The organism is Poseidonibacter parvus, from assembly GCF_001956695.1.
Taxonomy (GTDB): Bacteria; Campylobacterota; Campylobacteria; order Campylobacterales; family Arcobacteraceae; genus Poseidonibacter; species Poseidonibacter parvus.
Window position 1 is genome coordinate 1 of the sequence record NZ_CP019070.1, and the last position, 57671, is coordinate 57671.

Below are 57671 nucleotides of genomic sequence, written 5' to 3' on the forward strand. Positions count from 1 at the left end.
ATGACAAACAAAGAGTTTTTATCAATTATTCAAAAAGAAGCTACTACTGTTGATTTCGACAGATATTTAAAACAGCTTGTATATAAAAAAATATCATCTGACGATAATATTGCTATTTTTGAAGTTTCAAATAAATATATTGCATCATGGATTAAAAGTAAATACACTGATGTGATACAAAATTGTTTTACAATATTTGATGGAACTAAACCTACAATTGAAATAAAAATTGCAGGTGAAAAAAAATCTAAAAAAGAAATTATAAAAGAACAAATAGAAAATAAAACTGCCGAAAGTACAATACTAAACCCATCATATACATTTGATTCATTTATTGTTGGACCTTCAAATCAAATGGCTTATAACGCCTCTTTAGCAGTTTCAAATAAACCTGGAGTTCAATATAATCCACTATTTATTTACGGTGGAACTGGTTTAGGTAAAACTCACCTTTTACAAGCAGTTGGAAACTCTGCTATTGAAAATGGTAAGACAGTAATTTATGTAACGATTGAACAGTTTATGAATGATTTTACATTCTCAATTAAAAATAAAAACATGGAACATTTTAGGTCTAAGTACCGTAAATGTGATGTTTTATTAATTGATGATATTCAATTTTTATCTGGAAAAGAACAAACTCAAGAAGAGTTTTTTCACACCTTTAATGAATTACATAATGCAAAAAAACAAATAGTAATGACATCAGATAGACTACCTTCACAAATAGCAGGATTAGTTGATAGATTAAAATCTAGATTTGAATGGGGCTTAACAGCTGATATTCAAATACCAGGATTAGAAACTAAAATTGCAATTATTGAAAAAAAATCTGATTTAAATGGAATTGAATTAAGTAGAGAAATTATTAATTTTATTGCAACAAATTTAGATAATTCAATTAGAGAAATAGAAGGTGTATTAATTAGAATTAATGCATCTGCATCTTTATTAAACCAAGATATTACCCTAGAAATGGTACAAGGTTTACTAAAAGATCAAATAAAAGAAACAAAAGAAAATATTAAACTTCCAGATGTAATTAATATAGTTGCATCAGAACTTAATATAAAACCAAGTGATATTAAATCTAAAAAACGAACAGCAACAGTTGCAAATGCAAGACGTGTTGTTATATATCTTGCACGTGAGCTTACACATAACTCAATGCCAGATATTGCAAAGTTTGTTGGAATGAAAGATCACTCTTCAATTTCTCATAATATTAAAAAAGCAAATGAGTTAATTGAAAAAGACGAGAACTTTAAATTAATTATAGAAAATTTAAAGAATAAAATCATAAATAAGGAGTGGTAAAAGTACTAAACTTGAAAAAGTTTTAAGAGTTTGTGTGAAAAGGTGTGAATATTTCATTTCGTTTAATCACATGAAAGAGTTTCGATACAGACAACTCTAAAGATGTATTTTCATCTTTTCACATGCTCTACTACTGCCACTAATAAAATAAAAAGAAATAGGAGATAAAATGAGGTTTGTAATTACAAAAAATATCATTGAAAATGTAATATCATCAATGCAACCTTTTTTAGAAAAAAAAGATGCTAGTTCAATAACATCACATATATATCTAGAAACTAATAATGGAAATTTAATTTTAAAAGCAACTGATTATGAAATCGGTTTAGAATCACATATAGATAATATAAGTGATAGTGTAGATGGAAAAGCTACAACTAATGGTTCTAATTTATTAGGTATTATTAAAAGATTAAAAAATGAAGATATTATATTTGAAGTAGTAAGCAACAATATAATTATCAAACAAAATAAATCTACATTTAAATTACCAATGTATGATGCTAATGAATATCCATCATTAACAAAATCACAAAATCTTAAAAATTTAGATATTTCAACATTAAATTTTATTAATTCTGTAAGAAAAATTACTCCAGCAATTGATAACAATAATCCTAAATTTGAATTAAATGGTGCATTAATAGATATTAAAAGTTCTAAGATTAATTTTGTATCAACTGATACTAGAAGATTAGCAATATCACATTTACAAAATATTAACAATGAAGAATCACAATTTATCATTCCTAAAAAAGCAATTATAGAAATACAAAAACTATTTTTAGACGAAGCAACAATTACTTATGATGAAACTAATTTAGTAGTATCAAATGATAAAATGACTTTCTTTACAAAATTAATTAATGGAAAATATCCAGATTATGAAAGAATTATTCCACAAAATTTAAAATACAATTTAAAACTACCAAAAAATGTTTTAGTTGAATCTATTAAATTAGTTACATCTTTATTTTCAAATATTAAAGTTACATTTAACAAAGATGGAATTATATTTGAATCATTAGATGAAGATACAGAATCAAAAACACAAATTGATTTACCATTAAATATTGATAATGAATTTTATTTAGCTGTAAATGCTAAATACTTATTAGATTTTTTATCTATGACAAATAATGAAAATATAGCTGTTGGATTTAATGAATCAAATTTACCATTTTATTTAGAAGATGATAAGTTTTATACAATTGTAATGCCAATTGTTTTAGAAAAATAGAAATAACAAGGAATACATAAATGAGCAACGAATATAGCGCTGGTAATATTAAAGTTTTAAAAGGTCTTGAAGCAGTTAGAAAAAGACCAGGTATGTATATTGGTGATACAAATACAAATGGTCTACATCACTGTGTTTATGAAGTTGTAGATAACTCTATTGATGAAGCAATGGCAGGTTTTTGTGACACTATTAAAGTAACTTTAACAAAAAGTGGTTCTTGTATTATTTCTGATAATGCTAGAGGTATTCCAACAGGAATGCACCCTACTGAAAAAAAATCAGCTGCTACTATTGCTTTAACAGTACTTCATGCTGGTGGAAAATTTGATAAAGATACTTATAAAGTTTCTGGTGGACTTCATGGGGTTGGTGTTTCTGTTGTAAATGCCTTATCTTCTGATTTAAAAATGACAATTTATCAAAATAATGAGGTTCATTTTCAAGAGTTTAAAACAGGTATTCCAGTAGAAGATTTAAAAGTAATTGATACTTGTAGAAAAACTGGAACAACAATTGAATTTTGGCCAGATGCTACTATTTTTGAAGTAGTTGATTTTCAATTTGATGTTTTATCAAAGAGATTTAAAGAGATTGCATATTTAAATCCAAGTATTACAATTGAGTTAAAAGATGAAAGAGTAAATAAAAAAGAAGTTTACCATTTTGAAGGTGGACTTGCACAATTTGCTAATGATATAAATAAAGATACAGCAGTAACTGAAGCAGTTTCATTTAATGTAAGTGAAGATGATATTGAAGCAGATTTCGCTGTTTTATATAACACAACATATACAGAAAAAACACTTTCTTTTGTAAATAATATTAGAACAATTGATGGTGGTACACATGAAGCAGGTTTTAAAGCAGGTCTAACTCGTGCAATTGTTAAGTATGTAAATGAAAATGCATCAGCAAGAGACAAAGACGCAAAAATTACAGGTGATGATGTAAGAGAAGGTCTAATTGCTATTATTTCTGTAAAAGTTCCAGAACCACAATTTGAGGGACAAACTAAAGGTAAATTAGGATCTTCTTATGTAAAACCTATTTGTCAAAAAGTTACTTTTGAATCATTAGTTAAGCATTTTGAAGAGAATCCAAATCAAGCCAAAGCTATTATGGAAAAAGCTTTAATGGCAGCACGTGGTAGAGAAGCTGCTAAAAAAGCAAGAGATTTAACTAGAAAAAAAGATGCTATGACAGTTGGAACTCTTCCTGGTAAATTAGCAGAATGTCAATCAAAAGATCCAGCTGTAAGAGAATTATACCTAGTAGAAGGGGATTCAGCAGGTGGTTCAGCTAAACAAGGTAGAGATAGAGTTTATCAAGCAATTTTACCACTAAAAGGTAAGATTTTAAATGTTGAAAAATCAAGACTTGATAAAATTTTAAAATCTGACGAAATTAGAAATATGATTACTGCAATTGGTTGTGGTATTGGTGAAGATTTCAATGAAGAAAAAGTAAGATATCATAAAATCATTATTATGACGGATGCCGATGTTGATGGATCTCACATTCAAACATTACTTTTAACATTTTTCTTTAGATTCTTACGACCAATTGTTGATAGTGGATACCTTTATATTGCACAGCCACCTTTATATAGATATAAAAAAGGTAAAAATGAAACTTATTTAAAAGATGATACTGCATTATCAAACTTCTTAATCGAAAATGGTTTAGAATCATTCTCTTTTGAAGGTTTAGGTTACAACGATTTAGTTGATTTATTTAAAACAGTTTCTAGATATAGAGGAATGTTAGGTCAATTAGAAAAAAGATACTCTTTATCTGAAGTATTAAAGCATTTAATTGAAAATTCTGATTTAGTTAATTTAGAATTCTCTAAATTATATGATGAAGTAAAATCATTCTTAGATGAAAAAGGTTACAACGTTTTATCTAAAAGTATTACTGAAGATAAAATTCAATTGTTTGTGCAAACAAATGAAGGTCTAGAAGAGCTTATCATTGATGATGAGTTATTTGCTTCACCTTATTTCTCTGAAGCTACATATATCTATAATAAGCTTGTAGAGCGAGATATTTCTATGTTTGATGGAAGAGACTTAATTGAAATTCTTGATGAAATTGAAGGATTAGCTAAAAAAGGTGCTTATATTCAAAGATATAAAGGTTTAGGTGAGATGAATCCTGAGCAATTATGGGAAACTACAATGACTCCAGAAGCTAGAAGACTTCTTAGAGTTACAGTTGAAGATGCTGAAGTTGCATCTGATACGTTTACTCTATTTATGGGTGATGAAGTAGAACCAAGAAGAAATTATATAGAAGAACATGCAAAAGACGTTGAACATCTTGATGTTTAATTTCTTTTTATAATAAATGAAAAGGGGTAAATTAATGTTTTTTAAAATTTTAATATTATTAATTTTACCTCTTTTTTTATTCTCACAAGAAGAAAAACTTGAAAAAATACTAGCTTTTAATACAAATCTTGGAAAAATGATGAAATATCAAAATTCAGGAAGTGCGCTAAAAACTTGGATTAAAAAAGTAACTTCTAATAATAACACATATATAAATTTAAAAATTTATGACAATAATGAAAATATGCTTAATGATTATTTTAATAAAAAAATTGATATTTTAGTTTTTACTCCTTACGATTATGTTAAAAATATAGAAAAATTTAAAAGTATTACAGATGAATACTGGTTTATGAAAAAAGATATGAAGTATGATTTTCATAAAAAATATTTAATTGTTAATAATAATATAAATAGTCTTTTTGATTTAAAAGATAAAAAAATAGCAATAAATAGTGCAAATAAAATATCTAAATTCTTTCTAGAAAAAAAATATATAGAAAAAACTAAAAAAAGTGCAAAAAAGATTCTTGATAATATTGACTTTTTAGCCAATAGTTCTATTTTATTAAAAACATATTTTGGGTCTTATGATGCTTCTGTTGTAGATTCTTATGAGTATGAAACAATGCTTGAACTTAACCCTAGTATAACAAAAAAGATTAAAATTTTGGAAGAAAGCCCAAGAATATTTAATAATATGATTATAGCCTTTGGAAATAATAGTAATATGGAAAATAATAAATTAATTTTAAAAGATTTTCTTCTTAGTAAAGATAAAATTGAAGTATTTAATTTATTAAAAATTAAAACTATAGTGCCAGATGGAAAGAATATGAATAAGTTAGATGAGTTTTATTTTGATTATGTAAGATTAAAAAAAACCATAGATTAAAATCTATGGTTTAATTATCTTCAATAGAGGCTACTATTTCTGTATGTGAAAATATTTGACCTCTTTTTCTAATTATATTATTTACAATATGGTAACCGTGATTTAAAGCAATTGCAATTGAACCACCAGATTTCATAGCTATATCTCCTGCAACATAAACACATTTTGCTGTTGTTTCATGATGTTTATCAAAAATAGGTTTATCACTTTCATCTACATCCACTCCACATGCTTTTAAGAAGTCAACAGGTGTAGTTCCTCCAATTGCATAGATAACTCTATCGTATAATACGCTAAAACCATCATTAAAATTAACTTTTACTTTTCCTGCTTCATTTTCTAATGATTCAATATCAGTGTTCATTCTAAGTCTTAATTTTTCTTGACCATCATATTTTGTTAATATTTCTTCATTTGTTTCATTTAGTCTCGAAAAAGTCTCTTTTCTATAAACCATAGTAACATTGTTATTTTGATCAGCTAAATCATAAGCATATTCAGCAGCAGAATTTCCACCACCAACTACTAATACTTTTTCATTTGAAGAACATTTATCTAAGTTAAAATTAACTTGAGATCTTATTGATGGTGGAATTTTATAAGAGGGTTTATTTGGTTTACCCATTTTTCCAATAGTAATAGCTGCGTTTCGTGTTTTAATAATTCCATTTGAAGTATGAACTTCTAAAAAATCACCAACTCTTATCATTTTTTCAACTTCAGTATTAAATAATGAATCTATTTTATCACTATCTAATAAATTATCGAAGTAATCAAGTGTAGTTTCTTTAGTTCCATCAAAAAAATCAACATTTCCTTGTAAAACAGAAACTTGACCTTTATAATCTTTGTCAACTCTTTTATTATCTTTATAAAATTTTCTAATAGTATTTGAGTGATTATCAGTCTTTTCAATTAACAAAATTTCACCTAGTTTATGTGAAGATGCTTCAATTGCACAGCCTATTCCACCAGGTCCTCCACCAATAATTACAATGTCATATATTTTATCTGTCATAATACTCTCTTATTTTTATATTTATTAAATTTATCGGATTATACTAAAATTTTTGTTTTTTTTTACTTAGTAATAATTGTAAGTAACATTTAGATAAAATTGCATAAATAATATTAGTAAAGGTTATATACAAATGGAAATGAAATATGGTGAAAAAGAAATAAGAGAATTTGATATTAATAATGCAGAAAATTTTTGGCCAAATAAAAATAAAAAGAATTATATTATAGATATTGAATTACCTGAATTTATGGCAAAATGTCCAAGAAGTGGATATCCTGATTTTGCAGAAATTAAAATTCAATATACTCCTGATGAAAAAGTAATTGAGTTAAAAGCTTTAAAAATTTATATTAATACTTTTATGTTTAGAGAAGTATCACATGAAAACTCAGCAAATGAAATTTTTGATACATTGTATGAAAATTTAAATCCAAAATGGTTAAAAGTTATTGCAGACTTCAAGCCAAGAGGTAATGTTCATACTGTAATTGAAATTGACTCTGCGAAGATGTAGGTTAAAGCCTTGGAAAGATTAGTTACTACAAGTCAAGCAGCAGAAATACTTGGGCTTTCTTTACAAGGTATACATTATAGAATAAAAAAGAATCGATTAAAATCTATTAAAGAAGGTGGACGACTTTTCGTTTATATAACTTCAGATATGGAAAAAATATCAAAAGCTAAATCAAAAAATGAAACAAATGATGTTATCGAAGAAATTACTCCTATCCCAAAAAATACTACTTCTAATAATAATGATGTTTCATCAATTATTGATGTAAAAAATGAACAAATCACTTTATTAAAAAAATCTATGAAATGGATGAAAAGACAGTATATTTCAGAGATTAAAAGATTAGAAAAAAATCAAGAAAATATGATGAAGGTTTTAAACTCAGAAATTAAACTTCTTCAAAGTGCTTTTAATGAAATGCGTTCTATTTATAAACCTGAAATAGAAGAACTTAAAAAAACAAATACTACTAGTGAAACTGAATTTATTTCTTTAAAAGACTTCTCTATATTGTTAAAAAGAAACAACAAATCACAAAATGATATAAAACTAATTATTTTAACAGCTATAAAAAATAATGATAGAAGATTTATTTATAATAAATTAGAGAAAAAACTATTGATTTTAAATTCAGATTTTAAAGATTTAATATAAGTTAAGATTGTTTTACTAAAAAAAGTGCAAAAAAAAAGAGTACTTAAAAAGTACTCTTCTCCAGATACCCAAACACACCAATAAGAAAGGTGCCTTGCTATGTTCCCATCCTGGGGCGTTGTCTTTAATAATGATTGTAAGGGTCTAAAGAAGAGCACTCAAAATATTTAAAATATTCTCAGTGTTCGTCTTTGGATTGGAATTATATCTAAAAAATCTTAAACTTTTTATAAATTAATAAAATAAATAAAAATTTGATGTACAATACGGAATTATTTGAAAGTTGAGAACCTTTATGAAAAAAGATTTTAGTGTTGTAGGAATATTTGCATTAGTATTTGCCATGTTTATTTGGGCAAGTTCATTTATTGCTTTAAAAACTGCAATAAATGATTTAGAACCTTATACTGTAATATTTTTACGTATGTTTACAGCATCGTTATGCTTTTTGTATTTTATAAAAGGGTTTATGAAATACTCTTTTTCTAAAAATGATATTAAATATATAATTCTTCTAGCATTTTTTGAGCCTTGTTTATATTTTATCTTTGAAGCAAAAGCTATTGCACTTACAACAGCTTCACAAGTTGGAATGATTACTTCTTTAATGCCTGTAATTACTGCAATGGCCGCTGGGTATTTTTTAAAAGAAATTATTTCAAAACAACTAATTATTGGTTCATTAATAGCACTTTGTGGAGCTGTTTGGTTGAGTCTTCAAGCAGTTTCGAGTGTAAATGCTCCAAATCCAATGTTGGGAAATTTTTATGAATTACTTGCAATGGTTTGTGGCGCAGGTTATACAATAGTTGCTAGATATTTATCTGATAAATATTCAGCTTTATTTATAACTGCAATTCAAGTTTTTATTGGTGCTATATTTTTCTTTCCTTTTTTTATATATGAATATAATACAAGTGATTTAAATTTTACTACAAATGCGATTTTGTGTGTTCTTTACTTAGGAGTTGTAGTTACACTTGGAGGATATGGTTTATATAATTATGCATTAACTAAAATCGAAGCTTCAAAAGCAGCTGTTTTTATATATTTAATTCCTGTATTTACTCTGATTTTGGCATATCTAATTCTAAATGAAAAATTAACTCTAGTAGAACTTATTGCCTCTTTTACTATTTTATTTGGTGTATTTATTTCTGAAGCACCTTTAAAAAAGATATATAAATATATTTTAAAAAAATAAAAGATATAAATTGGTTTATTTTATTCTTTTTTTATCAGCTTTTGTTTCTGCTACATTAATTCCTTTTGGAAGTGAAGCTTTATTAATTTATGATATCAAAGAGGGTTATAATATTTATTATCTTCTATTTTTTGCAACATTAGGAAACTTTTTAGGTTCTCTTTTTAACTATTTCTTAGGATTAAAAGGGGAAGAATTTTTAATAAAAAAGAATTTAGTTAAAGAAAAGAGTATTTTAAAAACAAAAAACTATTTTGATAAATATGGAAGTATTTGTATTTTATTTTCGTGGTTACCTCTTATTGGCGATCCAATAACATTTATTGCAGGAGTTTTAAAATATAATTTAAAACTATTTATTTTATTAGTTGTTATAGCAAAATTTTTAAGATACCTCTTTTTGGCACTTCTTATTTTGTAAAAAACTTATAAATATCATCATTTTTAGATTTTATTTTATAAGTAATATCTTTAAATGTAAATTCTAAATAGTTTGCATGTAACCATAATCTATGGCTTCCTGTTGCTTCTTCTCTTTTGTTTTTTTCTAATTCTTTATTTAAATATGCTTCAGCAATATTATCATCTATTCCATAAATTGGATCACCTACGATTCTATGACCAATTGAGTATAAATGAACTCTAATTTGATGTTGTCTTCCTGTTAAGGGAAGTGCTTCAATTAATGTAATGTCTTTTTCTGGATTATATTTAATAGGTTTAATAATAGTACAAGATTCTTTTCCACTTTGCCCTGCTTTCATTCTAACACCAATATTTAAACCTTCTTTTTCAAGTTTAGAATCAATTGTAATTTCTTCTTTTATTTCTCCATCAACTAGGGCTAAATATGACTTATGATATTTCTTTTCTTCAAACATATCTTTTAAAGTTTTTTCACTTTTTTTGTTTTTTCCTACTATTACAAGTCCTGAAGTTTCAGCATCAATTCTGTGAATTAAGTTGGCATTTTCTCCAAAATGAAAGCGTATTTCATCTAAAAGTGAGTATGGAGTACTCTTAGAAATGGGGTGAACCATTAGGTGCGTTGGTTTGTCGAATATCGCAAATTCTTCAAACTCAATTAAAGGCTTAAGTCCTCTAGAAATACCCTCAAATACAGCCATGTTTATATATTCAGTAGGGATTTTATCACTTGGTTTTAATGTGTTTAGATTTTCATCAAAAATTCTACCTCTAGACGCGTATCTTTGGGCATTACGATGATTTACTTTTAAATCTTGAAGTAAAAAAAGGCTTAATTTTTTATCTTTTATAGCTTTAATTTTTTTTAAAATGAAGGGCAATATTAAATCCTGAAATAATTTTTGAAATAGGTAAAAATTTATCTTGTTTTTTATATGTTTTTTTAACTTATTTAGATAGTATATCATACTAAAATAAATACTAATTTTTTATAAAATACTAAAACAATGATTACAAGGGACATAAAACATGGTTGAAAGATACGCAAGAGAAGAAATGAGTTCAAAGTGGACACAGCAAGCAAGATATGCAGCATGGTTAGAAGTAGAAAAAGCAGCTGTTAAAGCTTGGAATAAAATTGGATTAATTCCTGATGAAGATGCTAAAAAAATTGTAAAAAATGCAACATTTTCAGTTGAGCGAATAGAAGAAATCGAAGCTGTTACAAAACATGACTTAATTGCTTTTAACACATCTGTTTCTGAATCACTTGGCGAAGAGTCTAGATGGTTCCATTATGGTATGACTTCATCAGATGCAGTTGACACAGGTGTTGCACTTCAAATGAGAGATTCTTTAAAATTAATCATCAAAGATGTAAAAATGCTTATGAAATCTATTAAAAAAAGAGCAAAAGAGCATAAATATACTCTAATGGTAGGAAGATCTCATGGTATTCATGGTGAACCTATTACTTTTGGTCTTACACTTGCAGTATGGTATGACGAAATGAAAAGACACTTAGATAACTTAAAGCAAACTCTAAAAGTTATCTCTGTTGGTCAAATTTCTGGTGCAATGGGTAACTTTGCTCATGCTCCCTTAGAATTAGAAGAATATGCAATGAAAGAATTAGGTTTAAAACCAGAACCTTGTTCAAATCAAGTTGTACATAGAGATAGATATGCAAGATTAGCAACGGCACTAGCTTCTATGGCTTCAACTATTGAAAAATTTGCTGTTCAAGTAAGACACTTACAAAGAACAGAAGTTTACGAATGTGAAGAGTTTTTTGCAAAAGGTCAAAAAGGTTCTTCTGCGATGCCTCATAAAAGAAATCCAATTTTAACTGAAAACATTACAGGACTTGCAAGATCAATTAGAGCACATGCAGTTCCCGCTATGGAAAATGTTGCTTTATGGCATGAAAGAGATATCTCTCACTCTTCAAGTGAAAGATTCTGGTTACCAGATGCATTTATTACATCTGATTTTATGCTTCACAGAATGAATAATGTAATTGCTAACTTAACAGTTATGCCTGAAAATATGATGAAAAACTTAAACTTAACTGGTGGATTAGTGTTCTCTCAAAGAGTATTATTAGAACTACCACTTCAAGGTGTAAGTAGAGAAGATGCTTATAGAATTGTTCAAAGAAATGCTATGAAAGTTTGGCAAGAAATTCAACAAGGAAAAGCTACAACAAATAAAAAAGGTGAGTCTTTATACTTACAATATCTATTAGGTGATGAAGAATTAAGAAATTCATTATCAGAAAAACAAATTAGAGAATGTTTCAACTTTGAATATTACACAAAAAATGTTAGTGCAATTTTCAAAAGAGTATTCAAATAAAAGGTAATTAAATATGGCAATTATGATTCAAAAAAGAAATGGTCGTAAAGAAGTTTTAGATATTACTAAAATTCAAAAGATGACTATAGAAGCAACTGAAGGCTTAGATGGTGTATCTCAGAGTGAATTAGAACTTGATGCGCAAATCAAATTTATTGATGGAATGGGAAGTTCTGATATTCAAGATGCACTTATTAAAACTGCTGTTGAAAAAATTGATATTGATGTTCCAAACTGGACATTTACAGCTGCTAGATTATTTATATTTGATTTATACCATAGAGTTGGAAAAGCAACACATGGTATAAAAGGTGAGCCATACTGCCACTTTAGAGAATATTTACAATATGGAAAAGATGCGGGAAGAATTCTTCCTAACTTAGGTGAAGGTTTTGATTTAGATGATTTAAATGATTATATTAAGCCTGAACGAGATTATTTATTTAATTATCTTGGAATTAAAACTTTATACGATAGATATTTAATTAAAAATAATAAAGGTAATCCTATTGAATTACCACAGCAAATGTTTATGGCAATTGCTATTTTTCTTGCACAAGATGAAGAAAACAAACAACAAAGAGCAAAAGAGTTCTATGATGTAGTTTCTAAATTTGAAGTAATGCTTGCAACTCCAACATTGTCAAATGCAAGAACAAATAGACATCAATTATCTTCTTGTTATATTGGTTCAACACCTGATAATATTGAAGGTATTTTTGACTCTTACCATGAAATGGCATTATTGTCTAAATATGGTGGAGGAATTGGTTGGGATTGGAATCAAGTTAGAGCTTTAGGTGGTGTGATTGATGACCATAAAAGTGCTGCAGGAGGTACAGTTCCATTTCTTAAAATAGCAAATGATGTTGCATTAGCAGTTGACCAGTTAGGTACAAGAAAAGGTGCAATTGCAGTTTATATTGAGCCTTGGCATATGGATATTGTTGACTTTATTGATTTAAAGAAAAACTCAGGTGAAGAGCGTAGACGTGCGCATGACTTATTCCCTTCTTTATGGATTACTGACCTTTTTATGGAAAGAGTTATTGCTGATTCTTACTGGACTTTATTTGATCCTTATGAAGTAAAAGACTTATCTGAACTTCATGGTGATGCATTTAAAGCAAGATATGAAGCTTATGAAAATGATGAGAATATTACAAAAGATAGAATGAAAGCAAAAGATTTATGGAAAAAGATTTTAACATCTTATTTTGAATCTGGTTCACCATTCCTTTGTTTTAAAGATAATGCAAATAGAGCAAATCCAAATAGTCATGTTGGACATATTAGAAGCTCAAACCTTTGTACTGAGATTTTTCAAAATACAAACCCTAACCACTATAAAATCAAGTTAGAGTTTAATGATGGTTCAATTTCTACTTACGAAGAAGAAGATTTAGTAATAGTTGATGGTGGAATTGAAAAGAAAGCAAATAAAGTTACTGCACTTGATAGTATTAATGGTAAAAAAGTATTTATTGTTGAGAAACAAAAAATTGATGGAGATACAGCTGTATGTAACTTGGCATCTGTAAACCTTTCTAGAATTAATACTAAAGAAGATATTGAAAGAGTAGTTCCAATTGCTGTTAGAATGCTTGATAATGTTATTGATTTAAACTTTTATCCATTAAGAAAAGTAAAAGCAACTAACTTAAAATCTAGATCAATTGGTTTAGGTGTTATGGGTGAAGCTGAAATGTTAGCTGAACATAAGTTAGCATGGGGATCACAAGAGCATTTTAAAAAGATTGATTCTATTATGGAAGCAATTTCTTATAATGCTATTTCTTCATCATCTAAACTAGGTGTTGAAAAAGGTGTTTACCCAACATTTGAAGGTTCAAAATGGTCTGCTGGAATTATGCCTCATGATCATGCTCCACAAGCTGTAAATGCATTAGTTGATAAAGATTTATTTGATGCAGCTTATGATTGGGATGTATTAAGAGAAGAAGTAAAAGCAAACGGTATGAGAAATGGTTACCTAATGGCAGTGGCACCTACATCTTCAATTTCAATTCTTGTAGGAACTACTCAAGCTATTGAACCTGTATATAAAAGAAAATGGTTTGAAGAGAACTTATCAGGATTAATTCCTGTTGTTGTTCCAAAATTAAGTCCTGAAACATGGTCTTATTATACACCTGCTTTTGAAATTGACCAATTACAAGTAATTAAAGCAGCTGCAATTAGACAAAAATGGATAGATCAAGGTCAAAGTACAAATATTTTTATGAGCTTAGATAGAGCAAGTGGAAAGTACTTACATGAAATTTATACATTAGCTTGGAAACTTGGATTAAAATCAACTTATTATCTAAGAAGCCAGTCTCCTGAAGCTAATAATGATGTAGAAGATAGAAGTATGGAATGTTCTGGTTGTCAATAAGATAACTCCCATGAAAATAAATTAAATAAAATTGAATAAAATATAAGAGAGAAACACATGGACAGAAAAGTAATATATAACCCAGACTCAAAAGAGAGTTTAAACGATAGAAGAATTTTTGGTGGTAATAGTGATGGTATGATTAACTTCACTAAAATGAAATACCAATGGGCACTTAACCTTTGGGATACTATGGAAGGTAATACTTGGTTTCCTAAAGAAGTACAAATGACAGGAGATGCTAAAGATTATAAGTATCTTACAGCTCCTGAAAAAAGAATGTATGATTTAGTATTATCACAGTTAATCTTTATGGATTCATTACAAACAAATAACTTAATGGACAATATTAATCCATATATTACTGCTCCTGAAGTAAATGCATGTCTATCAAGACAATCATACGAAGAAGCTAATCATTCAAAGTCATATGCTGTTATGGTTGAATCTATATCTGATAATACAGACGAGATTTATGATATGTGGAAAAATGATGCGCAATTAAGAGAGAAAAACAATTATATTGCAGATGTTTATAAAAACCTTGCCGGTGAAATTACAGATGAAAAAATTGTTCTTGCACTTTTTGCAAATCAAATCTTAGAAGGTTTATATTTCTATGCTGGATTTGCAGCTATGTATGCGCTTGGAAAATCAGGTAAAATGCTAGGTTCTTCACAAATGATTAGATTTATTCAAAGAGATGAAGTAACACACTTACTTTTATTTCAAAACATGATTAACTCTGTTAGAAAAGAAAGACCAGAATTATTTACAGCAGAACTTGAAGAAAAAGTAAGAGCTATGTTTAGAAAAGCAGTTGAGCTTGAAGCTTCATGGGGTTCATATATCACTCAAGGTCAAATCCTAGGATTTACAGATGCAATTATTAAACAATATATTCAATACCTAGCAGATAAAAGACTTGACGCAGTTGGATATAAACCAGAATATAATGTAAAACACCCTATTCCATGGGTTGATGGTTATGCAAGTTTTAATGATCAAAGAACAAACTTCTTTGAAGGGAATGTTGTTAATTATTCAAAAGGGTCAATTGATTTTGATGACTTTTAGAAAGTATAGGAGTTTCCTATGGGTTCTAAAAATAGAATATTTCTGGGTTTAATTAGTAATCATATTTTACATAAAATTAGAAATACTTTTAAAAAAAGAGTTTGTATGACAGATTCTACGGTAAAGAAAATAGAGGAAAAACATCCTCCTTTAGATAAAGAGTTTATACATAGTAACAATTTTCAAATAGTAATTGATAATACATTAATGATTTATTATGATGATAAAGATAGAATATATAATTGTTTATCAAAAGTCGATAATAAACTTCTTGTTTATGGTTTGGTTTCTAAAAATAAAAGAACTGAAGTTTCAACTTTATTTCAAACAAATCCAAGTCAAGTTAAGAAAAATTTTAAAGAAAATAAAAATATAATAGTACTTAAAGAAGAATTTACTACAAATTAAGAGGCGGGAGAGAACCTCCCCGCATCTTTCCTGAACTAGTTACGCCCTGCTATTAATAGCTAAAAGTTCAAGGCACATGGAATCCCTAATTTCCACCTCTCTTAATTTATTACTGATATTATGACATAATTATAATAAAAATATTCTATTTAAACTCATAAACTAAATAATGATTTTAACAATGTCTTTACCTAATTAAAGTATAAACAAGTAGGATTAACAATAAAAAGCCTACTAAAATTCCTTTTTTTATTAGTTCTTCTCTAATCTAAAATCCTTTTTAATTTTTTATTTAAACTCGTAAACAAAAACATCATCAGAATATCCATGAACTAAATCATGACCTTTTACAATCACTTTATTTAAGCCTTTAGGTATTATAACCCCAGATAAACTTCTTGTAAAAGGTTGTTCATTTACATGTGGATGATATAAAGTCCTAGAAGCAAGTAGTTTTCCTTTAGGAGTGTATATCTCCCATTTATTTGCATAATGCTTCCAACCTGTGTCTTCATGCTCTAACGTTACGTTAAATGTACATACTTTGTTGGCATTACAGTTTGCTTTTACATCTACTACTTTTACTTCATTTGCAAATAAACTTCCACTAATAGCTAATAAGCTTGTTAATAATATTTTTTTCATGTAGTTTAGAACTCATCTTTTTCATAATATTCATTTATTCCATTCCAGCCTTCTAAAAAGTATAAGAAAAATGTAACATCTTCCATTTCTTCTTCTGTTACTTGTCCTTTCATTGAAGGCATAGTATCAAAGTGTTTTACAACACCTTCTAAACATACTGTCTTAGCTTTATCTGGATTGATTAGATAATCTTTAACAAAATCAGTTACTTCATCTATTTGGAACTCTATATCATCTTTACTACCTATTTGGCTTTTTAATCTAAATGATATTTCATTTCCTGTTGGTGCTAAAAGATTTAAAACCTTATTATCATGTTCTATAAAATTACTCATTAGAACTTGTATATCCATTGATTTTACATGACATGAGGAACATTTATTATCAAAAACCTTTTCTCCTATTAAATATTTTTCTTTATCAAACTCTTCTGGTGGTGAAGCGAAAACAAAAGACATCAAAACACATGCAGCAATAATAAGTTTCATAATTTTTCCTTTTATTAAATTCTATCTAAAAAAAATCTATATTAAAAGAGTCAGTTTTAATTTAATATAATACAAATATAGTACAATATTGTCCAATTTGAAGGATAAGCTTATGATAAAAGAAAAAATAGAAGAGTTTATAAAAATACAATTTGAAGAATTAGATGAATTTAAATATACATTTGATGTTGAAGATAGTTTTGCATACTTAGAGTTTACTGAGATTTTTTCTAAAGCTTGTCAAAAAGAGATGACCTTTAGAATGATTGATAATAAACTGCAATATCATTCTTTAGAGTATGGATGGAAAGTTCTTGATAGAGGTTCAAATATTAAATACTTTTGGATTGATTTACTAAACGATTAAATTCTTAACATCATTATCTTGTTTTATCCACCTAAAAAAGCTAAAATACGCTCTTACATCACATAATTTAATCAATAATTATTTAGAGATAAGATATAATCTTAAAAATTATAAAACCATAGGAATAATAATGTCAGTAGGAAAAAAAGTTTTCTTTTTATTAATAGCGTTAGTTATTTTAATAACTTACACAGTATCAACATTTAATTACAAAACAATACTAAATGATGGACAAACACAAAATACTAGTTTTAGTAGTGAAGATTCAATGTTTGGTGAATATGCAGATTCATTTGTTGCAAAAATAAATGAGTTAAAAAGCGGCATACTAGAAACACTTGGTTTGGAATCGAATGATACAATAAAAGAAAATAAAAAGCCTGTTAGATTAGAACTACAAAAAGAAAATGGAATAGTTCTAATGAATGGTACTTTTAAAGATGAAGAACAAGCTAAAAGCATTGTTGACTTATTAAATATTAATAGAAATGGTGAATATAAATTTGAAGAAAATAGAGTAAAAGATGTTGTTTTATTAAATAAGTTATCTATGATTATGGATTCTTTTAAAGAGTTCTTCTTGGATGGCTCAAAGTTATTACTAGAAGATGGAGAGGTTTTATTAAATGGTGAATTAAAGGATTCAAACTTTAAACCATTATTAGATTCAATTATTGCAAAAAGTAATCTTAATATAAAAACTAATATAAAAGAACCTAGTAAGTCTAAAACAGAAGAGATTATCGATGGTATTAAAACGGTTGGTACAAAATCAATTAAAACTGTTGCTAAAATTGAGTTAAGTAGTGAATCAGAAGATAAATTAAATGATTTAGAAAATACAGTAACTAAAGCTGTTGAAGTTAAATCTAGTTTAGTTCAAGAAGCACAAAGAGATATAAATAATTTAACTTCTAATAAAAAAATAACTTTTAAAAGAAGAAGTACAAATATTACAGAAGAATCAAAAGAAACAGTAAAAGATATTGCAAGTATTTTGTTAGAAAATAGTAAACTAACTGTAGAAATTGCAGGTCATACTGATTCAAGAGGTAGTGCCTCTTTAAATAAAAGAATCTCTCAAGATAGAGCAAATAGTGTTAAAGCAGCATTAGTTAACTTAGGAGTTGATTCTAAGAATATTAAAGCAATAGGTTATGGGGAAGATTTTCCAATTGCCAAAGATGATGAACAAGGTTTATCTGAGATTAATAGAAGAGTAGAGTTTATAGTAGGAGAAATAAAATGATTGAAACGGCATCATTAATAGTTGTAAATTTATTAATTGCAGCTATTATTGGAATGGTTATTGGATATTTAATTGGAAAGAATTCAGGAAATACTTTTAAGCCTTCTAATAATGAAAAGCATGATAATAAAAATGATACTATGGATGTTAAGTCTAAAAGTAGTGTAAATCCTATCTTTAGGAAAAACTCAAATGTTGATAATAAACCACTTATTCTAAGTTCACCTAGACCTTCAGGAAAAGATAATCTTATTAAGATTAAAGGTATAGATTCAAAAGTAGAAAAAGATTTAAATAAATTAGGTATTTTTCATTTTAATCAAATTGCTTCTTGGTCAAGTAAAAATTGTGATTGGATTGAAGAGTTTTTATTATTACCAGGATCTGCTAAAAAGCATCAATGGGTTGAACAAGCAAAAATATTAGAAACAGGTAAAGAGACTGTATATAGTCAGAAAGTTGAGAATGAAGAGATTAAGGTATAGATAAAACTATACTTTAACTCTTTTTAATCTTTTTATTATTGTTGCGATATCTCTTGAATAATTTCTAGCTCTTTTGCTATTATATTTCCAACCACCATTGTAAGAACCCCAAACTTTTTTCCAATCATTCTTGTGAATTTTTTTCCAATAAGTTAATTCAGCAATTGCATTTTTTGTAGCGAATTGAAAATCAGAAATTAATCTCATAGCATATTTATTTCTATTCCATGAAGTATTTCTTGCTTTTTGTCTACTTAATACTGTTTTGATATTTGCTTGATATAATCCATAATCTTTACTATCTACATTTACAAGATATTTTCCAATAGATGATTCTTTAATTGCAATTGCCATTAGTGAATAACTAAGACCATGCTTTTTACCTTGCATTTTTATTTGTTTTAATGTTTTAATTTCTGCAGGTGTTAATTTTGATGCGTTAAAGTTTGATGCAAAAATATTTGTAATAAATAACATTACTAATAATGTAATTTTTAAATTCATACAGTTTTCCTTTATTTACTCTTAAATTAAAGCGCGAATTATATATTAAATATGCAAATTTGTCAAATTTTACCTATTATTTACTACTTTTATAGCTCATTTAATTTAGTATTTAGCTACTCCTGATTATAATTCCGAAAATTTTTATTAAGACAAGTAGCTAGTGAAAAAACAAGAATTTAAAAAACTAATTAGAGAAATTGGCTTTACTTCGCAAAGAAGTTTTGCAGAAGAAATAGGTGTGAAAGCAACGACTTTTACAACATATAAATTTATACCAAATCATATTGTAAGAATCATAAACATGGCTTTATTAGCCAAACACAGTGGTGTTCCTTTTGATGAAATAAAAGAGGCAATGAAAATAGATTAGATTTCTTAATCTATTTTTTATATATATTATTTTGTTTCCTCTTTAATTTTTAGTGTTAAATCATGTAAGATTTTATTTTATAAAAATTATTAAAAATTACAATAATTTTTATAAAAATAAAATAAAAAAATAATTTTAAAATATTTATAAATATTTTTTACAATTTTAAGTGACTTTTTTTACTTTTTTTTAGATTTTTTACAACTTTTGATAAATCTTATAAACCAATATTAATATATTTACGTACTTTTTTTATCTCTTCATGAACATATTTTTCAATTATTATTTCTTTTTCATCATCTTTATTTACATTTCCAAAAGGTGAAATTATTGCACTTCCTTTTGCCATATTTGAATCGCTACTATTACAAGCAATTACAAAACATTGATTAACTAAGGCAAGAGATTTAGAAATTGTTTCATAATGGTCTTTTCTTTTTATTCCCCACATAGAAGGATTTAAGATTATATCAGCACCTTTTATTTTTTCCCATAACTGTGGAAATCTTAACTCAAAGCAAATTAAAGTGGCAATTTTAATTCCATTTATCTCAATAATTTTTATATCTTCTTCATTTCCTACTTCAAAATGCTCATGTTCAGAGCCTAGTGGAAATAGTTTTACTTTAGATTGTGTATGAATTAACTCTTGATTATTGAAAATATGTAAGGTATTAAAAAACTTTCCATTTTTTTGAGTTATTAGTGTTAGAGCTATAGTTTTATTTACTGCTAATTGCATTAGCTCTTTTATAGCAATAATAGAAAACTCTGAGGCTTCTTGCATTCTGTCATAACAAAATCCACTTAAAGCAATTTCAGGTGCTAAAATAATAGAGTTTTCTGGACTTTGTATAATTAATTCTTTTAAGTTTTCTAGGTTTTTTGAAAAATCTTCTTGGGTTTTAATTTGTAGTGCTATTAAATTCATTTATTTCCTTTTGTATTAATTTCTCTAGGGCATTTTGATATGTTTTTGCAGTTGCAAAGCTACTTGCTTCATATTTTGTAACTAAGATTGGATTTGTATTTGAAGCTCTTACTAAGGCCCAACCATATTCAAAGTTTATTCTAAGACCATCAACTGTAATAATATTTTTAATTATAGGAAAGTCTCTATTTAGTCTCTTTAATGAAGTTTCTATTTTTTGCATTAATAAAAACTTTTTTTCTTCTTCTATTTGTATTTCAATATTTTCACTAGTATAAATTTTTGGTAGACTATCTATTTCTTTGTCAATATTCATATTTGAAGAAATTAACTCTAAAACTCTAAATGTTGCATAAATAGCATCATCAAAACCATAATATCTATCATTAAAAAATATATGCCCTGAAACCTCAGCTGCTAAATCAGCATTTAGCTCTTTGAGTTTAAGTCGTAAGTTTGAATAACCTGTTTTATTCATAATAGTTGTGCCATGTGTATTTATCTCATTAAATACATTTTGTGAATATGTAACTTCACCAATAATTACAGGGTTTTTCATAGTTTTTGAAAACAAAAGTGCTAAGATATCACCCTTGATATTATACTTTTGAGTAAGAACTGCAATTCTATCGGCATCTCCATCATAAGCAAAACCATAATGACAATCATCTTTTAAATGACTTTTTAAATCAGATAGATTCTTTTCATTGCTAGGGTCTGGATGATGATTTGGAAAGTTACCATCAGGTTTTGTATATAAGGCTTTATAGTTTAAATTTAGTTTATCAAAGATAGAAGTAATAACAGTATCAGCCATTCCATTTCCACAATCAATTATAAATTTTGTTGGTAAATCTTTCAAGTGTGAGAACTGTTTAATCATATAATCTATATATAAACTCTTAGCATCAACTTTAATAAAATCATGATTATCTTCAATCTTTATATTTTCATTTGATTTAATATCTTCGTAAAGCCTTATTAAATCATCTGCAAAATAAGGTTGGTTTTGTATTGTTGTTTTAAAGCCATTATATTTTTTTGCATTATGGCTACCAGTTATCATTATAGATGCATCTGGCTTTATTGTTTTATTATCAATATTAAACTCTTGGTATGAAGCAAAGTAATTAACTCCAGTTGCTACAAGACCTATATTTAATACTTTACATCCAGATTGATTAAGTCCACTAATTAGTGAGTTAAAAAGCATTGTTGAATGTTTTCTAATATCATATCCAATTATTACGTAAGCTTTTTTTTCTGTCCTTTTTTGTATTTCAAGTCCTAGGTAATATCCAATAAGTTTTGTATTATCACTATTTAATTCATTTGGAAATATACCTCTAATATCGTACTGTCTAAATATAGCTTTGTTTATCACTTATTCTACGCTCTTTTGCTTTCTAAATTTAATAAAAACTCTTTTGCTTCATTTCCACCTGCATATATATTAGAACTTCCATCATCTTTTTGTATTCTATGGCAAGGTACGATTATATTTAGCATATTTTGAGCAAGAGGACTCTCAATTGCTTTTTGTGTTGCTCTATTTGTATTTAAAGTATCAATTTTTGATGCAAAAGAAGAAAAGCTTTGAATACTTCCATAAGGAATATTTAGTAACTCTTTCCATACTTGTATTTGAAATGTAGAACCAATAAGTTGCATTGGTAATTCAAATGTAGTTCTTTGATTATTAAAATACTCTTCAAGTTGAATTCTTAACATATCAAAATATTCACACTCAGATGGAATAATATCAGTGTCAAAACTCTTTTTTAAAATATCAATTCTAGCTTCTATATTAAAAGGTGTGAAATAGCAAAGCATTACTATTCCTTTTTTTGAAGCAGCTGCAAACATTTGGCCAAGTGGAGTATCAATTGTAGTTGTTAGTATTATTTCTTTATTAGGTGTTTTGTATTCTCTCATAATTGAATTTTAACATAAAGAAAATAAGTTATAATGTTTTATCAAAAAAATAGGAATATATTATGAGTAATAAAACAGATATAAAATTAGATAAAAACAAATTAAAAGGTGCCTTTTTTGGCGCTATTGTAGGAGATGCTTTATGTTTAGGTTCTCACTATGAATATGATGCAAAAAAGATTTATGAAGCTTATGGACAAAAGCCAATTGAAAAGTTTATGAGTCCTGGTGAAAAAATGGGTGGAGAAACTCACGGTATTGGATGGGGTCAAAGAAATTACCATCCAGGAAAAAGTGCAGGAGGAACAACTGATTATGGAGATTATAATATCTTAGTTTTAGAACATCTTGCAAGTATATCAAATCCTCCTAGAGCTTTTGAAGTTGCACCAATGCTTCCTCATTGGATGAATAGGTTAGAGCATTCATGGGGTTCATGGATTTGTACTATGACTAAAGAGACATATTCACAAGTTAAAAATGGAACACCTGTACAGTATCTTGGTGGTATTTCAAATGCAACTGCTATAAGACATATAGCAGCTCACTCTTATTATGAAACAGAAGAAGAAATAGTTGATGTTGCAAGAAAAACTATGTTTACACACAAAGATGTTCACGCACTTGGTGGTGGTGAGTTTTTTGCTCGTGTAACACATAGAGTTTTAAGAGGTGAGCATCCAAGATCTGCTATTGAAGATGTTGCTATTTTAATGGGTGGTTTTTTTGAAGAAAAAACAAAACAAGCAATTTCAAAATATGAAGAAGCTATAAATCCAGAGTCTGATCTTTCAAAAGAGTTATTCTGTGATGATTTAGCAATTACATCAATGGCAAGATTATGGGATGTTGGAAGAAGTGAACCAATTAAAGTAGGGAAAGCAAGTCCTACTGAAGGTACTATGCCTGGAAGTATTTACTTTATACTAAAATATGCAGATGAAAAAGATGGTCTTAAAAAAGCCCTTCAAGCAAATGCAATGGTAGGTGGAGATAATGCTTCAAGATCAATTGCAATTGGTATGGTTTTAGGTGCATATTTTGGAGTTGATGCAATTCCACAGCAATGGAAGGAAACTTTAGAACAATGGGACTATTGTGAGAAGTTATTAGATAAGTTGCCACTTTTAAAAGACTAAGATTGAATAATAAAATAAAAGTACTTTATGTTGAAGATGATGACATAGCAAGAGAAAATGGCATAGAGTACTTAGAAAACTATTTTGAATATATCTATGAATCTAGTGATGCTCTTAGTGCTTTAAAGCTTTATGAGAAGCATCAGCCTCATTTAATTATTACAGATATTCAAATGCCAAAGTTAAATGGTTTAGAGTTTATTCAAAGAATAAGAGAAAAAGATAAAAAAGTACAAGTAATAGTAATATCAGCATTTTCAAATAAGGAATATTTATTTAAAGCAATTGAACTGCAACTTGTAAAGTACTTGATTAAACCTCTTAAAGAACAGGAATTTCAAGAGGCTTTGTCTTTGTGTATAGAAAGTATTAATAATGATTCTTCTAATATATATAAGTTAAATAGTGATTACACTTTTGATATCTTTAATAGCACTCTAGTTTGTAAAGATGAGATTGTAAAACTGCGAACAAAAGAAATAGACTTTTTAACATTACTACTTAAAAATAAAAATAGATATGTTACATATACTGAAATAGAAAACTATGTATGGAATGAAAATGCTATGAGTAAAGATGCATTAAAAACCTTAGTTAAAAATATAAAAACAAAAATACCAAAAGAATTAATCCTAAATCTTTCAGGAACTGGATATAAAATTGATTTATGATTTAAATACAGTTTTAGTATATGGAGTTACTTTTGGTATTTTAATTATGACTATTGTTTATACTTTTATTAGGTATATATATTCAAAAGAGATATTTTATGTAAGTTATTGTTTTATGCAGATATTCTCTCTTGTATATATATTATCTTATAGTAAACTTTTTTCTATAAATTCTTTGTTTGAAGACTTAGCCTTGCTTTTTGCTAGTTTAAGCTCACTTGTCTTTGCAGTATCCTTCTATGAAGGTAAGTTTTTTCCAAAAATGAAAAATTTAAATGAGTTACTTTTTAATACCTTTTTACTTAATGTTGTAATTCTTAGTTCCTTTTATCATTATATGCTTTTTGAGTATTTACCTTATACAATTATTTATGCAATCTTATTTGTATCAATAATCTTTAATTTAAAGCAAGAGTTTAAAGCAACAGTTATATATGTTCTTGGTTGGTCGGTTTTATGTTTTATTTTATTTGTAATGGATTTTAAAAGCATTTATGAACAAAGTGGATATATGGATTTAGTTTTATTAGTTTTTGCAATAGAGGCTATTTTATTTACTATCTCAGTAGCATATAAATACAATAACTTACAAATACAAAGTAATTCTTATGAAGATATGTTATTACAACAATCAAAGTTAGCAAAATCAGGTGAAATGATAGGAAATATTACTCATCAGTTTAGACAGCCTTTGAATAACTTATCATATATTCTAATGAACTTAAAAAAACGTTTTTCAAAAAATGAACTTGATGAGGTATATTTTGAAAAGAAGATTACTCAAGCAAATAGTCAGTTACAGTTTTTATCTAAAACAATAGATGATTTTAAAGAGTTTTATACACCTTCAAAACAAAAAGAAAACTTTAGTGTTAAAGAAGCAATACTAAACTGTATTACTATTTTAGATGCAAATTTAAAGAAATATAATATTAACTTAGAAGTTAATGTAAATACAGATGAGAATATTCAAATCTTTGGTGTTAAAAATGAGTTGTCACAAGTAATCCTAGCCCTTGTCTCAAATGCAATAGATGCTTTAAAAAGTACTCAAAACCCAATGATAAATATTGATATTAATTCTAATAATGCTGAGGTTATAATTGCAATAAAAGATAATGCAGGAGGAATAAATAAAAAGAACTTAACAAAAATCTTTGAGCCATATTTTACTACAAAAGAAGATGGTTCAGGGATTGGTCTTTATTTAGTAAAGTTAATCATTGAAGAGAGTTTTGAAGGGAAAATTGATGTTTTAAATGAAAAAGAGGGTGCTGTATTTACCCTCTTTTTTGAAAAGTCATTTGATTAGTTTTTTAACAAATCATTTCTTGGATAAATAAAAGCTAGTTCTTTTTCAAGTTTTATTTTTTTGTCTTCTTTTGCATAAGCTATAAGTTTTATTTTTAAAGGAGTGTCTTTTTTATCTGATAAATAAAGTCTCTTTTTAGTCTCTATAATTAAAACTTTTTTAGCTCTTTTTCCTGGATTTAATTTAAAAGCTTTAAATCTTTTTATTTTAAAATTTTTACTATCTTCTAAAGCTAAATTATATGTATATACTCTTTTTTGAGTATTGTGAAAAGTTAATATATAGTTGTTGGAAACTTTTGCATTTTCTTTTATATTATAAAGTTTTGTAGTTTTGTTAACATTTAATAAAAAGTACTCTTTTTTTGAAGCAAATACTCCAGTTAAAACAAGACATAATATTAAGGAAGTAAAATAAGTTATATTTCTTTTTGTAAATATCTTTGATACTTTTTTATTGATAATTGTATTTGTACTTCCCCAATTAATTAAAGACTTCTTCCCAAGTTTTCCCATTACAGTAGTGCATGCATCAGAACACTCTAAACAGTTAATACATTCAACTTGTAAACCTTTTCTAATATCAATATTTGTAGGGCAGATTTTTACACATGCCTCACAAGTTGTACACTCTTCATTTGCTTTCCATTCTTTCATTTTAAAGATAGATTTTTCATTATTTACAAAAACATTTCCACCTCTTGAAGTATCGTAAACAATTTGCTTTGTATCATTATCATATAAAGAAGATTGAATTCTTGAATAAGGACATATATAAACACAAGAATTCTCTTTCATAAATATAATATCAAAAACTAAAAACATAGCAGTTGATATTATAAATATAATCATAAATGAGTGATTTAATGGATCTAAAATATACATAAAAAAATCTTCAGGTGGAACAAAATACCACATAAAATTTGTAGCAATCATTAGTGAAATAATAATCCAAAGAAAAATTGATATATACTTTTTTAACTTGTTAGAATTTTTAGAATAATCAATATCTTTTTGTTTATTTTTTACTCTTCGTAAGTCTAAAATATTACCTTCAATTAAGTCTCTATATATAGTTCTAAAAATTGTTTGAGGACAGGCCCATCCACACCAAATTCTTCCTAATATACTTGTAATTGTAAAAATCCCAATAAATAAGAACATTAGTAAAAATGGCATAAGATAAAGTTCACTTACATTGTAAACAAAGCCTAATATATGAAACTGCAATTTATCAAAAGATAAAAGTAAGATGTGATTACCATTGATTGTAATGAAAGGTATTAGCAATGTAAATATTGTAATAAATAGATATGTAAAATATCTTTTCTTTGTGTAAGACATATAAACTCCTTTGTTTACAGAAGTTTATATTTTTTTGGTGTTCATTTAGTGGTTTTTAGAATTAATTTGATAACTAATAAATGATTTTATTTCTACCTTCTTTTTTTGCTTGATATAGATTCTTATCAACTCTAGAGAATAATTCTTCAGCACTAGTTTCAGTAGTTTTTGTAGCAATACCCATACTAACAGTGATTTGTCTATCTAATAACTCTTTTAAGCCTTTATCCTCTTCTACTTTGATTCTAAGTCTTTGAGCAAGGTTATAAGCAGTTTGCTTATCTAGATTAGGAAGTAGTGCAACAAACTCATCTCCTCCCCATCGAGCAATTAAGTCATGCTCTCTAAAAGTTCTTTTAAATAATTCTGAAACTCTAATTAAAACTTTTTCTCCTATTATATGTCCGTACTTATCGTTTATCGTTTTAAATTTATCAACATCAAATATAAGCAGAGTTAAGTTTTTAGTTTTTGTATTAAACATACTTTTAAAAGCTTTATCAAAACTATTTCTATTATTTAATGAAGTTAGTTTATCAGTATTTGCAAACTTTTGAAGTGATTTATGAGTATTATTTATATAATATATAATTAATATCATAATGATTATTACAATAATTAAAAACATAAGAATATTAAAATATAAAGCATTTTCAATTTCTTTTTTGTATGTATTCTCTTGGGCTTCAACACATAAATATAAGTCTAATTCATCTATAAATCTAATATTTACAATATAATCTTTACCATTTTTTGTATATTCTTGAGTTGTTTTATTTTTATTATTGAAATTATTAATGAGTGTATTTATGTAAGTTATATCTTTTTTATTTAGTTCTTCAATATTATTTGATGAAATCAAGACTTTATTTTCTTTATTTATAAAAGAAATATCATGATTATACTTTTCTTTATAATCTTTTAAAAGTTTACTCACATGTTGTGTTTGTAGCCCTACTCCTACAGCTGCTAAAAAATTACCTTTATCATCTTCAACTCTGTAATTTGTAAATATTGTCATAGAGTTTTCTGCTGCTAAATCTAAGTCAATATTACTCTCATAAACATCAACAACATTTTTTACTCTATAGAACCAATTATCTCTTTTATCACTTGGACTAATTGTTTTTAAAATACCTTCTGAATAGTAGTAATTCTTTGTAATATCAGATACTAGAAAGCTACTTGAAGTATTATATTTCTTTTTTATTGCAGCTAAATACGAGGAAATTTGATTTACATCTTTTTCTCCATTTTTAATCCAATTAATCATAAAAGTATCTTGAGCCATTAAAGAAGAGATTAAATTTGGTTTTAATAAATCTCTTTGGATTTCAGAATAAATATTATCACTGCTTAATGGCAAAGATTTATATTTTAATTGATCTTTTGTTAAATCTACAGCAATTTTATAGCTAAAAAATGAAGCTATAATAAAACCTGCAGATAGAAGAAATGTTACTATTATTAAAAGCTTGTATTTTTGGAAGACATAATTTAGCATTTATATTACCTTTATATAATAATTATAACAAAAATAATATTAATCTGTTTTATAATAAATTATTTAATATCTTTAGTATTTCTTTAAATAAAGGTCTTTTTTCTATTACTTCATTTTTACACTTATTCTGTAACTTGATTAAATAATCTCTTATTTCTTTATTGGATAAGTTTTCTTTACATAGAGATAACAACTCTTGAATTAAGCATCCAAAAGCTCTTACTTCTATTTTTTCTAAAGCATTTTTAATTTCTATTTCTTCTAATTCATAATAAGAAGCTGCTCCAAAATCACCTAAAATACTATTATAGTTTTTATCAATCATAATATTATGAGCATAAAAATCTCCATGCATAATACCTCTTTCATGCATATGAAAAGAAGCATTTGCTATCTCTTGTAGTATTTTTAAACTATCTTTTATAGAGAGTTTAAAGTCACTTGGATAAGTATCTCTTGTGCAACTTTCTAAACTAGGAGGTAGACCTAAGTTTTTAAAACTTGATGGAATTAATTCAAGCATTAAGACATCTTTATTTTCAGGATGATTAGAAACTTGGGCTAATACATCAATAAGGTTTTTATGTACTCCCATTGAAATATTGATATCCATTTCTTCTTGTGGTAAACCATCTGATGTCATTTCACCTTTAAATATTTTTATAGCAACTTCTTCTTTTTTAAAAATTGCTTTATAAATATTTCCAGAAGCTCCTTCTCCTAAAAGCTGTTTAATTTCTAACTCTTCCCATGAAACAACTTTTAACTTATCTTTTATTTTAGGATGTTTTTTACAAAAAGGATTTGCACTATATGCAAGCCATGAAAGTTTAGGTAAAGATAGTAATAAAGTGGGAAATACTTCTAGTTTATTTGCTGAAATTCTTAATAACTCTAAATTGGTACAATTAGTAAAAGTTTCAGGAAGGAAACTTAGTTTATTACCTGATAACATACATTTTTGAAGAAATTTTAAACTTCCTATTGAATTGGGAAGTGCTGTAAGTTCATTATCTGTTAGAATTAACCATCTAGTATTAAGAGGTAATGAGTTTTCTTCAAATATTTTAATTTGGTTGTTTCTTATTCCTATCATTGATAACTTTGAGAGCTTAGCTAATACTTTTGGGACATGATTAAATTGATTATTTGAAAGGAACAGTCTTTTTAGTTTTTTAAATCTATAAAAATCATCTGGTAAAGAGGATAAGTTATTATCTGTTAAATCCAAAACTTCTAAGCTATTTTCTAAACTATATAGTTCTTTTGGAAAATCTCTTAATCCTTGTGCAATTTTAACTGAAGTAGCACCTTTTTCTAATTGTATTGACATTCTTTTCCTAAAATTAGTTTTTTAATGCCTCATAAGCAATAAGTATTTTTTTTCGTTCAATTCCCCAACGGTAACCACTCATGGCACCTGATTTTGCAAGAACTCTATGACAAGGTACTAAGTATCCTATATGATTTGAACCAATTGCACTAGCGACTGCACGTACTGCTTTTGGTTTATTAATACTATTTGCAATATCTTGGTAGGTTGTGATTGTTCCATTTGGAATATTTAATAAGGCTTTCCAAATATTTATTTGAAAGTTTGTTCCTTTTACATATAAATCAAACTTCTTCTTTTCAATAAATATATTATCAAGATAATCTTGTGCTTTTTTATCATCTTCTATTAGTGTTGCTTTTTCCCAAAGTTCTTTAAATCTTGCGAAAATTGCTTCTTTATTATTATCAACAAAACCAAGATAGCTAACACCTCTTTTTGTAAAGGCAATTAAAGCCTCTCCAAAAGGAGTAAATCCATAACCATAAGTAATCTCTACGTTTTGCCCAGATTCTTTATATTCTTTAGGAGTTACACCAATAATATTTACAAATAAATCATGCAATCTGCTAGGACTTGATAAACCCATATCAAGTGAGCTATCAAGTATGCTTTTTGATTCTTTTAAATGCTCTTTTGCATAATTTAAAGTAACAGATTGTAAAAATTGAATAGGAGTCACACCAACATATTCTTTGAATACTCTAATTAAGTGGAATTTACTCATTCCTATATATTCTGATATTGTGTCTATTGAGGGTTGTTCTTTGAAATTATCATCGATGTATCTTATTACTTTTTCTATTTTTTTATAGTTTTCATTTTCAAGTAATAGCTTATCATCCATGAGATTTCCTATAAGGTTTAGTATAAGTGGTATTCTATACCACTTATACTTTTAATTAGTTAATAAATACTCACTAGTAAGTAGATTGATTGTAAATCACAAAATTAGATGCAAGTTCTTTTAATTCTTGTGCAATTGTTTCTTGTAATTTAGTGTTTTCAATATCATCTAATACATCACACATTTTATTTGCAATGATTTCAAACTCTTTTTCTTTCATTCCTCGTGCAGTTAATGCAGGTGATCCTACTCTAATCCCTGATGTTACAAATGGAGATCTTGTTTCACCTGGTACTGTATTTTTATTTACAGTAATTCCAGCATTTCCTAGTGCAGCATCTGCATCTTTTCCTGAGAATTCTTTATTTAAGAATGATACTAATACTAAGTGATTATCAGTTCCACCAGATACGATATCATATCCTCTTGAAACTAGAACTTCTCCTAATACTTTTGCATTTGCTTTTACTTGTTTTGCATAGTCTTTCCAAGCAGGACTTAGAATTTCTTTAAATGCAACTGCTTTACCAGCAATTACATGTACTAATGGTCCACCTTGTAATCCTGGGAAAATAGCTGAGTTTAATTTTTTAGCAATATCTTCATCATTACACATTATCATTCCACCTCTAGGTCCTCGAAGTGTTTTATGTGTTGTAGTTGTTACTACATCTGCATAAGGGAATGGAGACATATGCTCGTTTGCTGCTACAAGTCCAGCAATATGTGCAATATCAGCAAATAATATAGCTCCAACTGCATCAGCTATTTCTCTAAACTTAGCAAAATCAATTTCTCTTGCATATGCAGAAGCACCACAAACAATAATTTTTGGTTGAACAATTTTAGCAATATCCATTACTCTTTCATAATTAATTCTACCATCTAATTCAACACCATAATAAAAAGGAGTATAGTTCTTACCAGAAAATGATGGTTTAGAACCATGAGTTAAATGTCCACCATGAGATAAATCCATACCAAGAATTTTATCACCAGCTTTTAATAATGCTGCATATACTGCACCATTAGCTTGGCTTCCTGAATGTGGTTGTACATTTGCATAATTACATCCAAAGATTTCACAAGCTCTGTCAATTGCTAGTTGTTCTACTTTATCAGCTTGTTCACAACCACCATAATATCTTTTATAAGGGTAACCTTCTGCATATTTATTAGTAAAAACTGAACCCATTGCTTGCATAACAGCTGGAGATGTAAAGTTTTCACTTGCAATCATTTCTAAATGATCTGTTTGTCTTTCTAATTCATTTTCACAAATTTCAAATACTTCTGAATCTGCTTCTTTTAGGTTTGCGTTTGATATATAATTCATTTTATATTCCTTATTTTAAGTGATATTTTTAATTGTAGAAATTATAACAAAAATCAAAAATCAAAACAATCCAGATATTGCTATAATCTTTAAAAGTGAAGAATAGTATATTTATATTTTATTTACACTTCATATGATATAATTTTTTTAAAATTGATACTAGAAGAGGAATAACTTGAAAAAACTACTAATTATAGATGATTCTATACATGTTATTACCTCTTTTATAAAATTGTTTGCTGAAAAAAATAACTTCTCAATATATACTACAAATAATACAAAAGAAGCAAAAAAGTTAATAAAAAAGAATAACTTTTTTACTATAATATTAAGTATTAAATACCTTGCTAAATCAGATAATAAACTAACAAATATATTAAAATCTGATTATATTCCTATAATCATTCTTAGCTCAAAAATTAATAATGAATTACAAGTAGAATATAAAAAGAATTTTAATGTAATTGATTATGTTTTAAAAGATACTACTTATGGTTTAAAACATGCTTATAATCTTGTGGAACTTTTTGCACACATAAAAGATTACAAGGTATTACTTATTAGTGAATCAATAGATTCGAAAGTAAAAATAAAACATGTATTAAAGAGTTTTTCTTTAGATATAAAACAAGCAAATTGTAATTCAGAGATTATTGATATAGTAAAAAATGATTATGATATTTCATTTATAATTTTTGATTATGAAACTTTACTTGAGGATATAATAAGTATTACTAAAATGTTAAGAGAAAATGAGAAATATACTAATGTACCTATATTAATTATTAATAATGAAATTAATAAGGATTTAAAAACAAATTTATATAAAATTGGTGTCGATGATTTTATTCAAAAACCAATCATTGAAGAGGAATTAAAGACAAAAATTTTTAATCTTTTTACAAATATTGAACAACGTGAAGAATTAGATACTTTTAATAAAATTTTTGATGATAATATTATTTCATCTTCAACAAATACTAAAGGTATAATAACTTCTGTTTCTTCTGCTTTTAGTAAAATATCTGGTTATAAGAAAAGTGAATTAGTTGGAAAAAGTCATAGTATTGTAAGGCATCCTGATATGCCAAGTTCGGTTTATAAAGATTTATGGGGAACAATAAATCTAAACAATACTTGGAAAGGTGAAATAAAAAATCTTCGTAAAGATGGTTCTTCTTATTGGGTTAGTGCGGTTATTGAACCAATTTTTGATAAGCAGAAAAATAAAATAGGTTACTATGCTGTAAGACAGGATATTACAGATAAGAAAAGAATTTATGAGTTATCAATTACTGATGGATTAACTTCTTTGTATAATAGAAGATATTTTAATGATATAGCAAAAGCAATATTCGATAAGACGGTAAGAAGTAATAAAGTTTTTGGCTTTATGATTTTAGATATTGATTATTTTAAAAAATATAATGACACTTATGGTCATCAAGAAGGAGATAATGTTCTTATTTCCTTCTCTAAGTCTTTAAAAGACACATTTAAACGAAGCGATGATTTGATTTTCAGATTAGGTGGAGAAGAGTTTGGAGTGTTAATAAATGCAAAAACACAAGAGGATATTCTAGAACTTGCGAATCTTGCAAAAAGCAATATCGAAGAACTTGAAATAAAACATAAGGAAAATCCTCCTTTAAGTATTGTTACAGCATCTTTTGGATTAATCATTATTGAAAGTAAAGATATAGATTTAGATCATAAATTAGACTTTATTTATAAAGAAGCTGATACTAAATTATATGAAGCAAAAGATAATGGACGAAATAATATAAAATATAAAATAATATAAAAAGGGAAAATAATGATTGAAGCAACACAATTACTGCTTTTTATAGCAGCTTCATTTTTACTATGTTTAGCACCAGGACCTGATAATATTTATGTATTAACCCAAGGAATGACAAAAAGTAAGAAAGCTGCAATCATCACAACCTTTGGGCTTTGTAGTGGTTTAATCATTCATACAAGTGCTGCTGCACTTGGTATTTCTGTAATATTCCAAACTTCACAAATGGCTTTTGATATTGTAAAGTATGCAGGAGCTGCTTATTTACTTTATATTGCGTATCAAGCTTTTAAATATAGAAATAAGCCTTTAGATTTAAGTGTACAAAATTCTAGCTCTGAGCTTAAAAAGCTATTTTTTAAAGGATTTATTATGAATATTTTAAATCCGAAAGTCTCAATATTTTTTCTAGCTTTTTTACCACAATTTGTAAATACACAAGCTGGAAATGTGCCACTTCAAATGATTACTTTAGGAATTATATTTATGATTATGACAGTTGTTGTATTTTCAAGTATAGGAATTGCAGCAAATCTTTTAAGTTCAAAACTTCAAAAGAATCCAGGTATTGTAAAAGTTATGAATATATTGACTTCTACTGTTTTAGTAGCACTTGGAATAAAACTAGCTCTCTCTCAACGCTAAAAGAAGAATAAAGAATTATAATAATTTATTTTTTGAATATTAGATATGTTATAATAATAAAAAAATATAATAGCTTCTGAAAGGTATAGTATGAAAACTAAACTGTCAAAACTTATTTCAAGTATTACAACACGCATATCACTTTTTCTTATATTAATATTTGGAATAGTATGGATTAGTACAATATATATACACTATAAAAAAAATGTTGAAGAGCTAAGAAGTATTTCTTACAAGCAAAAGACAGAGTATATATCATCTGAAATTAATAGAACAATATCTTTACTTGATTACAATTATTCTTTAAAAATGAAAAGAATTAAAAAACAAGTAAAACAAAGAATTTATGAAGCATATACAATTAGTCAAAAAATTTATGATAAACATAAAGATAGTAAGAATAAAGATGAAATAATTTTATTGATTAAAGAATCTTTACGAAATATAAGATTTTTTGGTGGAACTGGATATTTTTTTATTTATGATTTAACGGGAAAGTCAATTCTTCATCCTTTAAAACCTGAAATTGAGAATACTTATAAGTTTAAGAACTTTACTGATTTAAATGGAAAAATGGTTATTAAGGATTGGATTAAGAATCTAAAAACAAAATCAGAGGATTATGATACTTGGACATTTTATAAAGTTGATGATAAGGAAAAACAAGCTTTAAAAGTAGGGTTTTATAAGTTATTTGAACCTTATGGTTTTATTATTTCAACGGCTGATTATTTGTATAGAGTTGAAGCTGAGTTAAAAAAAGAAACAATTGAACGAATTAGATATATAACTGAAGATAGTGGATTAAACTTTTTTATTATAAATGGTGATGGTATCACTGTATTAAATAAAGATTATCCTTCTTTTGAAAATAAGCACTATGATGACTTTAACAATGAAAAAGCAAAAAATATTGTAAAAAAATTAATTGATAGAAGAAATAAAAATGGTGTTTATATACCTTATAATTGGAAAAAAGTGAATAGTAATATTTATCAGAAGAAACTTTCTTATGTAAAAGATTATGAGAAATGGGATTGGATAATTGGTACGGGAGTATTTTTTGATGATATTGAGGAAATAATAAAGCTTAAATATGAAGAATTAAAATCAGAAATAATTAGAGATATAATTCTTATAGTATTGTTTATGTTATCAACATTACTAATTGTATATTTAATTACAAAAAGAATAAATTTAAGAATTTATAATAGTTTAAAAATCTTTTTAAATTTCTTTAAAGAGATCGATTCTAGTAATCAAAAAATTAATCTTGATCTTCTTGAATATGATGAATTCTCAAAAATTGGACAATATGCAAATAAAATGATTGAGACAAGAATAAAGAATGAGAAAGAAATTGATTTTAAAAATCAAGAAGTCTTAATAAATGTTTCTTTATTAGGTGAATATAAAAAAGCTGTAGATGCAGCAGCTGTAGTTTCTAAAACTGATATTGATGGGAAAATCATTTATGTTAATGAGCAGTTTTGTAGTATTTCAGGATATTCAGAGCTTGAATTGATAAATAAAAATCATAATTTAGTTAGACATCCAGATGCACCTGTTTCATTATATAAGAAGTTATGGAAAACGATTTTAAGTAAGAAGATTTGGAAAGGTGTTTTAAAAAATTTAGCAAAAGATGGTTCAACTTATTATGTTAAATCTACAATTATCCCAATATTAGACATAAAAGGTGAGATAAAAGAATTTATTGCAATTAGATATGATGTAACAGATTTAATCAAGCAGTCTAAGCAAATTAAATTCCAAACAACAGATTTATTGACAAAACTGCCTAATAGACAGAAGTTATTAGAAGATATTAATGCAAAAGATAATTTAAAGCTATTGATTATTAATATTGAGAGATTTAAAGAAATAAATGAATATTATGGATATGAAACAGGTGATAAAACCCTAATTGCAGTATCAGAATTATTCTCTGAACTAATTAGTGATAAGAATTTGAAACTATTTAAATTACAAGGTGATGTTTTTGCAATTTTAGGAAATGAATACATTTCAGAACAAGAATTTAAAGATATGAGTATTAAATTTGTTAAAGAGATAAAATCAATTCATTTAACAATTGATGAAAATAATTTGGATATTCACTTTATTTCAGGTGCATCATTTATAAGAAATTACTTTATAAATGCAGAAATGGCAAGAGATCATGCTAAACAAGAAAATAAAAGATTGGTTTTCTTTGATGAAAATAAAGACATTAAAGATAATTTGATTAATAATGTATCTTGGACTAAGAAACTTAAAAAAACAATAAGAGAAGATAAGATTGTTGTTGTTGCACAACCTATTATCTCTAACAAAGATAGAAATGTAATTAATAAGTATGAGTGTTTAGTAAGAATTGAAGATGATGATGGTAGTTTAATATCTCCAATGCATTTTTTAAATATTGCTAAAAAATCTAAACTTTACACAAGTATAACACAAACTGTTATAGAAAAAGCATTTCAACATTTTTCTAAAACTACGGATACTTTTTCTATTAATTTAACTATTGAGGATATTATTGATAACAAAACAGTTGAATTTATAAAAGAAAAAATCAATCAATACGAAGGTATTTCTAATAGATTGATTTTTGAAATTGTTGAAGATGAAGGAATCGAAAATTATAATGAAGTTATTAACTTTATTGAAACAATGAAATATTTAGGTTGTTCTATTGCTATTGATGACTTTGGTACAGGATATTCGAATTTTGATTATTTAATGAAATTAAATGTTGACTACGTAAAAATTGATGGTTCAATGATTAGATATTTAGATCATGATGAAAATGCAAAAGTAGTTACAGAATTAGTAGTTAAATTTGCAGAGAAACTAAATATTAAAACAATTGCTGAGTTTGTACATTCTGAAGAAATTCATGATATTGTAACTAAAATGGGAATAGATTATTCTCAAGGGTTCTATTTAGGAGAACCTAAAAGAATTAGTTAAGAGTTGGGGCTATTTAGCTTCTAACTCTTTTTCTCTTTTAATTAGTTGAACAACACCATCGTACATGTCTTGAACACATTGTACTTCTGTTACTCCTAATCTTCTTTTATTACTTATATCGTAAATTCCACCAACACTTTGAGAGTGTTCACCGTTTATTCCTCTAATTTGTAAGTGATATTTATTTGTAATTTCTTCAAATCTTGTATAGTCTTTACTTAAATTTGGTACTTTTATATGAACACTAGCTCTCATTGCCGTTCCAAGATTTGTAGGACAAGATGTAATATATCCTAAGTGCTCACTATATGAGAATTCAATTTTTTCTTCAATTTTTGAAATAGCATCTGTTAGTCTTTGGAATACTTCTTTAATATCTCCACCTTTTTGCATAGAGATTATTCTTAATTGGTCTTCTTCATTAACCCATACTAAAAAAGTTTTTTCATCATTATGGTAAATACCTCTACCTTTTGGCCAATTTCTATTAAGTCCTGCTGCTTCTAAAAATCTATCCCCTGCTTTAAATAAAAAATGGTCACTAATTAGCTTTTGTGATATTTCTTCACTCATTCCATCTAGTGGATAGTATTTTCCTTTTAAACTACCTTCTAATGCATTTAAAGCTTGTGATACTTGGTTTTCTACATTATCTCTTTGCTCATTTGAAATAGCAGGTCCTAAAGGAAGGTTTGCAATATTCCTTCCTACTCTAATTCTTGTAGAAACAATATATTTATTTTCTGGATCTGGATTTGGTGCTTTTAAATCATTTGGGTTTAAATTACTAATATGAGAATCAGTTTTAGAAAAACCATGATATTCTTCTATAATTGGGTCAAAAAGTGCTGAAAAAGTTGTGTAAGATTCAATATCTCCTGCATAAACACCAATTCCACTATCACTATTTTGAACTCCTGAAGCAATTGCTTCATCAAGAGTAAAACCTGAAGGTGTAGTTTTATCTTTTAGTTGTGTATAAACTTCTTTTGTAAGGTACTTTGATAATAAAGATTTACAATCACTTGGAAAGTGTGGATATTCATTTGTATCAGACATATTAGTTTACCTCATCACTATAAACAGTTACGTTAAAATCTTTTACAAAACCAGACTCTTCTACACAGTGAGTTTGGAAAAATTCTGTAATATAACTTTTATTACAATGCTCTTCAAAAGCCTCTTTTGATTCCCAAATTTCATTAAATACAATAGGAAAAGATTTACCCATTGCATTTGGATGTGAAATATGTTTTGTCACAATATATTGTATACAACCATCTTCTCTAGTTGTTTTAGGCTCTAAAGCTTGAAGTACTTCTATTAACTGCTTTTCTTTTCCTTGCTTTGCTTCAAAAGAAGCTATACAATATATTTTTTTTGACATTATCTTACCTGACCTTTTCCATAAATTTTGTATTTAAATGTAGTTAAATCATTTATTCCCATAGGACCACGTGAATGAAGTTTATTAGTTGATATTCCAACCTCAGCTCCTAATCCAAAAGCTCCACCGTCTGTAAATCTTGTACTTGCATTTGCATAAACACAAGCAGCATCTACTTGATCTAAGAATTTATTTACAACAGTATAGTTTTCACTTAATATTGATTCTGAATGTCCAGAGCCATATGTTGCAATGTGTTCAATTGCTTCATCAACATTTTTAACAACTTTTATATTTAAAATATTTGCTAAATATTCAGTACTATAATCTTCTTGTGTGGCAATTGTTACATCAATATATTTAGCTGTTTCATCACAACCTTTTAGTTGCGTTCCATGTTCCATAAACTCATCATATAATCCAGGAAGTAAATAAGCTGCAATATCTTCATGTACTAATAAAGTTTCCATAGAGTTACAAACTCCTGGTCTTTGACATTTTGCATTTATTGCAATATCAATGATTTTATTATGAGCAGCATCTTTATCTACAAAAATATGACAAAGCCCTTTATCGTGCTTTATAACAGGAACAGAAGAGTTCTCACTTACATATCTAATTAAGGCTTCTCCACCACGAGGTACAATTAAATCAACATATTTATCTTGCTTTATTAGTTTTGCTACGCCTTTTCTACTAGAATCTGGCAGTAATGAAATAGCTTGTGTTGGTAGTTTATTATCTTCTAATACTTGCTTTAAAACATTTGCAATTGCCTGATTAGAACGCTCAGCTTCTTTTCCACCTTTTAAAACACAAACATTACCACTTTTAAAACATAGCGCTGCTGTATCACTTGTAACATTTGGACGGCTTTCGTAGATTATTCCAATAACACCAATTGGCACTGAAATTTTTTTTATATCTAAACCATCTTCTGTTATCCAGCCTTCTAGTGTTCTTCCAACTGGTTCTTTTTGATCTGCTATTTGTTTAATTGCTAAAGCCATAGCTTCAACTCTATCTTTTGTTAGTAATAATCTATCTAATAAGGCACTACTTAAATTATTTAAAGTTCCTTCACTCATATCTTTACTATTATGCTCTATTATATAATCACTATGAGCAACAAGTGCATTAGCCATTTGTCTTAGAACATTGTTTTTAGTATGAGCATCAAGGTTTGCAATAGTTCGGCTTGTTTTTTTAGCCTCTTCTAAAAATTTCTGCATAATATTTCCTATAATTTTTCTTTTTATTTTTGGTATTATAACAAATTATAGGATATGTTTGTATTTACTAACTAGAATGTTTTATAAAAGTCTATATTTTTTATTAGATAGGAGAGTTCCTATCCAATTTTTACTACATATCTTCCTACTGCTTTTCCATCTAATAATAGTTCATAAGCATTTTTAATTTCTTCTAATGAAATCTCATTTGTTATATTATCTAAGTTATCGATTTTCCATTTACTTGCTATTTTTTTCCATGCTGCTTGTTTTTTCTCTAATTTACATTCAACAGAATCAATACCAATTAATCTAACACCTCTTAAGATAAACGGAAATACATTTGTATTTAATTCATGTGATGATGTAAGTCCACAACAAGTAGCAACTCCATCATATTTTATATATTTTAGTGCATTTGCTAAAACTTCACCACCTACTGTATCAACTACACCAGCATATTTTTCACCCATCATTGGTTTTTTTGACTCTTCATTAAAAGTATCTCTTAATATTACTTCACTAGCACCTATTCTTTTTAAGTAATCAATTTTTTCTGCTTTTCCTGAGATTGCAACTACAGAAAAACCAATTTTACTTAAGATTGAAACAGCAATTGAACCAACACCACCAGTTGCTCCTGTTACTAAAACTTCACCATCTTCAGGTTTAACTCCATTTTCTATAAGTTCGTTTATACTTAAAGCCGCTGTTAATCCAGCTGTTCCAAATGTCATAATCTCTTTATCACTTATTGCATCAGGCATTCTAGCTACCCATGAAGCTGGAACCTTTACAAATTGTGCATGACCACCATGAGTATTCATTCCCATATCATAACCAGTTACAAGTACTCTCTCACCTGCTTTAAATATTGTAGAGTTTGATTCATATATAACACCTGCTACATCAATTCCTGTAATATGTGGAAATTTTCTTGTAACTCCTGGGTTACCTACTGAACTTAATGCGTCTTTATAGTTTAATGATGAATAAGAAACTTTAATAATTACTTCATCATTTTCACATTTTGGCATTGATACTTCTTGTATGTCTGCTTTAAATTCTCTATCAGCTATTTTTTCTACTACAAATGCTTTCATATTTATTCCTTGTTTATTTTAATTTATTTACTTATGTTGAAACTTTAGCTAAAATATTTCAAAAGCACAAGAACTTACTTTTAAGAAATGTACTAACCAAAAAGATACTATGGAGTATTTATTATGACAAAAAAATTAGATATTAAAATTGACAAGTGTCCAGTTGAGACAGCAATTGATGCCCTTGCAGGAAAATGGAAGATATTAATTCTTTGGTATTTAAAAGATGAAAAAAAAAGATTTAATGAACTTCAAAAATTACTTCCAAGAACAACTCAAAAAATGTTAATACAAAAACTAAGAGAATTAGAAACAGATGGTTTAGTTCATAGAGAAGTTTATCCTGTTGTTCCTCCAAAAGTTGAGTATTCAATTACAGAATATGGGAAAAGTTTAAAACCAATTTTAAAACAACTTTATATATGGGGTGATGTACATAAAAAATTAATTAATTAGTAATTTATTTTTAAGTATTAATTAAAATTATATGTATTTAGAAAGCTTAATATATAATACTTTTAATGAGAAAAATCAGTAAGTTGTTATTTTTTAATACATACTAGAGTATGTATTAAAAATTGTATTCTATTATGAATTAAGTAAATCTTTTAAACTGTCTTTTGGATTCTTTCCATCAAGTACAAGTTTTACTTCATTTGCAATAGGAGTATAAATATTATACTCTTTTGAAAGTTTATATATTGCTTCTGATGTTTTAACACCTTCAGCAACTTCTCCTAGTTCTTCGAGTATTTCCTCAAGACTTTTATTCTGTGCAAGTCCTAAGCCAACTCTGTAGTTTCTACTCATGTTTGAGCTTGCTGTTAGAAATAAATCCCCTGCTCCACTTAATCCAATAAATGAAGATTTTTTAGCTCCAAAGTTTTTACCAAACCTTTGCATTTCAACTAATCCTCTTGATATTAAAGAAGCTTGTGCATTTTTTCCTAAGTGTAAACCTTCACAAATACCACTTGCAATTGCAAGAACATTTTTATATGCACCTGCAACTTCTGCACCTATTACATCAGCACTATAATAAGTCTTTATAAAATCAGGAAAAAAGGGTTTAAATTCTTGATATAATTTCTTAGATGTAGAGTTTAAAACTAAAGCACAAGGAAGTCCTTGTATTACTTCAGCTGCAAAAGAAGGTCCTGAAATAAAACCAATATTTTTTTCAGGAACATGCTCAGCATAAATTTCATTTAAAAATTCTCCTGTATTTGCTTCTATACCTTTTGATGCAACTAGGACTTTTTGATTCTTAAATACAAAATTTTCCTTTAACCATTGTTTTATTTGTTGAGCTGGTATTGCTATTATTAAATACTCACAATTTAAAGCTGTATTTAAATCTGTAAAGTTCTTTATATCTCTTGGTGTTCTTGATGTAATATATGTTTCTTGTTTAAAACTAAGTGCAAAATGAAGCGCTTGTCCCCATTTCCCTGCACCAATAACAGCTATTTTAGGTTTATTACTCATATTTGTAATCCTCCTGTTTTTTATATGTGGAATATAAATAGAATCAAGATGATTCTATTTATTGTTTTATGAAAGTCTTTGTTTTAGTAATTCGTTTACTTTAGCTGGATTTGCAGTACCTTTAGAAGCTTTCATAGTTTGACCTACAAAGAATCCAAATAGCTTATCTTTTCCAGCTTTATATTGTTCTACTTTATCTTCATTTGCTGCAATGATACTATCAATGATTTCTAAAATTGCACCATCATCTGATACTTGTTTAAGTCCTAGTTTTTCAATTACAGTATCAATTTCTTCATCTGGATTTTCAATTAAGAAATCAAGTACTTCTTTTGCTGCTTTTCCTGAAATTGTTCCATCTTCAATAGCTTTAATCATTGTTGCTAATTTTTTTGCACCAACTGGAGAGTTTTCAATTGAAACACCTTCTGTAAATCTTGATGGTAATTCAACTGTTAGCCATGTAGTTGCATTTTTACCACTAATTCCTTCTTTCATCATTTCATCAAAGAAGTTTGCAGTTTCAAGTGATGCTGTTATAACTGATGCATCGTATTCTTTTATTCCAAAATCTTTTACGAATCTTTCTTTCTTTTCATCTGGAAGCTCAGGAATTTGTGAATATTTATCAAACATTTCATCTGTAATAATTACAGGTAAAAGATCTGGATCTGGAAAGTATCTGTAATCAGCAGCATCTTCTTTACCTCTCATTGATCTAGTTTCACCAGTATCAGCATTAAATAGTCTTGTTTCTTGAACAATTTCAGTATCATGAATACCGTCTTCCCAAGCTTCAATATGTCTATTTACTTCATAATGAATTGCTTTTTCAATAAACTTAAATGAGTTCATATTTTTAATTTCACATCTAGTATTTAAGTTTGTATCGCCCTTTGGTCTAATAGAAACGTTTACATCACATCTAAAAGAACCTTCTTGCATATTAGCGTCACTTATTCCTAGGTATCTTACAATTGAATGAAGTTTTTTAAGGTATAAAATAGCCTCTTCAGCTGTTCTCATATCTGGTTCTGAAACAATTTCAAGTAGTGGAGTTCCTGCTCTATTTAAATCCACTAATGAACCATCAGCTGCATGCTTACTCTTACCTGCATCATTTTCTAAGTGAGCACGAGTAACTCCAATAGTTTTTTGACTTCCATCTGGGAAATCAATTACTAATTCACCTAATCCAACAACAGGAACTTCAAATTGAGAAATTTGATAACCATTTGGTAAATCTGGATAGAAATAGTTTTTTCTATTAAAAATCGACTTTCGATTAACTTGTGATTTTAAAGCAGTTCCAAGCATAATTGCTTTGTGTACTGCTTCTTTATTTAATACAGGAAGTGCACCTGGTAGTCCTAAACAAGTTGGACATACATTTGTATTTGGTTCTTCTCCAAAACTTGTTGCACAAGAACAAAATAGTTTAGAGTTAGTATTTAACTGTACGTGTACTTCTAAACCTAAAATTACTTCAAACATCTATTTCCTTTTTTATTATCTTAATATTTTTATATCAGCTGTTAATTTTTGTTTTTCAAAAAAATCTTTTAAATATTTTTTTTCTCTTAATGACATTACTTCATTAAATACTTTGTTTTTTACTACTTCAAAATCTAAGGTATCTGTACCTTCTTTTTTAATAATAAAAAGAGTGTTATACATTTTATTTGCAGTAAAAATTGGAGTAAAACTATTTTGTGCAGTATTATTTAAAAGATATTGCATTTGTGGATCTAATTGTTTTACTTCTAAAACTAAAGGATTTCTTTGTACATCATTTGGAACTAATAATGGGCTTTTAACAGTTGCAATTAATGATGCTTTTTTATTCGATAAATATTGTACTACTTCTACTGTTTTTGCTGTAGTATATTTATTTTGATTGTTTTCATAATATAGTTTAATATCTTCTTCTGAAGCAATCTTTAAATTACCTTGAACTAATTTCTTAATTAATTTTTGTCTAGTAACAATAGTTTTAGCTTCATCTTCAAATACTGAATAATCAGGGTATTTTTGTCTTACAATTGATTTGAATGCGAAAAGATCCATGTTATTTGAAGCTGCAAGTTTCTCAATATAAGCGTTTACGTCAAATATATCTGCTTGGATATTATATTTTTGAATTAACTGATCATATAATATTTTATCAACTAATAAACTAACTGCTTGGTTTTTATCAACTTTTTTTGTAAGCATAGTTTTATCAATATCATAAAGTGTTATTGGATCATCATTTACTGTTAGAGCAATTGCATTTACAACGCCTGCAAAACCAAGTGTTGAGCTTAGTAAAAATGCTATTATTAGTTTGTACATTATAATTCCTTATTTGTTAAAACAGATATTTTACCTAAATAATGGTAAATATCTGTTTTGGCTAAAAGAGAATTAAATATTTTTAGCTTTTGTACACTTGTTTATAAGATAGAATATCGAATTATAGTCTAGTCCAGAGTGTTCTGATAGACCTATTTCACATGTTTTTGAAGTTGAAAATGCATATTTTGCATTTTTAATACTTTTTGGTAAATCTCTTAATGCTGACTCATTTAATTCAGGATAATTAAACCCTCTATCTCCAGCAAATCCACAACATTTTACATCTGCAGGAATTATAACTTCTGTAGAACACATTTGTGCTAAAGTTTTAAATTTACCTTCTAATCCCATTTTAGCTGAACTACAAGTTGTATGAATTGTAATTGGTTCTGCAATTGGTGTAAAGTCTAAATCATTACTTAAAAAGTCAAGCGCAAATTCAATTGGTTCATAAAGTTTTAAATCACTTTTAAACTTTTCAATCATTGTTTTTGTACAAGGACTTGTATCACATAATACAGGATACTCACCATTATTTGTAGCTTTTACTAAGGCCTTTTCAAGCTGTGTAGATTTAGTAGCTCCTGCTTCATTGAATCCTTTTGATGAAAATGGCATTCCACAACAAAGATTTGGTAAATTCTCAGGGAAAATAATTTGGTAACCAGCTTTTTGTAATAATTCAACAGTTACATCAAATAATTGTTTTTCTTCAACGCTTACATCACTTAATCCCATTGTTCTATTAATACAAGAAGGGAAATAAACCACTTTTTTACTTGAAACTTTTTGCTCAAAGTTTGTATTTATACTAATTGGTTTTGGTAAAGTTGCATTCCATTTAGCTATTTTTCCTTTTGAAAAATCTCTCATAGTTGATGTTACAGTTTCCATACTAGCAGTTCCAAGTAATTTATGAACTGCATTTGCACTACCTAATCCAAACTTCATTCCCTTTAAAGTCATTGAGAAATTATTTGCAATAAAGTTAGCTGTTTTTTTAGCACGAGGACTTAATTGTTCTGCTCTTAAATGCTTAGTCAAACTTCCTGTATCAATATTTACAGGACAAGCAGATGAACAAAGTGAACATGTTGCACATGTTTCAATTCCATCATATTGGTATAAATCTCTGTACTCTTTTGCTTCTTCCTCTTTCCCTAATCTCTCTAATCTTGAAATCTCTCTATTGATTACAATTCTTTGTCTTGGTGTTAAAGAAAGGTCATTTGATGGACATGAAGGTTCACAGAATCCACATTCAATACACTTATCAACTATTTCATTAGTTGCAGGCATTCCTTTTAAGTTTTTAAGATGCGCTTCTTGGTCATCATTTATAATTACACCTGGATTTAATAAGCCTTTTGGATCAAATAAGCATTTGATTTTTTTCATCATTACATATGCGTCATTACCCCATTCAACTTCGATAAATGCAGCCATATTTCTACCAGTTCCATGTTCTGCTTTTAAGCTTCCTTGATATTTTACAGCAACAGAGTGAACAACATCATTCATAAAGGCATCATATCTTTTTATCTCTTTTTCATCTGCAAAATCTTGAGTGAATACAAAGTGGAAGTTTCCTTCAAGTGCATGTCCAAAGATTAAAGCTTCACTATATTCATGTTTTTTAAATAAATCTTGAAGTTCAAGTGTAGCTTCTGCTAAACACTCAATTGGATATGCAACATCTTCAATAATAACTGTAGTTCCTGTTTCTCTTACTGCTCCAACTGCTGGAAATAAACCTTTTCTAATTTTCCAATAAAGTGTATATTCTTCTACATCTTTTGTAAAATAAATATCTCTTACAACTTTAAAGTCTTCGAGTAAGTTTTGAATTTGTACAGTTTGAATATCAAGGTCTTCATCTGATTTTGCTCTAGTTTCAATTAATAATGCTGTTACATTTTCATCAAAATCTTTTATAAATTCAGGCATTGCTGGATCTTCTTCAATACTTCGTAGCCCTGCTCTATCCATTAGCTCAACTGCATCAACAGTAATACTTTTATCATCACGTGCAAGTTTTAATTTTGTAACAGCAGAACATGCTTCTTTAATATCTTTAAAATAAATAAGAGCAGATGCTTTATCTTTTAAATCTTCAACTGTATAGTAAGTAATTTCTTCAATAAATGCTAATGTTCCTTCAGAACCAATTATTAAATGCTCTAAAATTTCAAACTCATCATCAAAATCAATCAGTGCGTTTAACGAGTAACCACATGTATTTTTAATTTTGAATTTTCTTTCAATTTTTGCCCGTAATTCTTCATTGTTTTTAGTGTCTTGTGAAAATTGCTTTAAGTCTTTTAAAAACTCTCCATGAGTTACTCTAAAAGCATTTCTACTTGTCTCACATGATGTATCAAGTTTTGTACCATCAGCGAAAATCAACTTCATTGATTTTAACGTTTTATATGAGTTTTGTGAAATACCACAACACATACCAGATGCGTTATTAGCTGCAATTCCACCAATCATTGCTGCATTAATAGATGCTGGATCTGGTCCAATTTTCTTTGAATATGGAGATAATAAATTATTAACTTGTGCACCTGTAAGTGCTGGTTGTAATGAGATATAACTTTTATCATCTGAAATTTTAAAGTCTGTAAATTTTCTTGAAGTTACTATTAAAATAGAATCACTAATAGCTTGTCCAGATAGGGAAGTTCCAGCTGCTCTAAATGTAATACTTAACTCTAATTCATTTGATAATTCAATGATATCTTGAACCTCTTTTGCATTATCAGTTTTAATTACTATTTTTGGAATTAATCTATAAAAAGAAGCATCTGTTCCATATGCTAATGTATGTAGCTTATCTGTAAAGATATTTGTTTTTTCAATCTTTTTTGAAATTTGATTATAAAAGTTTAAATATTTACCTTCTAACATGTTTTATCCTTTAGTTTTTAATTATATTTAGTTTTGATTAAAATTGTTTAAAAATAAAGTATTATTCTAGTCTTGGTACTGTATATATTCTTTGTTGTGGATCGTATATAAAAGCAAACATTCTATCTTTGCTTTTATATATGATGTTTGAAAGTAGTTTTTGAATTAATAAATTCATAGGCATATCTCCTATTATAAAAACAAAAGGTCTAGCCTTTTGTTTTTAATTTTTATCCAGCTGTACTTGGATTAATTCCGAAGAACTCTGGGTAGAAAGCAATTAACATCAATACTATAACTTGAATTATAATAAATGGTATTACTCCTTTATAAATCTGTATAGTTCTAACAGTTGCTGGAACTACTCCTTTTAAATAGAATAAGGAGAATCCAAACGGTGGCGTTAAGAACGATGTTTGTAAGTTCATAGCAATTAAAATAGCAAACCAAACAGGGTTAATATCTAAATTCATTGCAATTGGAACTAATATAGGAACAATAATATACGAAATCTCAACGAAGTCAATAAAGAACCCTAATACTAAAATAGCTAACATTGTAAAGATAATGAATCCCCATTTCTCATCACCAGGTAAGCTCATCATAAAGTGTTCAACTATTTCATCTCCACCTGTATATGTAAATACCATTGAGAATGCTGTTGCACCAATTAGAATACCAAATACCATTGAAGTAATTTTAACTGATTCTAAAGATGCTTCTTTTACCATTTGAAGTGAGAATGTTTTATAAACAAGTGCAAGACCAACTGCTCCTAAACATCCTACTGCAGATGATTCAGTTGGTGTTGCAACACCTGCAAAAATTGAACCAAGTACTAATAAAATTAGTGTTAAAGATGGAATAATATCAATTAAAGCTCTTATTACTTGTTTACTTTTAGACCCACGACTAGGATCTGCTGGAATTGCAGGAGCCATATCTTTATTAAAAAATGATACTACAACAATATATAAGATATATGCACCAACAAGTGCAAGTCCTGGACCAATTGCTGCTTTAAATAAATCTCCAACAGGTACTTGGAATACATCTCCTAAAATAATTAAAACAATTGAAGGAGGAATAATTTGTCCTAATGTCCCAGAAGCACAAATAGTACCACAAGCAAGAGGAGTATTATATTTATACTTCATCATTACAGGAAGTGAAATAACACCCATAGCAACAACAGAAGCACCAACAACACCAGTAGATGCTGCAAGTAATGCACCAACTAATACAGTAGAAATTGCAACTCCACCTCTAATTTCTCCAAATAAGAATCCCATAGATTCTAAAAGTCTCTCTGCAAGTCCAGTTTTTTGTAAAACAATACCCATGAATATAAACATTGGAACTGCCATTAAAATTGTATTTTGCATAATTGACATAATTCTAAATGGCATAAAGTCAAACATTAATAGACCTTCTTCAAAACCGTCTATTAAAGCTACGTCTAAACCATCATCAAAACCAATTTCAATAATACCAGCAATTATTCCAAATAATACAGAAACAGCTGCAAATGTAAATGCTACAGGGAAACCAAATAGTAGCATTATAAGTGCAGCAAAAAACATTATAATTCCTACCATTATTTATCTCCTTTGTGGTGTAAGTCATCATCTAATTTGTGAACTTCATCAACCATGTGTTCAATATCTCCATTTACCATATGAGGTGCAACTGGATGTAAACCTTTGTATACATTTAGATTTTTTATAAAAAATCCAATTGATGTAATAATTAGTAAGAAAAATGATATTGGAATTAATGATTTAACTAACCATCTATTCGTAAGCCCACCTGGATCACCACTTTGCTCTCCTGATTGGTAAGCTTCAATAACATAATCAATTGAACCAAAACCAATTAATACTGAAATTGGTAATATGAATAATACAACACCAACCATGTTAATTATTGCTTTTTTCTTATCTTTTAATGTATCGTAGATTAAATCCACTCTTACATGACCATCTTCTTTTAGCGTATATGAAATACCTAAAAGTATAATTACTGAAAATAGATGCCATTCCATTTCTTGCATAGCAATACTTCCTGATCTAAAAAAGTATCTCATAACTACATCATAAAATACGTTTAGTATCATAAGTACCATTACTATTGCAGTAATATACCCTATAATATTGGCAAATTTATCAAAACCTTTTTCTAGTTTTAACAGCATAAAAATCCTTTTGAGTGTTCTTAATAAGTCGAATAAATATAAATATATTGTATATATTTATAACACTTATTCTTTTCTAAGATGAGTATTTTAACCCTCTTTTATGAGGGTTAAAATTTCGACAGCGTATTATATCTATTTTAAGTTGTCTTTTAAATATAAGTAATCAGACATTTTAGTCCATTCTCTAGCTTTCTTTTGGTAAGCAGCTTGTGAATCTAATACTTCTTTTAATAATGGTTGACCTTTAGTTTTTTCAACTAATAACTCAGCATTTGCTTTTTTCATAGCATCCATAACTTCTTTAGGGAAAGTTTTGATTTTAATATTTGGATAGTCTTTTTCAATTTTAGACCATGCTTCAGAACTCATGTGGTAGTTTTGAATATACATATCATATGCAGATAATTTCATTGCTGTTACTAAAATAGTTTGTAAATGTTTTGGTAACTTGTTGAATTTTCTTTCATTAACTAAAAATTGTAATTCAGTTGCTGGCTCATGCCATCCTGTATAGTAGTAAGGAGCAATTTTATTGAATCCCATTTTAATATCCATACCAGGTCCAACCCATTCAAGAGCGTCAATAGTACCTCTTTCTAGTGATGTATATAACTCACCAGATGCGATATTAGTAACTGTAAGACCTAATTTTGCCATGATTTCACCAGCAAATCCAGGAATTCTCATTTTAAGACCTTTTAAATCATCAACAGTCTTAATTTCTTTTCTGAACCATCCACCCATTTGGTTTCCAGTGTTTCCACCAGGGAATGATAATACTTTATGTTTTTTATAAGCTTTTTTCATTAAGTCCATACCACCACCGTGATAGAACCATGCATATTGCTCAGGTGTAGTCATACCAAATGGCATAGTTGTAAATGGTAAAGTATTAATATCTTTACCTTTCCAGTAATATGATGCAGAGTGACCCATATCATACTGACCACCTTTAACCATATCTAAAATTCCAAGTGCTGCTTTATGTTTATTTGAAGCGTCAACTCTAATTTTTAATTGTCCTTGAGACATTTCTTCAACCATTTTAGCCATATTAGTTGGTGTATCATAGAATGGGCTTAATGTAGATCCCCATGTAGTAGCAAGCTTCCACTTGTATACTTTATCTTTAGCAACTGCTGCTGTACTTAATCCCGCAACTAGTGCAGAAGTAAGAAGTAATTTAGTTGTAGTTTTTAACATGATCATTTTCTCCTTAGATTTGTTATGCGTAAAGTTTAACTACAAGAAATGAAAATGATATGATATTTTATGTGATAAATGTAAAATTTATGTAGAAATTAGCTAGTTTTGAAAATATATCCAGTATCTACTACTGTTTCAATATAATCATTAGAAAGAATTTTTCTTAATCTTCGAATTAAAGATCGTATAGATTCTAAAGATGCAAAACTTCCTTCCCAAACATAATTTTCAATTGCTTCGTAAGATAAAACTTGATTTCTTTTAGTTAAAAAGAGATTTAGAAGTAGCCTTTCTTTTTTTGTTAATCTTTGCTCTTTATCATTTATAAATATCAAAGATGATTTATAATCAAAATAACAATTCTCATCAAAATAGATTAAGTCATCTTGTATTTTACAAAACTTTTCTATTTTTATTTCAAGTTCATCTATAAAAAATGGTTTTTTTAAATAGTCATTACATCCAAAGTCATAAGATTGTTTGATATCATTAAGTTCAACACTAGCAGAAATTATAATTACAGGTATATCTTTGTAGAACTCTCTAATTTTCTTTAATATTTTAATCCCATCAATATTTGGAACATTTATATCTAAAATAAAGCAACTATATCCATCAGCTATTTTTTCTATTGCATCTGCTCCATCCACACAAGATTGAACTTTATAGCCTTTTAGTTTTAACCTTTTAGTAATAGTGTCATTTAACTTTTTATTATCTTCTAGTAGTAAGATTTTCATTTTAAACCTTTTTATGAGGTAGTCTAATTGTAAAAATTACATTATCATCTTCATTTCTAACTGTAATTGTTCCCCTCATTTTATCTTCAATAATTACTTTTGCCATATAAAGACCAAGGCCTGTTCCATCTGCTTTTGTAGTAAAGTATGGTTGAAAGATAGAGTGTATTATTGTTTCATCAATTTTACCTGCATCATCAATAATTTCTATGCTATTATAATTAATACATCTTTCAATATTAATTTGAATATTACCTTTTTTATTTTCATCTTGCTGCTTATCTATAATTTTATTTTTTGCATTATTTACAAGGTTTAGTAAAACTTGTTTAAACTCGTTCTCATAACCGTAGATTAAAAGTTCTTCATCTTTATTTTTATAATTAAAACTCATTTCTATATTAGAATAGAATATTTGTTTTCCAATAATTTCGTTTATTTCGTTTAAAGATTTAGAAATTGAGAAGAGTTTCTTTTTTGTTGAGGGTTTTAAGAAGTTTCTAAAATCATTTAAAGTTCTAGACATATATTTAATTTGAACCATTGAGTCTTTTACAAAATCATTTACTTCTATATCTTTTAATTCATTTAATAAATATGATGTTTGTATATCTTGAACTAATGCTGATAGCTCTACAAGTGGTTCATTCCATTGATGTGCAATTGCCGCAATCATATCACCCATTTCAGCTAATTTACTTTGTTGTATTAAGAACTGTTTTTGTTGAACACTTTCAGTTATATCATCCATAATACAAACTATTCCACCAACACTTTGATCTATGTTTTTATAAACAGCTTTATTCAAAATGATATGTTTCATTTGATTTGACGCTGTGTAAAATGTAAATTCTGAAGTAGAAGTTGAGAATGTATTTAACAACTCTTTATCAATTATTGTGTTTTTTGATGCAACTTCATTTGTAAAAAAATCAAAGGCAGTTTTACCTATGATTTGATCTCTATGTTCATTTACTAAGTTTGCAAAAGCTAAGTTACAACCTAAAAACTTTCCATGAATATTTTTATAATAAATTGGATTAGGAATAGTATCTAATAATACTTTATCAAATTCTAACCTATTAGATAGCGCTCTTTCTACTTTTAATCTTCTTTGAATATTAGCACGAAGAGTGACAACAATAATACTTAATACCAAAATAATCAAAATTGCTAAAATAAAAAACTGTGTAACTTTTTTATATTCTGAACTTGGCTGATTTGTTAATATATAATCATCTACATGTTTTGTTATATCTATATTAAACCTATTTAATTCATTATAATCAAACATATATTCGTTAGGTGATTTTTCTAAAATTGGTATTTGGGAAATCTTTTTTCCATTTAATATTTCAAGTGCCATTTTTGATACAGCTTCTCCTTGACCAATTGCAGAAGTTAAAAGTCCACCTACAATTCCATAATTCAAATAAAAATCCCAAAGACCATAAATTGGAACATGGCTGGCTTCTCTGATTTTGGTAAAGCTTTGTTTATATGTAAAATATTTACCTGTTGTATCTTTAAACAATAAAACAAATAAAACAGCAGTATCTTCCCCTAATTTTGAAACTTTTTTTGCAATTCCCTCGATTTCTAAATTATCAATATATTCAATTTCAAAATCTTTTTTGTATTTTTGAATAATAGGTCTTAAATCTCTTTTTACTGCATAACCTGTTTTAGAATTATCATTTATTATTACTAGTTTTTTTAAATTTGGGTGTAAGTCTTTTATTAACTCAAAGTTTTTTTCTAAGTCTACTTGCTCAACTACACCTGTCATATATTTTTTCATATAGTTTTGTTCTAAAAATGCTTTATCAAAATTGTTTATTCCACAAAAAAGAACAGGCAAGTTCTCAAAGAGATAAGTATGATAGTTAATTACAAAATCAAAAGCATTATTATCACTTGCAATTATTAAATCAAAGCTTCTTTTTTGAAATTGTTGTTTGTAAAGTTTTGCAAGTTGGTCTAAATATATTGGATCAGCAACTCTTTTTGTATCCATATATACAGTTGTAAGTTCTATATTTTCGTGCGATTTAAACTCTTTTTCAATGGTTTTAGAAATATCATCACTCCAAACATATCCTTTATGATATGAATGAAGTAATAAAACCTCTTTTGGTTCTTGTCCTAAAACAAATGTAATAAAAATTAAGCTAAATAGTATTATTTTTTTCATTTATACCTTCTATTTAGCTATTATATCAAGATTTTGTAAAAATTACATAACCAGATTTTGGACCATGAGCACCGATAACTAGTGACTGCTCTATATCTGCTGTTTTAGAAGGTCCTGAAATGAATACACCATAGCCAGTATTTTCAAAATTTATTTTTTCATATGCTTCATGCATATTTGAAACAATTTCTTTTTCATCTATTACAATTACAATATTTTGTGCAATAAAATATAAAGACCTATGTCTATTATCTTCATTTTTCATCCAAATAGCACCATTTTCAGCAACTGCAAAATTTCCTTTTACTACTGCTAAATCTATATTTTTTAAATTATGAGCATCATCTTCTTCATTTGCATTAAAATTGCTTAGAGTAAAACCATCAACATTTGAAGCAATTTGTTTTTCATCTTTATATAATTCTTTAATAGTTTTATCTAAATCTTTTTTATCAATTACTAAAGCTTTTCCTCCAACACTTTCAATCATTGTAGAAAATTTCTCATGTTTTTTTTCAAAAGTTATTCCAAAGTTTTCATAAGAAGGAAGTTCTACATCAACAGCTACATTATTCTTTTTAATGTTTTGTAGTATTTTTTCTTTACTAGTCATCTAAATCTCCTTGCTCAAACATTTCTTTAAAACTCTTTTCTGCCATTTTAGGCATATCTCTTTGTTTTCCCCATGCATTTGCTTTGTTGTAAACAATTGAATCAGGAAGTTTTGGAACAATTTTACGAGCCATTTTTCCTGCAAAATCAAATAACTTTGGTTTTGTCATAAGCCATGCTGTAATTTTCATAGCCATTTTTTTCTTAGGATCAATTAGTTTCATTTCACTTAAATCTTGACGTCTTGCATAAAGTTGTGAATCTAAATCAATTTTTACAGGACAAACATTTGTACATGAACCACATAAAGTACAAGCAAAAGGCAATGTGTTATGCTTTTCGGGCTCTTTAACTGCACCTAAAATAGAACCAATTGGTCCTGGAATTACATATTCATAAGAGTGACCACCTGATCTTCTGTATACTGGACATGTATTCATACATGCACCACATCTAATACAATTTAATGCTTTTTTATACTTTTCAGAAGATAAAAATTCACTTCTTTTATTATCAACAATAATAATATGCATTTCTCCACCTTCAATTGGCCCATGAAAATGTGAAGTATATGATGTAATTGGTTGACCTGTTGCACTTCTTGCTAGTAATCTTGTAAATACTGATAAGTCTTCAAGTCTTGGAATTACTTTTTCAATTCCCATTGAAGCAATATGAAGTTTTGGAACTGATGCACCCATATCAGCATTTCCTTCATTTGTACATACAACAACTCCACCTGTTTGTGCAATTGCAAAGTTTACACCTGTCATTCCAGCTTCTGCGTTCAAGAAATCTTCTCTTAATGAAGCTCTTGCTGCTCTTGTTAAATATGTAGGATCATCATTTCCTTTTTCTGTTCCTAAATGTTCAACAAAAGTATCAGATACATCCATCTTTTTTAAGTGAATTGCTGGCAGTACAATATGTGAAGGAGGTTCGTTTCTTAATTGAACAATTCTCTCTCCTAGGTCGGTATCAATAACTTCTATACCACGCTCTTCTAAAAAAGGATTTAAATGACACTCTTCTGTTAACATCGATTTTGATTTAACAAGTTTTTTTACATTTTTTTCATTTAGAAGTTTATATGCAATTTCATTATGCTCTTTTGCATCTGCTGCAAAGTGAACTTTGATGCCTTTTGCATTAGCATTTTTTTCAAATTCTAAAAGATAAGTATCTAAATTTGCCATTGTATGAGATTTGATTCTACTTGCAAACTCACGTAAATTTTCCCATTCAGGAATAGTTTTTGTTGCTATATCTCTTTTTTCTCTTACAAACCATAAAGCTTGGTCATGCCAATGCATTCTTTCATCATTTGCAACAAACTCTTTTGCATTTTGTGGATGATTAGTACTCATAGTTCTTCTCCTAGTAAGATTTGAACAATATGTTTTACTTTTATTGGATGGTTATTTCTATTTATGATTCCATCCATGTGCATTAAACAGGACATATCAGCACCTGTCATTACTTGAGCATTTGAGTCTAAGTGATCTTTAATTCTATCTTTCCCCATAGCAATTGATAAATCTTCTTCTTGCACAGAGAATGTTCCACCAAAACCACAGCATTCATCTTCTCTTTTTAATGTAACAAGTTCAATTCCTTCAACTTTTTGAAGTAAGTTTTTTAGCTTAGAATTATATGGAATATTTAATTCACTTGCAGTTGCTAATTTTAAAACTCTATGTCCATGACAAGAGTTATGAAGACCAACTTTATAAGGAAAACTTGTGTTAAAGTTTAGGTTTTCTAACTTAACTACGTCATGTAAAAATTCACATACTTCATAAATTGAAGCTTTAACTTTATTATAATCTTCATCATTATTGAAAAAAGGTGCATAATGTTCTTTAACCATTGAAACACATGAACCACTAGGTGCTACAATATAGTCATAATCTTTAAATGTTTTAACAAATTGCTTTGCTAAAGTTTCAACGTCTTTAGAACAGCCTGAGTTTGCCATAGGTTGTCCACAGCATGTCTGGTTTAGTGGATAATCTATATCCAAGCCTTGTTGTTTTAATATCTTATAAGTAGATTTACAAATATCTGGATATAGTTCGTTCATAAAACAGGGAATAAATAGACCTATTTTCATATAAACTCCTTTTAAATTATCTTGTAATTCTATATTTAATATATGAAATTGGTATGATATTTTATTTTTTTAAATAAATGGAAATGTCGTTTTCTAAATAATCATCTTTTATTTTTATTTGTGAGCAGATGCTTTTACAAAATTTTAGCACCGTATTTATAGAAATATCACTTAATGGATCATCTTTTAAGAAATTAAAAACAAAACCTTTTTTTGAAGCTTTATATGAACGTTTTATAAAAGTTAAAACTTCATCTTCATTTAGAGTATTCATAGCTCCACTACAGATGTAATAATCAGCACTAGGGAGCTTATCTTCAAGTATATTTTTTAAAACGAATTTTGTATTTAAAAATCTTTTTGATGCCGCGTTTATCATTTCTTCTTCGCAATCAATACCAATATACTTTTCTGGTTTAA

At 27.5% G+C, this 57671-nt stretch carries 53 protein-coding genes (1 of these 53 running past the window's edge); 23 read left to right on the forward strand and 30 right to left on the reverse strand.

Annotation, left to right across the window (positions count from 1 at the left end; translation table 11 throughout):
- From dnaA to LPB137_RS00020, 4 genes are all read left to right on the forward strand, one after another.
- Positions 1-1317 (forward strand): chromosomal replication initiator protein DnaA, encoded by a 1317-nt coding sequence (dnaA, locus tag LPB137_RS00005; protein WP_076082651.1) that lies wholly within the window; start codon positions 1-3, stop codon positions 1315-1317.
- A 169-nt stretch (positions 1318-1486) separates the two neighbouring features.
- Entirely contained in the window at positions 1487-2557 is a 1071-nt protein-coding gene (dnaN, locus tag LPB137_RS00010; protein WP_076082653.1) for a DNA polymerase III subunit beta, read from the forward strand.
- A gap of 20 nt (positions 2558-2577) precedes the next feature.
- Positions 2578-4893, forward strand: a complete 2316-nt coding sequence (gyrB, locus tag LPB137_RS00015; protein WP_076082655.1) for a DNA topoisomerase (ATP-hydrolyzing) subunit B — start codon at positions 2578-2580, stop codon at positions 4891-4893.
- A gap of 34 nt (positions 4894-4927) precedes the next feature.
- Positions 4928-5788 carry a PhnD/SsuA/transferrin family substrate-binding protein gene (locus LPB137_RS00020; protein ID WP_076082657.1) on the forward strand — a complete coding sequence of 287 codons (861 nt, stop codon included), beginning with the start codon at positions 4928-4930 and terminating at the stop codon, positions 5786-5788.
- Positions 5789-5798: 10 nt separating this feature from the next.
- Here the strand turns inward: LPB137_RS00020 and LPB137_RS00025 are convergent, their stop codons facing one another.
- Positions 5799-6806, reverse strand: a complete 1008-nt coding sequence (locus LPB137_RS00025; protein ID WP_076082659.1) for an NAD(P)-binding domain-containing protein — start codon at positions 6804-6806, stop codon at positions 5799-5801.
- 139 nt (positions 6807-6945) lie between these two features.
- On the opposite strand from LPB137_RS00025, the gene queF reads away from it, so the two are divergent.
- The 4 genes from queF (at position 6946) to LPB137_RS00045 (ending at position 9602) form a co-directional block, all read left to right on the forward strand.
- Complete coding sequence (gene queF, locus LPB137_RS00030; protein WP_076089135.1) at positions 6946-7323, forward strand: preQ(1) synthase; 378 nt, start codon at positions 6946-6948, stop codon at positions 7321-7323.
- A gap of 9 nt (positions 7324-7332) precedes the next feature.
- Entirely contained in the window at positions 7333-7977 is a 645-nt protein-coding gene (locus LPB137_RS00035) for a helix-turn-helix domain-containing protein (protein ID WP_076082662.1), read from the forward strand.
- 295 nt (positions 7978-8272) lie between these two features.
- Positions 8273-9181: a DMT family transporter gene (locus LPB137_RS00040; RefSeq protein WP_076082665.1), complete on the forward strand. Its 909-nt coding sequence runs from the start codon at positions 8273-8275 to the stop codon at positions 9179-9181.
- A 10-nt stretch (positions 9182-9191) separates the two neighbouring features.
- Positions 9192-9602, forward strand: a complete 411-nt coding sequence (locus LPB137_RS00045; RefSeq protein ID WP_076082668.1) for a YqaA family protein — start codon at positions 9192-9194, stop codon at positions 9600-9602.
- Here the strand turns inward: LPB137_RS00045 and LPB137_RS00050 are convergent.
- On the reverse strand, positions 9592-10488 hold the full coding sequence (locus tag LPB137_RS00050) for an RluA family pseudouridine synthase (RefSeq protein WP_076082671.1): 897 nt from the start codon (positions 10486-10488) through the stop codon (positions 9592-9594). The genes LPB137_RS00045 and LPB137_RS00050 overlap by 11 nt on opposite strands.
- 148 nt (positions 10489-10636) lie before the next feature.
- Here LPB137_RS00050 and purB point away from each other — a divergent pair, with 148 nt between their 5' ends.
- The 4 genes from purB to LPB137_RS00070 are packed head-to-tail and all read left to right on the forward strand — an operon-like array spanning position 10637 to position 15848.
- Positions 10637-11965 (forward strand): adenylosuccinate lyase, encoded by a 1329-nt coding sequence (gene purB, locus LPB137_RS00055; protein ID WP_076082673.1) that lies wholly within the window; start codon positions 10637-10639, stop codon positions 11963-11965.
- Positions 11966-11978: 13 nt separating this feature from the next.
- The gene (locus LPB137_RS00060) at positions 11979-14363 is read left to right on the forward strand and encodes a ribonucleoside-diphosphate reductase subunit alpha (protein WP_076082675.1); all 2385 of its coding nucleotides are present in this window, start codon (positions 11979-11981) and stop codon (positions 14361-14363) included.
- A 57-nt stretch (positions 14364-14420) separates the two neighbouring features.
- Positions 14421-15440 (forward strand): ribonucleotide-diphosphate reductase subunit beta, encoded by a 1020-nt coding sequence (locus LPB137_RS00065; protein WP_076082677.1) that lies wholly within the window; start codon positions 14421-14423, stop codon positions 15438-15440.
- Between the two features lie 18 nt (positions 15441-15458).
- The gene (locus tag LPB137_RS00070; protein WP_076082694.1) at positions 15459-15848 is read left to right on the forward strand and encodes a hypothetical protein; all 390 of its coding nucleotides are present in this window, start codon (positions 15459-15461) and stop codon (positions 15846-15848) included.
- A 288-nt stretch (positions 15849-16136) separates the two neighbouring features.
- On the opposite strand, the gene LPB137_RS00075 is transcribed toward LPB137_RS00070, so the two are convergent.
- Both LPB137_RS00075 and LPB137_RS00080 read right to left on the reverse strand, forming a co-directional pair.
- Positions 16137-16493 (reverse strand): hypothetical protein, encoded by a 357-nt coding sequence (locus tag LPB137_RS00075; RefSeq protein WP_076082697.1) that lies wholly within the window; start codon positions 16491-16493, stop codon positions 16137-16139.
- Between the two features lie 5 nt (positions 16494-16498).
- On the reverse strand, positions 16499-16981 hold the full coding sequence (locus LPB137_RS00080) for a hypothetical protein (protein ID WP_076082700.1): 483 nt from the start codon (positions 16979-16981) through the stop codon (positions 16499-16501).
- A 112-nt stretch (positions 16982-17093) separates the two neighbouring features.
- Here LPB137_RS00080 and LPB137_RS00085 point away from each other — a divergent pair, with 112 nt between their 5' ends.
- The 3 genes from LPB137_RS00085 (at position 17094) to LPB137_RS00095 (ending at position 19082) form a co-directional block, all read left to right on the forward strand.
- A complete protein-coding gene (locus tag LPB137_RS00085; RefSeq protein ID WP_076082703.1) occupies positions 17094-17348 on the forward strand; it encodes a hypothetical protein in 255 nt (84 codons plus the stop codon).
- Positions 17349-17478: 130 nt separating this feature from the next.
- Positions 17479-18597 carry an OmpA family protein gene (locus tag LPB137_RS00090; protein WP_076082705.1) on the forward strand — a complete coding sequence of 373 codons (1119 nt, stop codon included), beginning with the start codon at positions 17479-17481 and terminating at the stop codon, positions 18595-18597.
- Positions 18594-19082, forward strand: coding sequence for a hypothetical protein (locus tag LPB137_RS00095; protein WP_076082708.1), 489 nt, complete (start codon positions 18594-18596; stop codon positions 19080-19082). The genes LPB137_RS00090 and LPB137_RS00095 overlap by 4 nt, the downstream gene beginning before the upstream one ends.
- A gap of 6 nt (positions 19083-19088) precedes the next feature.
- Here LPB137_RS00095 and LPB137_RS00100 read toward each other — a convergent pair whose 3' ends face one another.
- On the reverse strand, positions 19089-19586 hold the full coding sequence (locus tag LPB137_RS00100) for a transglycosylase SLT domain-containing protein (RefSeq protein WP_076082711.1): 498 nt from the start codon (positions 19584-19586) through the stop codon (positions 19089-19091).
- Between the two features lie 163 nt (positions 19587-19749).
- Between LPB137_RS00100 and LPB137_RS00105 the strand changes: the two genes are divergently transcribed.
- Positions 19750-19959 carry a hypothetical protein gene (locus tag LPB137_RS00105; protein WP_076082714.1) on the forward strand — a complete coding sequence of 70 codons (210 nt, stop codon included), beginning with the start codon at positions 19750-19752 and terminating at the stop codon, positions 19957-19959.
- Positions 19960-20176: 217 nt separating this feature from the next.
- Here LPB137_RS00105 and LPB137_RS00110 read toward each other — a convergent pair whose 3' ends face one another.
- Genes LPB137_RS00110 through LPB137_RS00120 form a run of 3 tightly spaced genes read right to left on the reverse strand, consistent with a single transcriptional unit; the run spans position 20177 to position 22825 of the window.
- Positions 20177-20890, reverse strand: a complete 714-nt coding sequence (locus tag LPB137_RS00110) for a nitrilase-related carbon-nitrogen hydrolase (protein WP_076082717.1) — start codon at positions 20888-20890, stop codon at positions 20177-20179.
- Complete coding sequence (locus LPB137_RS00115; protein ID WP_076082720.1) at positions 20865-22274, reverse strand: phosphomannomutase/phosphoglucomutase; 1410 nt, start codon at positions 22272-22274, stop codon at positions 20865-20867. Before LPB137_RS00115 ends, LPB137_RS00110 begins: the two co-directional genes overlap by 26 nt.
- 5 nt (positions 22275-22279) lie before the next feature.
- Positions 22280-22825, reverse strand: a complete 546-nt coding sequence (locus LPB137_RS00120; protein WP_076082723.1) for a methylated-DNA--[protein]-cysteine S-methyltransferase — start codon at positions 22823-22825, stop codon at positions 22280-22282.
- 62 nt (positions 22826-22887) lie between these two features.
- On the opposite strand from LPB137_RS00120, the gene LPB137_RS00125 reads away from it, so the two are divergent.
- Genes LPB137_RS00125 through LPB137_RS00135 form a run of 3 tightly spaced genes read left to right on the forward strand, consistent with a single transcriptional unit; the run spans position 22888 to position 25947 of the window.
- Positions 22888-23964 carry an ADP-ribosylglycohydrolase family protein gene (locus LPB137_RS00125; RefSeq protein WP_076082726.1) on the forward strand — a complete coding sequence of 359 codons (1077 nt, stop codon included), beginning with the start codon at positions 22888-22890 and terminating at the stop codon, positions 23962-23964.
- Between the two features lie 2 nt (positions 23965-23966).
- Positions 23967-24635 carry a response regulator gene (locus LPB137_RS00130; RefSeq protein ID WP_076082729.1) on the forward strand — a complete coding sequence of 223 codons (669 nt, stop codon included), beginning with the start codon at positions 23967-23969 and terminating at the stop codon, positions 24633-24635.
- Positions 24625-25947: a HAMP domain-containing sensor histidine kinase gene (locus LPB137_RS00135; RefSeq protein ID WP_337251432.1), complete on the forward strand. Its 1323-nt coding sequence runs from the start codon at positions 24625-24627 to the stop codon at positions 25945-25947. Before LPB137_RS00130 ends, LPB137_RS00135 begins: the two co-directional genes overlap by 11 nt.
- On the opposite strand, the gene ccoG is transcribed toward LPB137_RS00135, so the two are convergent.
- From ccoG to LPB137_RS00160, 5 genes are all read right to left on the reverse strand, one after another.
- Positions 25944-27290 (reverse strand): cytochrome c oxidase accessory protein CcoG, encoded by a 1347-nt coding sequence (gene ccoG / locus LPB137_RS00140; RefSeq protein WP_076082732.1) that lies wholly within the window; start codon positions 27288-27290, stop codon positions 25944-25946. The genes LPB137_RS00135 and ccoG overlap by 4 nt on opposite strands.
- A gap of 73 nt (positions 27291-27363) precedes the next feature.
- Positions 27364-28794, reverse strand: coding sequence for a sensor domain-containing diguanylate cyclase (locus LPB137_RS00145; RefSeq protein WP_076082735.1), 1431 nt, complete (start codon positions 28792-28794; stop codon positions 27364-27366).
- 49 nt (positions 28795-28843) lie between these two features.
- A complete protein-coding gene (locus tag LPB137_RS00150; protein ID WP_076082738.1) occupies positions 28844-30127 on the reverse strand; it encodes a leucine-rich repeat-containing protein kinase family protein in 1284 nt (427 codons plus the stop codon).
- 13 nt (positions 30128-30140) lie between these two features.
- Complete coding sequence (locus LPB137_RS00155) at positions 30141-30974, reverse strand: bifunctional helix-turn-helix domain-containing protein/methylated-DNA--[protein]-cysteine S-methyltransferase (protein WP_076082741.1); 834 nt, start codon at positions 30972-30974, stop codon at positions 30141-30143.
- Between the two features lie 73 nt (positions 30975-31047).
- Positions 31048-32310, reverse strand: coding sequence for a serine hydroxymethyltransferase (locus LPB137_RS00160; protein WP_076082743.1), 1263 nt, complete (start codon positions 32308-32310; stop codon positions 31048-31050).
- A gap of 175 nt (positions 32311-32485) precedes the next feature.
- Between LPB137_RS00160 and LPB137_RS00165 the strand changes: the two genes are divergently transcribed.
- From LPB137_RS00165 to LPB137_RS00175, 3 genes are all read left to right on the forward strand, one after another.
- Positions 32486-34114, forward strand: coding sequence for an REC domain-containing diguanylate cyclase (locus tag LPB137_RS00165; RefSeq protein ID WP_076082746.1), 1629 nt, complete (start codon positions 32486-32488; stop codon positions 34112-34114).
- Between the two features lie 12 nt (positions 34115-34126).
- Positions 34127-34756, forward strand: a complete 630-nt coding sequence (locus LPB137_RS00170) for a LysE family translocator (protein WP_076082749.1) — start codon at positions 34127-34129, stop codon at positions 34754-34756.
- 90 nt (positions 34757-34846) lie between these two features.
- Complete coding sequence (locus LPB137_RS00175) at positions 34847-37732, forward strand: cache domain-containing protein (RefSeq protein WP_076082752.1); 2886 nt, start codon at positions 34847-34849, stop codon at positions 37730-37732.
- 9 nt (positions 37733-37741) lie between these two features.
- Here the strand turns inward: LPB137_RS00175 and LPB137_RS00180 are convergent, their stop codons facing one another.
- From LPB137_RS00180 to LPB137_RS00195, 4 genes are all read right to left on the reverse strand, one after another.
- Entirely contained in the window at positions 37742-38791 is a 1050-nt protein-coding gene (locus LPB137_RS00180; protein ID WP_076082755.1) for a phosphagen kinase, read from the reverse strand.
- A 1-nt stretch (position 38792) separates the two neighbouring features.
- A complete protein-coding gene (locus tag LPB137_RS00185) occupies positions 38793-39119 on the reverse strand; it encodes a putative quinol monooxygenase (protein WP_076082758.1) in 327 nt (108 codons plus the stop codon).
- Entirely contained in the window at positions 39119-40351 is a 1233-nt protein-coding gene (locus tag LPB137_RS00190; RefSeq protein ID WP_076082761.1) for a glutamate-5-semialdehyde dehydrogenase, read from the reverse strand. Before LPB137_RS00190 ends, LPB137_RS00185 begins: the two co-directional genes overlap by 1 nt.
- A 119-nt stretch (positions 40352-40470) precedes the next feature.
- On the reverse strand, positions 40471-41454 hold the full coding sequence (locus LPB137_RS00195; protein ID WP_076082764.1) for a YhdH/YhfP family quinone oxidoreductase: 984 nt from the start codon (positions 41452-41454) through the stop codon (positions 40471-40473).
- A 123-nt stretch (positions 41455-41577) separates the two neighbouring features.
- Here LPB137_RS00195 and LPB137_RS00200 point away from each other — a divergent pair, with 123 nt between their 5' ends.
- Positions 41578-41910, forward strand: coding sequence for a winged helix-turn-helix transcriptional regulator (locus LPB137_RS00200; RefSeq protein ID WP_076082767.1), 333 nt, complete (start codon positions 41578-41580; stop codon positions 41908-41910).
- Positions 41911-42042: 132 nt separating this feature from the next.
- Here LPB137_RS00200 and LPB137_RS00205 read toward each other — a convergent pair whose 3' ends face one another.
- The 13 genes from LPB137_RS00205 to LPB137_RS00265 form a co-directional block, all read right to left on the reverse strand.
- Positions 42043-42942, reverse strand: coding sequence for an NAD(P)H-dependent glycerol-3-phosphate dehydrogenase (locus LPB137_RS00205; RefSeq protein WP_076082770.1), 900 nt, complete (start codon positions 42940-42942; stop codon positions 42043-42045).
- A gap of 66 nt (positions 42943-43008) precedes the next feature.
- Positions 43009-44436: an Asp-tRNA(Asn)/Glu-tRNA(Gln) amidotransferase subunit GatB gene (gatB, locus tag LPB137_RS00210; RefSeq protein WP_076082774.1), complete on the reverse strand. Its 1428-nt coding sequence runs from the start codon at positions 44434-44436 to the stop codon at positions 43009-43011.
- A gap of 15 nt (positions 44437-44451) precedes the next feature.
- A complete protein-coding gene (locus LPB137_RS00215; RefSeq protein ID WP_076082777.1) occupies positions 44452-45276 on the reverse strand; it encodes a SurA N-terminal domain-containing protein in 825 nt (274 codons plus the stop codon).
- 72 nt (positions 45277-45348) lie between these two features.
- On the reverse strand, positions 45349-48189 hold the full coding sequence (locus tag LPB137_RS00220; protein WP_076082780.1) for an FAD-binding and (Fe-S)-binding domain-containing protein: 2841 nt from the start codon (positions 48187-48189) through the stop codon (positions 45349-45351).
- 230 nt (positions 48190-48419) lie between these two features.
- Positions 48420-49787, reverse strand: a complete 1368-nt coding sequence (locus LPB137_RS00225) for a TRAP transporter large permease (RefSeq protein ID WP_076082783.1) — start codon at positions 49785-49787, stop codon at positions 48420-48422.
- A complete protein-coding gene (locus LPB137_RS00230; protein ID WP_076082785.1) occupies positions 49787-50383 on the reverse strand; it encodes a TRAP transporter small permease subunit in 597 nt (198 codons plus the stop codon). Before LPB137_RS00230 ends, LPB137_RS00225 begins: the two co-directional genes overlap by 1 nt.
- A 135-nt stretch (positions 50384-50518) precedes the next feature.
- Positions 50519-51589 (reverse strand): TRAP transporter substrate-binding protein, encoded by a 1071-nt coding sequence (locus LPB137_RS00235; protein ID WP_197682248.1) that lies wholly within the window; start codon positions 51587-51589, stop codon positions 50519-50521.
- Between the two features lie 98 nt (positions 51590-51687).
- The gene (locus LPB137_RS00240) at positions 51688-52332 is read right to left on the reverse strand and encodes a response regulator transcription factor (RefSeq protein WP_076082790.1); all 645 of its coding nucleotides are present in this window, start codon (positions 52330-52332) and stop codon (positions 51688-51690) included.
- A gap of 1 nt (position 52333) precedes the next feature.
- Positions 52334-54526: a sensor histidine kinase gene (locus LPB137_RS00245; protein WP_076082793.1), complete on the reverse strand. Its 2193-nt coding sequence runs from the start codon at positions 54524-54526 to the stop codon at positions 52334-52336.
- Positions 54527-54551: 25 nt separating this feature from the next.
- A complete protein-coding gene (locus LPB137_RS00250) occupies positions 54552-55139 on the reverse strand; it encodes a LutC/YkgG family protein (protein WP_076082796.1) in 588 nt (195 codons plus the stop codon).
- Positions 55132-56505 (reverse strand): lactate utilization protein B, encoded by a 1374-nt coding sequence (locus LPB137_RS00255; RefSeq protein ID WP_076082798.1) that lies wholly within the window; start codon positions 56503-56505, stop codon positions 55132-55134. Before LPB137_RS00255 ends, LPB137_RS00250 begins: the two co-directional genes overlap by 8 nt.
- Positions 56502-57251: a (Fe-S)-binding protein gene (locus LPB137_RS00260; RefSeq protein ID WP_076082801.1), complete on the reverse strand. Its 750-nt coding sequence runs from the start codon at positions 57249-57251 to the stop codon at positions 56502-56504. Before LPB137_RS00260 ends, LPB137_RS00255 begins: the two co-directional genes overlap by 4 nt.
- Positions 57252-57312: 61 nt before the next feature.
- A protein-coding gene (locus LPB137_RS00265) for a class I SAM-dependent methyltransferase (protein WP_076082804.1) crosses the window boundary here: on the reverse strand, positions 57313-57671 show its 3' portion. Its footprint extends 220 nt past the window's final position; only the last 359 of its 579 coding nucleotides appear in the window; its start codon lies off the right edge, out of view; its stop codon occupies positions 57313-57315.

Excerpts from the sequence above, each read along its gene's own strand:
- dnaA (WP_076082651.1), top strand. The coding sequence starts at position 1 with ATGACAAACAAAGAGTTTTTATCAATTATTCAAAAAGAAGCTACTACT.
- dnaN (WP_076082653.1), top strand. The coding sequence starts at position 1,487 with ATGAGGTTTGTAATTACAAAAAATATCATTGAAAATGTAATATCATCA.
- gyrB (WP_076082655.1), top strand. The coding sequence starts at position 2,578 with ATGAGCAACGAATATAGCGCTGGTAATATTAAAGTTTTAAAAGGTCTT.
- LPB137_RS00020 (WP_076082657.1), top strand. The coding sequence starts at position 4,928 with ATGTTTTTTAAAATTTTAATATTATTAATTTTACCTCTTTTTTTATTC.
- LPB137_RS00025 (WP_076082659.1), bottom strand. The coding sequence starts at position 6,806 with ATGACAGATAAAATATATGACATTGTAATTATTGGTGGAGGACCTGGT.
- queF (WP_076089135.1), top strand. The coding sequence starts at position 6,946 with ATGAAATATGGTGAAAAAGAAATAAGAGAATTTGATATTAATAATGCA.
- LPB137_RS00040 (WP_076082665.1), top strand. The coding sequence starts at position 8,273 with ATGAAAAAAGATTTTAGTGTTGTAGGAATATTTGCATTAGTATTTGCC.
- purB (WP_076082673.1), top strand. The coding sequence starts at position 10,637 with ATGGTTGAAAGATACGCAAGAGAAGAAATGAGTTCAAAGTGGACACAG.
- LPB137_RS00060 (WP_076082675.1), top strand. The coding sequence starts at position 11,979 with ATGGCAATTATGATTCAAAAAAGAAATGGTCGTAAAGAAGTTTTAGAT.
- LPB137_RS00065 (WP_076082677.1), top strand. The coding sequence starts at position 14,421 with ATGGACAGAAAAGTAATATATAACCCAGACTCAAAAGAGAGTTTAAAC.
- LPB137_RS00070 (WP_076082694.1), top strand. The coding sequence starts at position 15,459 with ATGGGTTCTAAAAATAGAATATTTCTGGGTTTAATTAGTAATCATATT.
- LPB137_RS00075 (WP_076082697.1), bottom strand. The coding sequence starts at position 16,493 with ATGAAAAAAATATTATTAACAAGCTTATTAGCTATTAGTGGAAGTTTA.
- LPB137_RS00080 (WP_076082700.1), bottom strand. The coding sequence starts at position 16,981 with ATGAAACTTATTATTGCTGCATGTGTTTTGATGTCTTTTGTTTTCGCT.
- LPB137_RS00085 (WP_076082703.1), top strand. The coding sequence starts at position 17,094 with ATGATAAAAGAAAAAATAGAAGAGTTTATAAAAATACAATTTGAAGAA.
- LPB137_RS00090 (WP_076082705.1), top strand. The coding sequence starts at position 17,479 with ATGTCAGTAGGAAAAAAAGTTTTCTTTTTATTAATAGCGTTAGTTATT.
- LPB137_RS00095 (WP_076082708.1), top strand. The coding sequence starts at position 18,594 with ATGATTGAAACGGCATCATTAATAGTTGTAAATTTATTAATTGCAGCT.
- LPB137_RS00100 (WP_076082711.1), bottom strand. The coding sequence starts at position 19,586 with ATGAATTTAAAAATTACATTATTAGTAATGTTATTTATTACAAATATT.
- LPB137_RS00110 (WP_076082717.1), bottom strand. The coding sequence starts at position 20,890 with ATGAATTTAATAGCACTACAAATTAAAACCCAAGAAGATTTTTCAAAA.
- LPB137_RS00120 (WP_076082723.1), bottom strand. The coding sequence starts at position 22,825 with ATGAGAGAATACAAAACACCTAATAAAGAAATAATACTAACAACTACA.
- LPB137_RS00125 (WP_076082726.1), top strand. The coding sequence starts at position 22,888 with ATGAGTAATAAAACAGATATAAAATTAGATAAAAACAAATTAAAAGGT.
- ccoG (WP_076082732.1), bottom strand. The coding sequence starts at position 27,290 with ATGTCTTACACAAAGAAAAGATATTTTACATATCTATTTATTACAATA.
- LPB137_RS00145 (WP_076082735.1), bottom strand. The coding sequence starts at position 28,794 with ATGCTAAATTATGTCTTCCAAAAATACAAGCTTTTAATAATAGTAACA.
- LPB137_RS00150 (WP_076082738.1), bottom strand. The coding sequence starts at position 30,127 with ATGTCAATACAATTAGAAAAAGGTGCTACTTCAGTTAAAATTGCACAA.
- LPB137_RS00155 (WP_076082741.1), bottom strand. The coding sequence starts at position 30,974 with ATGGATGATAAGCTATTACTTGAAAATGAAAACTATAAAAAAATAGAA.
- LPB137_RS00160 (WP_076082743.1), bottom strand. The coding sequence starts at position 32,310 with ATGAATTATATATCAAACGCAAACCTAAAAGAAGCAGATTCAGAAGTA.
- LPB137_RS00170 (WP_076082749.1), top strand. The coding sequence starts at position 34,127 with ATGATTGAAGCAACACAATTACTGCTTTTTATAGCAGCTTCATTTTTA.
- LPB137_RS00175 (WP_076082752.1), top strand. The coding sequence starts at position 34,847 with ATGAAAACTAAACTGTCAAAACTTATTTCAAGTATTACAACACGCATA.
- LPB137_RS00180 (WP_076082755.1), bottom strand. The coding sequence starts at position 38,791 with ATGTCTGATACAAATGAATATCCACACTTTCCAAGTGATTGTAAATCT.
- LPB137_RS00185 (WP_076082758.1), bottom strand. The coding sequence starts at position 39,119 with ATGTCAAAAAAAATATATTGTATAGCTTCTTTTGAAGCAAAGCAAGGA.
- LPB137_RS00190 (WP_076082761.1), bottom strand. The coding sequence starts at position 40,351 with ATGCAGAAATTTTTAGAAGAGGCTAAAAAAACAAGCCGAACTATTGCA.
- LPB137_RS00195 (WP_076082764.1), bottom strand. The coding sequence starts at position 41,454 with ATGAAAGCATTTGTAGTAGAAAAAATAGCTGATAGAGAATTTAAAGCA.
- LPB137_RS00200 (WP_076082767.1), top strand. The coding sequence starts at position 41,578 with ATGACAAAAAAATTAGATATTAAAATTGACAAGTGTCCAGTTGAGACA.
- LPB137_RS00205 (WP_076082770.1), bottom strand. The coding sequence starts at position 42,942 with ATGAGTAATAAACCTAAAATAGCTGTTATTGGTGCAGGGAAATGGGGA.
- gatB (WP_076082774.1), bottom strand. The coding sequence starts at position 44,436 with ATGTTTGAAGTAATTTTAGGTTTAGAAGTACACGTACAGTTAAATACT.
- LPB137_RS00215 (WP_076082777.1), bottom strand. The coding sequence starts at position 45,276 with ATGTACAAACTAATAATAGCATTTTTACTAAGCTCAACACTTGGTTTT.
- LPB137_RS00220 (WP_076082780.1), bottom strand. The coding sequence starts at position 48,189 with ATGTTAGAAGGTAAATATTTAAACTTTTATAATCAAATTTCAAAAAAG.
- LPB137_RS00225 (WP_076082783.1), bottom strand. The coding sequence starts at position 49,787 with ATGGTAGGAATTATAATGTTTTTTGCTGCACTTATAATGCTACTATTT.
- LPB137_RS00230 (WP_076082785.1), bottom strand. The coding sequence starts at position 50,383 with ATGCTGTTAAAACTAGAAAAAGGTTTTGATAAATTTGCCAATATTATA.
- LPB137_RS00235 (WP_197682248.1), bottom strand. The coding sequence starts at position 51,589 with ATGTTAAAAACTACAACTAAATTACTTCTTACTTCTGCACTAGTTGCG.
- LPB137_RS00240 (WP_076082790.1), bottom strand. The coding sequence starts at position 52,332 with ATGAAAATCTTACTACTAGAAGATAATAAAAAGTTAAATGACACTATT.
- LPB137_RS00245 (WP_076082793.1), bottom strand. The coding sequence starts at position 54,526 with ATGAAAAAAATAATACTATTTAGCTTAATTTTTATTACATTTGTTTTA.
- LPB137_RS00250 (WP_076082796.1), bottom strand. The coding sequence starts at position 55,139 with ATGACTAGTAAAGAAAAAATACTACAAAACATTAAAAAGAATAATGTA.
- LPB137_RS00255 (WP_076082798.1), bottom strand. The coding sequence starts at position 56,505 with ATGAGTACTAATCATCCACAAAATGCAAAAGAGTTTGTTGCAAATGAT.
- LPB137_RS00260 (WP_076082801.1), bottom strand. The coding sequence starts at position 57,251 with ATGAAAATAGGTCTATTTATTCCCTGTTTTATGAACGAACTATATCCA.